The organism is Gordonia sp. VNK1 (genome assembly GCF_040049135.1).
Classification (GTDB): domain Bacteria; phylum Actinomycetota; class Actinomycetes; order Mycobacteriales; family Mycobacteriaceae; genus Gordonia; species Gordonia oleivorans.
In genome coordinates this window covers 1-44023 of record NZ_JBDZDJ010000030.1, presented here as the reverse complement: position 1 = coordinate 44023, position 44023 = coordinate 1, and the positions used below count along the sequence as shown (strand labels likewise).

Genomic DNA, 44023 nt, shown 5'->3' with positions numbered 1-44023 from the left:
GGCACCTGCCGGTACCCGCATTGCGGCCGCCCGGCCAGTGAATGCCAGATCGATCACCTGGTGAAATTCGTGCACCAGGATCCGATCACCGGTGGCTGGACCGTGGAATTCAACCTGATGCCGCTGTGTACCCCGGACCATCAGAGAAAACACATGGGATTGTTGATCCCCACCATGCTGTCGGATCGGGCTGTCATCTGGCGCGACCCGGTCACCGGGGAGACCATCACCACCTATCCGCGGTAGGTCACTGCCGTCGGGTGATGTTGCGCTGCAATCGGTTTCCAGCTCCATGTTGCGTGGTCTCGACACGCCACGGGCTCGCAAGCTCGCACGAGGCGGCTCGACCGGCGGGATGGGCCGCTCGACCGGCGGGAGTAAGGTTGCGCTGCAGTCGGTTTCCAGCTTCGGGTTGCGTGGTCTCCTTGCGTTGAGCTCCGTCGAAACGACCTCGACAAGCTCGGCCCGGCGGACACGCCACGGGCTCGCAAGCTCGCACGAGGCGGCTCGACCGGCGGGCGGGTGGCGGCTCGACCGGCGGGATGGGCCGCTCGACCGGCGAGCGGGTGGCGGCTCGACCGGCGAGCGGGTGGCGGCTCGACCGGCCCGACGGCACGTCGGCGGGACTCGGCCTACGGCCCCGTCAGGTGCTGGTACAGGTATCGTCCGGTCACCGAATCCGGGTTCTGTGCAACCTGTTCCGGTGATCCCACCGCGACGATGCGTCCGCCGTCGGTGCCACCACCCGGGCCCATGTCGATGATGTGATCGGCGTTGGCGATCATGTCGAGATCATGCTCGATGACGATGACGGTGGCACCCCGGTCGGTCAGTCGGGTCAGCACCGCCAGCAGGGTGCGGACGTCGAGCGGATGCAGCCCGACGCTCGGTTCGTCGAGGACGAACACGGCATCGTTCTGATTGCGGTGCAACTGATTCACCAGCTTCAGGCGTTGCGCCTCCCCACCGGAGAGCGCCGGGGTCGCCTCGTTGAGCGTGAGATACCCCAGGCCGAGTTCGTCGAAGGCGCGCAGCCTCCTGGTGACCCGCGGCAGTCCCGTCACCACTCCCACGGCGTCCCGGATGGTATGGCCGAGCAGATCCGGTAGCGCGAGGCCGTCACGACGAAAGTCCTTGGCCCGTGGCCCGTAACGGCTTCCGTCGCAGTCCGGGCAGACGATGTCGACATCCGGCAGGAACTGCACGTCGAGCGATACCTGACCGGTACCGTCGCACCGCGGGCACGCCAATGATCCGGTGTTGTGGGAGAAGTCGGACGCGGTCAGCCCCGCAGCACGGGCCTCATCGGTGGCCGCATACGCATCACGCAGATCGTCCATCACCTTCGAGTAGGTCGCGACTGTCGAGCGGACGTTGATGCCGATCGGCGTGGCGTCCACGACATGCACCCGGATCTTCTTGCCGGATACGGGTTCCGGGACATCGAGGCGACGCACGTGGCCCGGCATCCGAGCGGCCTGGCCGGCGGCGTGTGCGGTGAGCGCCGGCACCAGCGAATCCAGGACCAGCGTCGTCTTGCCGGAACCGGACACCCCGGTCACCGCAACCAACCGTCCCACCGGGATGTCGACGGCGAGGTCGTGCACGGTGTGGATGGCCGTCGTCTCCAGATGAAGCGTACCGAGGTCGAAAACCGTATCCGGAGAGCACTTCTCCCGGATCACGACGGGTTCATCCCCGGTCAGGAACCCGGCGAGCCGCGATGCCGGTTCGGCGGCGAGTTCACGCACGCCGCCCTGTGCGATGACCCGTCCACCCTCGGTACCCGATCCCGGGCCGATCTCGATCAGCCAGTCGGCACGACGGAGGATCTGCACGTCGTGGTCGACGAAGACCACCGAATTGCCGTCGACGAGAAGATCATCCATCACACCGAGGAGGCCGTCGATGTTGGCCGGATGCAATCCGATCGACGGTTCGTCGAGGACGTAGAGCACCCCGGTGGTGCGGTTGCGCACGGCGCGGGCCAGCTGGACGCGTTGCCGTTCACCGGTTGACAGCGTGGCCCCGGCACGATCCAGGGTGAGGTAGCCGAGTCCGAGTTCGATGAGTCGTTGCGCCATGCCGAGCAACGTGTCCACCAATCCCTGTGCCATGGTGCGCATCTCGGCGGGCAGCGTCGGCGGGATCGTCGGCGCCCAGTCGAGCAGATCATCGAGGGACAGTGCGGTGACGTCGGCGAGGTTCTGCTCGCCGATCCGCGGGGCACGGGCCGCCTCACTCAGGCGGGTGCCATGACAGTCGGGGCACACCCCCTCGGTGAGGAAGCGGCTGACCCGCGCCAGTCGCTTCTCGGTGTCGGCACGTCTGAGTTCCTCGGTGACGGTCAGCCGTGCGTTGCGGAACGTGAAGTCCAGGTCGTGGATGCCCTTCCGGGAGGCGAAGGTGATGTGCTTCTTCTCCTCGGGGCCGTCGAGCACGATCTCGCGTTCGGCGTCGGTGAGATCGCGCCACGGGACGTCGGTGCGCACCCCGAACTCCCGGGCGATGGTCGGCTGGACGTTGAAGCCGAACATGTTCCACGGGACCACCGCGCCCTCGTCGAGGGTCTTGCCCGGGTCCGGGACGAGGGCGGCGTCGTCGACGGCGCGGACCACGCCGGTGCCCGAACACGTCGGGCAGGCCCCGCCCGAGTTGAACGCCAGTGCTTCGGCGCCGGGCGCGTCGACCTGCGCACCGCACTCCGGACAGAAGAACGGGACCTCCGCGGCGACGTCGATGGTGGGCGGCACGTAGTGCCCGTTGGGACACCGGTGCGAGGCCAGTCGCGAGAGCATCAGTCGCACCACGTTGAGCAGCTCGCTGGAGGTCCCGAACGTCGAGCGCACGCCCGGCACGCCGGGTCGCTGCCGCAACGCGAGGGCGGCCGGCACGTGTTCGACGGAATCCACCGCGGCCCGCGGCGCGTGCGCCATCCGCCTGCGGGTATAGGTCGAGAGCGCCTCGATGTATCGCCGCGCGCCCTCGGAGTAGAGCACGCCCAGCGCCAGGGAGGATTTCCCCGACCCGGACACCCCGGCGATCCCGACCATCGTCCGCAGCGGGATGTCGACGTCCACGTCACGCAGGTTGTTGACGCGCGCACCGCGTACGGCGATCTCCTCGGGTGCGGCGTGCTCGGCGCGTCGGGTCACCGTGCCCAGAGTAGGTTGGGCGGTCATGAGCAGCAATGAGTTCGATTCCGACCCCTACCTGTGGCTGGAGGACGTCACCGGCGACGACGCCCTGGAGTGGGTGCGGGCGCACAACGAACCGACGCTGGCCGATCTGACCGACTCCGACCGGTTCCGCGAACTCGAGTCTCAGGCACTGGAGGTGCTCGACACCGATGACCGCATCCCGTATGTGCGGCGGCGAGGTGAGTTCCTCTACAACTTCTGGCGCGATGCCACGCACCCGCGGGGACTGTGGCGACGCACCACCCTGGAGTCCTACCTGACCGACTCCCCGGACTGGGACGTGCTCATCGACGTCGACGCCCTCGCCGCCACCGACGACGAGAACTGGGTGTGGAAGTCCGCGACGATGAACTGGCCGGACTACGACCGCGCCCTCATCTCGATGTCGCGGGGCGGTGCCGACGCCGCGGTGATCCGCGAATTCGACGTCGCCTCCCGCAGTTGGGTCGACGACGGTTTCGCGCTACCCGAGAACAAGTCGTCGATCTCCTGGATCGACCGCGACACCGTCTACGTCGGAACCGATTTCGGCCCGCAACCCGACGGCGCGGGATCGCTGACGACGTCCGGGTATCCGCGGATCATCAAACGCTGGACCCGCGGCACCGCCCTCGACGACGCACCGACGGTGTTCGCCGGGGAGGTCACCGACGTCGCGGTCAGCGCCGTCTACGATCACACGCCCGGTCACGAACGTCACTTCGTGGGTCGCGCCACCGACTTCTTCAACGAACTCGCCTACGAGTTGCGCAACCCCGAAACCCACGGCACCGAAACAATTCTCATCGACATCCCCACCGACGCCCACTTCGTCGTGCACCACGACGCGATGTTCGTGCGACCCCGCACCGACTGGGAGGTCGACGGCGTGGTACGCGCCGCGGGCACCCTTCTGGTGTTCGACTACCCGGCCTTCCTCACCGGAAACCGCACGCACACAGTGCTGTTCACCCCGGACGCGCACACCAGCCTGCAGTCGTTCACCTTCACCCGCTCGCACCTGATCATGCTCACCCTGCATGACGTGCACACCGAGGTCACCGTCCTCACCCTGGGTGACTGGACGCCCGTCGAGCAGCCCGGCCTGCCGGATCTGGCCACCGTGTCGGTCCTCGACACCGACCCCGACCACACCGACGAGGTGTTCTGGTCGGCGACGTCGTTCACCGAACCACCGAGCCTGCTGCACGGCGAGTCCGGCGGCGAGACCACCGTCATCAAGCACACTCCGGCCTTCTTCGACGCGGATGTGGTTGTCGCCGAACAGTTCTTCGCCCCCTCCGACGACGGCACCGCCATCCCCTACTTCGTCATCCGCCGCACCGACGTCAGCGCCGGACCGACCCTGCTCTACGGCTACGGGGGCTTCGAGAACTCACTGACCCCCGGCTACCTCGCGCTGGCCGGACGCAGCTGGATCGCCCGCGGCGGCATCTACGTCATCGCCAACATCCGGGGCGGCGGCGAGTACGGGCCGTCGTGGCACACCCAGGCACTCAAGGCCGGACGCCACCTGGTCTACGAGGACTTCGCCGGCGTCGCCAAAGATCTGGTGTCCCGCGGCCTGACGACGCACGAGCAGTTGGCCGCGCAGGGCGGCTCCAACGGCGGCCTGCTGATGGGCGTGATGCTCACCCGCTACCCGGAGTTGTTCGGCGCGTTGGTGTGTCAGGTCCCGCTGGTCGACATGCGCCGCTATCACCTGCTACTCGCGGGGGCCTCGTGGATGGCCGAGTACGGCGACCCCGACAACCCGGACGAGTGGGCCTACATCAGCGAGTACTCGCCGTATCAGAACCTCGCGAAGGACCGCACCTATCCACCGATCCTGGTGACCACGTCGACCCGCGACGATCGGGTACACCCCGGACACGCCCGCAAACTCGTTGCGCGACTGGAGGAGTACGGCCACACCGTGTCGTACTACGAGAACATCGAGGGCGGCCACGGCGGTGCCGCCGACAACAAGCAGTCCGCCTTCAAGACCGCCCTGGCCTACGAATTCCTGTGGCGCACCATCGGAACCGCCGAGTAGGCACCGAAACTCAGCAGTAGCCCGACTCAGCGGTACACGACGACCGCCGCCGGCCGCACCGACCGCTCCCCGACACGCAGTCCCGGACGCAGCAGTTGCGCGACGGTCCGCGACTGCGCGTCGCCCTCGGTCGGGACGGTGTCGACGGCGTCCATGGTGGCGACGTCGAACGCATCCCCGACGCGCGGCACCACGACGAGGCCGCCGCGTCCCGCGATCAGCCGATCGAGCCCGTCACGCAACGCCACAAAGCCCGCCCGATCGGTCTCGCCGTCGGCACCCTCGGCGCACGCCGCGGCATCGGAGTACAACGCCAGCAACTCGACGAGCAGCGGCAGGTCCGCGGTGGCGGCGGCCGCCCGCTTCGCGTCGGCGTCGACGAGCCGCTCGATCGTCTGCGCCTGACGCGCGATCACCCGTGCCAGATCGGACACCTGCTCATCGAGACTGCGGAGCTGCTCGGCGAGCCCGCCGCCTTCTGCACCTGTGGTCATCCGCGTAGCGTAATCACACCGCCCGCCCTCGCTCGACCACCCTCGGGGCGTCTCGGTCGCTGTTACGATCGCCGACCGTGGGCGTATACGGGATCGACCTGGGGACGACGAACTCTGCCATCGCGGCGATGGATTCCGACGGCAGGCCGTCGGTCATCGCCGATTGGAACGGTTCGCCGACCACGCCGTCGGTGGTCCTGCTGCCCTCGGCGCACGACCACATCGTCGGCGAGGCGGCCCGCCGGCAGGCGCGACTCGACCCGGACAACGTGTGCACGCTGGTCAAACGGCGGATGGGCGACGCCGACTGGCGGTTCGTCGCGCATGGTCAGAGCTGGTCGGCGCCCGCCATCTCGGCGTTGATCCTCAAATCGCTGGCCAGTAGCGCCGAGTTCGCCGGCCAGAAGGTGGAACGGGCCGTCATCACCGTGCCCGCCTACTTCGGCGACGAGGAGCGCCGCGCCACCATCCAGGCCGGTGCCTATGCCGACATCGAGGTGGCCGGCGTGTTGTCGGAGCCGATCGCCGCGGCCCTGTCGTACGGATTCAGTCGTTTGACCGACGCCCTGGCCAAGGGCACACCGGATGAGACCGTCCTCGTCTACGACCTCGGCGGCGGCACCTTCGACGCCACCGTCATCGAACTGGCCGACCGCCGGATCTCGGTGCTCGCCGTCGACGGTGATCACCAACTCGGCGGCGCCGACTGGGATGAGCGTCTCGCCCTGCACCTGTCCCGGGCCTTCTGCGCCGAACACCCCGATGCCGAGGATCCCCTGGACGACTCGGCCGGTTCGCAGTCGCTGATCCTGGCCGCCGAACGCGCGAAACACGAACTGACCGAGGCGGAGTCGACGTCGGTGATCGTCTCGCACGACGGCCAGCGGTCGGTCATCACCGTCACCCGCGCCGAACTCGAGGATCTCAACGCAGGGCTGCTGGCCCGCACCATCGACCTCACCAAGGCGTGTCTGGCCGCGGCCCGCGACCGCGGTGTCACCCGCGTCGACCGCATCCTGCTGGTCGGCGGTTCGTCCCGGATGCCCGCGGTGGCACGCGAACTCACCACCGCGCTGGGCATCGTCCCGGAACTGTCCGATCCGGATCTCGCGGTGGCCAAGGGCGCCGCCATCTACGGCGAGAAACTCGAGATCGAACGTCTCGTCGCCGCCGACCTGCAGACCCGCGGGCGGCTGCCCGCGCACGGCGGCATCTTCGACGCCGACCCCGCCGACATCGAGGCGGCCGCATCACGGGTGGCGCAGGCCTTCGCGATGCCGGTGGCCGGCGTCCGGCGGATGCTGGAGATCTCCGTCGACACCGTCGTGTCCCGGGGTTTCGGCATCCTCGCCGTCAGCGGCCGCAGCGGCGACCTCGAGGTGACGTGGCTGGTACACCGCAATCAGCCGCTGCCCATCCGGGTGCGCCGCTCCTTCGGCACCGTCCGTGCTGATCAGCGACGCATCGAACTGACCGTGATGGAGCAACTCGGGCAGCAGGCCTCCCCGCTCCCGCAGGACGCGAAGGTGCTCATCGAGGGCGCCATCGACGACATCCCCTCGGGCTACGACGAGAACAGTGAGGTACGGGTGACCTTCGAGATGGGATTCGACGGTGTCCTGATCGTCACCGCCCACCACGTCGACGCCGACCTCCCGCTGCGCCTGACCGCGAAAACCGGTGCGACGCTGTCACAGTCGGAGGTGGCCCGCGAGCTCGACCAGGTACACCGCAGCCGGCGCCGGGACGGTTGAGCGGGATGCAGCCGTTCGTCGGGAACGACTACCGCAAACGCGTACTGGCCGCGGTCGAACGCCGCGGCGGGGTGGACGCGTCGGATTCCTTTGAGCTGTACGACCTTCCGCTCGAGCAGGCCGCCGATCTCACCGACGACGCGGTCCGGACACGACTCGACGAGGTGTGGGCGTTCTGGCAGAAGCATCGCGATCACCCCAAATACCGGGTCCTCGTCGAGCAACTCGTCGCCGAACATCCGCAACGCAGCGCACCGCTGCGGGAATCCGCGTCCCGGATCGCCGAGGCCCGGATGATCACCGACCGTCGTCGGCGCCGCGACGAGGATCGATATGCGTTGCTCGACAACGCGATCGAGCGCCTGATCGGCCGCTACGGCGGCATCCCGACCAGCAAACGCGGCGGCCTCGACGAGATCGGCGCGATGGGCGGACTCAGTGCCGACGAGGTCGCCACCCGCGTCCGTCGGCACCGGGTCATCGACGATTCCCCGGCAGCACCGCCGGAGACCACCGCCCCCGCCGCCCCGGCACTGTCGGCGCACCGGCTGGCCCAGATCACCGAACTGCTCGCCGAGTTCAGCCGCCGCGGCAGCGGCCCCGCCTCACACACTCTGCTCGCCGTGCTCGGCCTCGACACCGACGACGCCGCCAACCTCACCGAGATCACCCTGCGCGCCGAGGCATTGCAAAGCCGCGCACGGGAACTCCCGGCCGGGCGGATGCGGGCGCTGATCGACGAGCTGCTGATCACCATCAACGAGGTGTTGCTCGGCGGCCCCGCGCTCGCCGACGCCTACCTGGCCTCGGTGCGGGAATCGGTGGGCGCACACCTGCGGCCCCGTATTCGCGCCGCCATCCTCGTCGAGGATCGTCTGCACCCCGACGACCGGCAGTACATGCTCGAAGAGGCCCGCGACCTCGGCCTCGGCACCCGGGATGCGCGGCGCCTCATCGACGAGATCACCCGGGAGTTCGGCGGCGAGGTGGACACCGAAGCGCCGCCACCACCCCCGACACCGACACGACCGGCACCGGCACCGGCACCAACACCCACACCCACACCCACACCCACACCGACACCGCCCCAAGGTGATTGGCAACGGTCCCTCCGATCCGCGCGTCAGGCACTGCGCAAGGGCAACCTCGACGATGCCCGCACACGATGCGATCAGGCCCGCTCCTTCGCCGGCGACGACGACGCCGCGCGACGCCAGATCGACGCCGTGGCCGACGAGATCGCCCGCGCGTCACGTACGCCCGCAGCACCAGCTCCCGCGACTCCCCCTGCCCCGAATCCCCCTGCCCCGACTCCCCCTGCCCCACAACCTAATCCCGCCCACACGTCCGCCACACCACCGACGGCCGCGCCCGACACCACCCCCGCACCACCGTCGAATGTGCACGCGGCCTTCGCCAACGGGGCGGTCGTCGTCGCGTGGGAACCGTCGCCGACGCCCGGTGCGACCTACCGCGTCACCCGTGTCGATCGCACCGGCCGCCGACAGGTGGTGGGCCGCACCGCGACCACCGAACTCGAGGACGGCGGCACCCGCCCGTCGGAGGGGCTGCCGAGCTACGAGGTCACCGCCTCCGTCGACGGGATGCACTCGGCACCGGCGGTGTCGTCGGCCGCGGCGAACCCGCCCGCCCCCACCCACACCACACCGACCACCCGCACACCCCCGTCCCGCATCCCACCACCACCCGCACCACCGTCGCCGGCCCCACCGCCGACCCTGTCGCCGGCCGCCACCGCCGCCGATCTCCCCGACATCACCGACGTGGTGGTGACCGGTGACCTGCTGACGTTCACGTGGCCGCCGGGTGTCACCGAGGTGATGGTCGTCATTCGGTCGGATGCACCTCCGGAGAATCCGCAGGACCCGGCCGCGGTGAGCAAGAAGGTCACCAACACGCGATACGAGATCGACGGCGGCTACCGGATTCCGGGCTCCGCCGCACGTCCCGCGCATATCGCCGTCGCGGCCTGCCAGCGTGTCTCGCCGGACACGCTGGCCGTGGCCGCGCACTTCGGCCCGGCGGCACGCGCACGGCTCTGAGTTGACCGCCGCCCCGCGTTCACCGCGTTTCGCTAGGCTGGGCCACACTCAAATCGGACATCAGTGATCATCGAGGATTCGACGAAGATAGGGGTCGAGGGACTTCCATGGGTATCGACTACACCAAGCGACCGAAGGCGCAGCCTGCGCCGCAACCTGCCGCACAACCGTATCCGGCACAACCTGCCGCACAGCCGTATCCGGCACAGCCGGGCCAGCAGCCGTATCAGCAACCGCCGCAGGCACAGCCGTATCAGCAGCAGCCACCGGCCGCACCGCCGGTCTCCCTGTCCAAGGTGACGCTGACCAAGTCGGCGCCCAGCGTCTCGCTGACCAAGCAGGGATCGGCGACCGGGCAGGTGCGGATCAACCTCAACTGGACCTCCAGCAAGGGCGGACTCTTCCGTCGCGCGGCCGGCGTCGACCTCGACCTGGCCTGCATGTGGGAGTTCACCGACGGCAGCAAGGGCATCGTGCAGGCGCTCGGCAACGCCTTCCAGGCGCCGTACGAGGGCCGCCCGATCATCTGGCTCGACGGCGACGACCGCTCCGGGGCGAACACCGGCGGCGAGAACATGTACATCGACCTGTCGGCGTCGAATCAGATCCGCCGCATCCTGATCTTCGCCTACATCTACGAGGGCGCACCCAACTGGGCCGCCGCCAACGGCGTGGTCACCCTGTTCCCGGCCAACGGCCCGCAGATCGAGGTGCATCTCGACGAGGCCGATCAGAGCGCGATCTCGTGCGCCATCGCGATGCTGGAGAACCGCGGCGGCGAGCTCGTCATCAACCGTGAGGTCCGCTACATCCGCGGGTCGCAGTCCAAGGTCGATCAGGCCTACGGATGGGGCCTGAACTGGAAGGCCGGCCGCAAGTAGCCCTCCCCCGACGCACCCCGGCAGTTGTGCCACCGCTCACACCGGGGTGCGTCGATGACCACCGATCACGTAGCGTGAGCGGTTGTCATCGCACTCAATCGGGGGATTGTGCACTGTGTCTGCTGTTGGTTCGTCTGTTCGTTTCTCTGTTCGTCGTTGTCTCGCTTGCGCTTTCGCGCTCATCACGGTGGCCGTCGGGGCAGCGCTGATCCCGGGTCCGGCGCATGCGGCGCCCGATCCGTTCTACGCCACGTCGCCACCGGCACCCGACGCCCGCCTCGGCTCGATCGTGCGGATCGAACCGACGTCCGGGGCCGGCATCGCCGAGAAGGTTCCGGGTACCCGCAGTTATCGGCTGCTGTATGTCACCACCGGCCCGCGCGGGGGCCGCACCACCGCGAGTGGCTCGTTCTTCATCCCGCCGGACACCATGACCGCGAGCACACCCGACGGGCACCGCTCCCTGATCGGCATCGGGATCTCCGACGAGAGCATGGGCGCCTACTGCCGGCCGACCACCACACTCACCCGTGATTCCGTCCTCGACCGTGCCGTCGGCATCGCACCGGTCAACTCGACGGTCGCCTCGCTGCGCGCCGGGCACGCGGTGTTCGTCGCCGACCTCGCCAGCGACGGCGTCGCACCGGCCCCGACGTTGCTGCCCCGGTTCGACGGGCACTCGATGCTCGACGGCCTGCGGGCCGCCCTGCAGATCCCCGGGTCGGGACTGACCGCGTCGAGCACCATCGGCATCTTCGGGCCGTCGGGCGGTGGCAGCCAGGCCGCCGCGGTGTCCGCCGAACAGGCCGCGACCTACGCGCCGGAACTGCACATCCCGGCGATCGTCATCGGGCAGATGGTGCCCGATCATCGAAACTTCATCCGCGCCAACGACGGTGGGGTCGGATCCGGTTTCGCCCTCGCCGACCTGCTGGGCCTCGAGGTCGGGCATCCCGAGATGCGCATCGACGAGAAGCTCACCCCGGTGGGTCGCGGCATCGCCGAGGTCTTCCGCTCCGGGTGTGCGACACCGACCTACATGACCCTCGGCGGGGTGCCGCTGAGTGCGCTGTTCCTGCCGGGCCATTCACCGTACGACGACCCGGACTTCCAGCCCGCCTTCGCCGCCGCGGCGCTGGCGACGCCGACCTCACCGACACCGACGGCGGCACTGCGGATGACGCGCTGCGACTCCAACGTGTCACCGATCGCGGTCACCCCGGTGGACGATCTGCGGCGTGCCGTGGACACCTATCGGGCCGCGGGCGTCGAGGTCAGTGATCGAGTCGCCGCGTGCCTGGGCGGTCCGCGCGATATCTACGCAGCGGACCTGCCGTGGCTGTTGGCCCGCGTCTGAGCCGCCGCAGGCTCGCCACCGGATCCCATTGCGCGCCAGGGCGTCCCCGGGTGATCGGGTACCAGGCGAGACCGATGAGGACCGACGAGGCGTGCCCGATCCCGGTGAAGGTGATCTGCTCGGCCAGCGGCAGCCCGTAGACGAGCGCGACGCCGGCGAGGTACACCCACCGCCAGGGCCGCACGATCCGGTAGGCCAGCACACCCACGATCGCGGCCAGGAAGTAGCTGACCCCGACGTCGAGCACATTGACCATCGACGGGCTACGCAGTCCGTCGTCGATCGCCCGGTCCAGTGCGCCTTCGCTGAGGAAGGTCGCGATGACGTGGGCGCTGAAACCGACGACGAACCACCGCACCGACCCCAGCCATTGCTCGGCGGGCCGGTGAAACACGAGGAACAGGATCAGGTACGGGAACCACCACTGTCCATCGATCCAGAACAGGCTCGCGACGAGGACGTGGAAGGCCTCCAGCGGATCGCTCGTGAGGTTCGCGATGTTGGTCGAACGGTCACCGAGGACGTCGTCGAGTTCTCTGGGGGTCAGCGAATGCTGGATGGACGTGGTGACGAACAGGATGATCAGCCAGCCGAACGTCAGCGGGGCGCCGCGGACCTGCCGCCACGCCGCGCCCGCGACTCGCCTCGGCCATGCGCTCACGTCTCACCCCGCAGATCACATGCGGGCAGGTCCCCGGAACGCGACACGGGCGATGAGACCGACGACCATCACCACCGCCCCGGCGATCGCCGCGATCACCGACCACTGGGTGAGGTCGTCGGCGAGGGCGTCGGTGGTCAGGCGTACGACGGTGTTGTCCGACCCGGACGAGGAGACCTGCCGGTCGACGATGGTGGTGGCGTTGAGCGCCACCAGCCAACACGCCAGCGCGGCCGGCAACGCACCGATGCCCAGCCAGATCAGCACGGTACCCCGACGTCGCGCGATGATCAGCGCGAGCAGTCCGGCGACCACCGCGACCGCCACGGAGACGTATCCGATGGTGGTGATCTGGGTGCCGATGAGGTGATAACGCCCGGCCTCGAGGCCGCGCTCGGTCATCTCCACCTGGATCGGACCGTCGACACTCACCGTGAACGGCAGGTTGGCGCCCTCGAGTGCCCGGTTGACCATCGCGGTGATGTCCAGTTGCATCGTCTGGTCGGCCGAGCCGCTCGGCGCCGGGTCGAAGAGCCAGGCATGTTCCTGGCGGACCAGGTCGGTGAAGTCCGCCGGGAACTGCGGGCTCTTGGTGTAGTTCTCCGCGACCGGCGCGATCACCGCCGACGCCCCGGGGAAGCTCACCCGCGAGGACACCTGCGCGGTGATCTCGTCGGCGATGTAGTCCTGGACCTCGGCGTCGTGGGCCAGCGGCGCCACGACGGAGACGAAGCCGTCGTCATCGACGATCCGCTGCGACACCCACATCGAGGGCAACGCGACGACGATCGCGGCCATCGCGATCAACGTCAGCAGGGCACTGAGAAACGTTCGCACCGGGACGAGGCTACCGGTCGGCGCGGACCGTCACCGACGGGCGCACGCCGCGTCACTCATCGACGAGGTCACGTGCCCGCCCGACGATCCGCGGGTCCGGGGTGCCGACGAGTTCGTGGTTCTTGCCCTTGTACTCGAACAGGCTCAGGACGTGGCGCATCGCGTTGATGCGGGCACGCTTCTTGTCGTTGCTCTTGACCACGGTCCACGGGGCGATGTCGGTGCTCGTCTTCTCGAACATCGCCTCCTTGGCCGCGCCGTAGGAGTCCCACTTGTCCAGCGACGCGAGATCCATCGGCGACAGTTTCCACTGCCGGACCGGGTCGATCTGGCGGATGGCGAACCGGGTGCGCTGCTCGAGCGGGCTGACCGAGAACCAGAACTTCACCAGGTTGATGCCGTCGTCGACGAGCATCTTCTCGAAGGCCGGGACCTGATCCATGAACTGGTCGTACTGCTCGGGTGTGCAGAAACCCATGACGCGTTCGACGCCGGCGCGGTTGTACCAGGACCGGTCGAAGAACACCATCTCGCCGGCGGCCGGCAGATGCTGCACGTACCGCTGGAAGTACCACTCGGTGGACTCCCGCTCCGACGGCTTCTCCAGCGCGACGACGCGGGCGCCACGCGGATTGAGGTGTTCGTTGAACCGCTTGATGGTGCCGCCCTTGCCGGCCGCGTCGCGTCCCTCGAACACCAGCAGGTGGCGCTGCCCGGTCTGCTTGGACCACTTCTGCAGCTTCAGCAGTTCGATCTGCAGACGCCGCTTGGTCACCTCGTACTCGCGGCGGCTCATCCGCTCCTCGTACGGGTAGTCCTCACGCCAGGTGTCGACGACGTTGCGTTCGGGCAGCGTCAGGAGCACCGGGTCGTCGTCATCGTCGTCGTTGACCTCGAAGTTGGTCGTGTCATGCAGATCGACGAGCTGTTGAAGGGCCTCGCGTCCGTTCAGCTTGCTGAAGTCGGGTCCCAGGGTTTCGAGATCGGTTAACTCGGTCACCACTCAACGATATGCCGCACGCACGAACGCCGTGTATCGAAGGGGTGAACTGCAGTTCTTCGGCGTCAGTTGGGCAGGTTTCCGCCGTGTCGATTGGGCAGGTTTCCGCCGTGCAATCGAGCAGGTTTCTGCCGCGTCAATTGCGCAGGTTGATCGACCCGTATTTGAGGCACACCCGGCCGGTGGTGGAGTCGGCCGCCGCGGCGAATCCCCCGCTGCACTGCACGCCCGGGGCACCGGCGTAGGCCTGCCCGCCGACACCGCCGACGGCCACCGAGTACCCACCCGCACGTGCCTGCGCGACCGACAGCGCCTTGGGGCCGGTGGTGATGGAGTACGACGTCCCGCCGGTGGTGGCGCCGGCCAGCGCCGACGATCCGGGCTGCTGGTTGATCGCGGTGGCGCGTCCGCCGCGGTCGGCGACCGCCACCGCGGTGCCCCCGCCGGTCTCCTGTGCGCTCGCGGTGCTGCCCGCAGCGGCCCGCGCGCCACATCCGCTGGTTCCCTGAATGCGTTGCACCTCATGGCCATTCGAGGCCTGGCAGGTCACTGCGGAGGCGTCACCGCCACCGAGATGCATTCCCCAGATCACGCCTGCACTCCCCGCAGCCACCACCAGTGCACGCGCTGTCAATCCGTGGAATCGCACAGTGAATCGGCCTCCTCGCCGTATCGGATGTGTTGGACCAGATGGCCAGACTTCGCTCAGCCTACTCCCGCTGTACCGCCCGCCGATCGGTGCCGTGGTCACGGAACGACAACGTTTGGCCACATCCGGGCACGCGCGTCCCGGCCGATACGCCAACGGGGCCAGTCGATACGAAATCGACTGGCCCCGTTGGCAAATGGAGGAAACTCAGGCCTTCGCGCGGCGCTCCGACTCGGCGGTCAGACCCTTCTTCGCCGTCTCGACCGCGGTCTTCTGCCCGCGCTTGACGATCAGCCCGGGAAGTTTGACCTTGAGGTCGATCTCCAACTCGAACTCGACGTGGGCACCGTCGCCCTTGGCCGTCACGGTGTAGATGCCCTGCTGCTCGGCGAGCATCTTCGATTCGACCAGAGTCCACGCGCAGGTGTTGTCGGTCCAGGTGTAGGTGACGGTCTGATCGTCGTTGATGCCCGCCGCCGACACCGTCATCGTGACCTGCTCGGGTGCGCCGTCGTCGTGGGAGGTGACGATCGAGGCCGCCTTGTGCGGTGCGGACCAGTCGGGCAGGGATTCCACGTCCAGCAGCACCTCCATCACGACCGACGGGGGCGCAGCAACATCGAACTCGGTTTTCGCAGTGACAGCCATGTGACAGAACCTACCCTTCAGGCCTCGCGATCGACGAGTTTCAGCGGCCACGCCTCGTCGGGGATGTCGCGCAATCCGCAGGCGACGTCGGTGACGGTGAACCACCCACGGAAATGCAGGATCTCGCCGATGACCGGGTTGCGGACGGTCGCGTCGCACCGGAACCGTTGGTGTTGCTCGTCCCACCCCTCGATGTACTTCATCTGGGAACGGAACAGACCCCGCATGCCGACCTTGGGCCCGCGACCCAGCCACCGCAGGGGGCCGCTCTCCAGCAGCAGTTCACCCGCGGCGGTCACCGACGGTTCGATCGGATAGAGCAGTTCGGGACCGTCGCCGAAGTAGTCGACGAGGCCCGATGCCCCCGACACGAGCAGGGAGTTGAGTTTGCGTGATCCCGACGTGTAGTCGAAGGAGCGCAGGACCGCCAGACATTCGCGGCCGAGTTCGTCGCGGTAGCAGTAGTGGCCCTGGGTGAAGGGGACCATCCGGCTCGACTTGGACGGCAGTGCGTTGCGTTTGCCGTAGTACCAGAAGAACGGCGGCGGCAGCGCGGAGGTGATGTACACCGACTCGAGGATGCCGGTGCCCATCTGGGCGACATTCGAGGTCGAGTCGATGCTGTAGCGCCACGCCACGTTGGGGTGCAGTCGGTCGAAGTCGGAACCGAGGGCGTCCTGATAGACGGGCGTCACGAGGACACCACCTCCTCCGATGTGATCGGCGCGACAGTCGTTGGCGAAGAACCTACTACGCCGCATCCGAACACCGGAGTTCGAGGGGTTTGTCCGGGTGTATCCGGGGGCGGGCCCGCTACGGCCGGGCGGCTCCGTCACACAGTCGGGCCAGCTCCCCGATCACCCGGTCGAGCGGTTCGACGCTGCGCTGGGTCTGACACAGTCCGACGGCCCCTTCGATCGCGGAGACGACGAGAATCGCCAGCGAGTCGGCGCGGTCGGGATCGACGCCCTCGGCGACCAGCCGGGTGGCGATGAGCCGGATCCAGTTGCCGAAGATCTCCTCGGCCTCGTCGGCGACGGCCGGCTCGGAGCGGCGGGCGAGGCCGCCGGCGAGCACCGGACATCCGAATTGGTAGTCGGTGTTGACCAGCATCCGACGCCACACGTCGCCGACCCCGATGACGGCCTCGGCCGGGGAACCCGGATGCTGCGATCCGATGCGGGTGGCCACGAACTCGCCCGCGTAGCGGACGGCCTCGGTCATCAGCTGCGTCTTTCCGCCGGGAAAGTGGTGATAGATGGAACCACGCGGAGCCGAACTCGCCGTGATGACGTCGCCGATCGAGGTGGCCGCCACACCGTCGCGACCGATCAGGTCGGCGGCGTGCACCACCATCCGCTCCCGCGGTCCACGCTCCCGGGTCGCGGTCGTGAGGATTTCGGTGGACTGGTCGTCCATCGAGCATCAGCTCCTATGCACACCTTCATAATCACGCTGCTTTATGCAACCATACATAATCATGACGACGACGAACACTCCCGACAGCGATCCCGCGCAACTGTCCGGACTGGAGTTGCTGCGCGCCTGGCAGTTCGGCTCCGACGAACGACCGAGCATCGGCCGGCTGCTCGGCATGCGACCGGTCCGCATCGACGAAGGCGACGTCGAGTTCGTGGTGACCCCCAAGCCCGACTTCTCCAATCCGCTCGGCACCGTCCACGGCGGCATCTGCGCCACCCTCCTCGACTCCGTCATGGGCTGCGCCATCCACACCACCCTGCCCGCCGGCGTCGGCTACACCACCCTCGAACTGAAGGTGAACTACATCCGATCGGTCCCCCTCGACGCCGACGACCTCACCGGAATCGGCACCGTCATCCACGTCGGCGGGCGGACCGCCACCGCCGAGGGCAAGGTGTTCACCGCCGACGGCAAGCTCGTCGCACACGGTTCGACGACGTGCATGGTGTTCCGCTGATCCGGTGTTCCGCTGATCCGGGCTGCTGTCGCGGTATCAGCCGCGCAGCGGGGTCCGCAGCCACGGACTCCCCGGATCGGTGAGCAACCGACCGAGCACCGGGCGGGTGCGAGCGCACGATTCGTCGGCGAGTTCGATTGGGCGGGTTCCACTCTCGGCGGACGCCAGCGCCCGACCCCACTCGAAGGCGACCGCGAAGTCGTTCCAGTCCGGGTAGGCCGCGGCGGCGCGCTCCCCCAGCGACAGGACCAACTGGTGAACCCAGTCCTCGTCGCCGAAGCCGACGTGCAGACACATGCGCGCGAGTTCGACGCACTGACCGATCTCCCATGCTGCCGTGGTGATCGGCACGGCGAGCGGTAGCGCACGGGAACCGGTGGCCACCTGCACACAGGTGGTGATGCGGTGGGCCGGGATGTGGGGGTGATGGGCGGCGAACGCCGACAGCTGCGCCGGATCGACGCGAATATGGTTGCGTGGCAGTCCGTTCGGCGCGATGAAACCGAGGACGGAATCGTAGTCGGGAGTGATGAGGCCCTCGGCGATCGACTCGACCATGTCGAAGGCGGTCTGCGAATCGGTGACCGCCCAGGACTTTCGCAGCGCGCGGCGGATCGCGCGCGGCGTCTCGTGGATCTCCAGGGCGTCGACGGCGTCGGCGCCCGAGGTCAGTGCGAAGTAGGCACCGCAGGCCAGGCCACGGCGTTGCTCGGGGGTCAGTGGTCGGCCCGCCCAGCGGATCGGCGACCCGGGCTCACCCGGGGTGGCGTGCTGCTGGAAGAGGTTGTGCGGGAGGGCGTTCTGTGGGGTGGGGTTGTGCGGGGTGGGTGCGGTCGAGATCGGGAGCGGGAGTGGTGTCGCCACCTGAGTCGGAGCATTGTATGAATTCTTCAGGGGCACAAAGGCATCGGCATCACTCAATGCGGCGGTGAGCGCGTCGGCGAAATCGGCACAGCAGGCGAACCGTTGTTCCGGCCGCTTGGCCATGGGCCGCGCGAAGGTGCCGTCCACCGCTCGCGGGACCTCCGGGCACCGCTGCGACGCGAGCGGCTGTGGCGTGCTCACGTGGTGATGGACCGCGGATGCGAGATTCGAAGCGGGAAAAGGTGTTGTGCCGGTGAGCATTTCGAATGCTGCACAGGCCAGCTGGTACTGATCGGCGGCCGCGGTGATCTCCTCGGTGGCCAGCACCTGTTCCGGCGCACAGTACGCCAGACTGCCGACCAGCAGACCCGTTGCGGTGAGCGACATCTGCGAGTCCTGTGGCTTGGCGATCCCGAAGTCCGCCAGATAGATTCGTCGTCGGCGGTCACGCGTCACCAGGATGTTGGCCGGTTTCACGTCGCGGTGGAGCAAACCCGTTTCGTGCGCGTGATCGAGTGCATCGGCGATCGCGGTCACGATCTCACCGACCAGGGTCGGCGGCAGCCGGTGCGCCGGGTTCTCGCGGAGCATCGATGCGACGTCGGAGCCGTCGATGTAGGCCATCGAGATCCAGAGCCGCCCCTCGGATTCGCCTCGGTCATACAAGGGAACGATGCTCGGGTGCAACAGGCCGGCGGCGATGTCGGCCTCGCGGTTGAACCGTTCGCGGAAGGTGACGTCGTGCTGCAGCGCCTGCGCGAGGACTTTCACCGCATCCTGCCGCGGCAGACGGGGATGCTGGGCGAGGTAGACCTCCCCCATACCGCCGACGCCGATCTGGCGGAGGATGCGATAGCCCGCGCATTCGTCACCCACCGCCAACGTCGCCATGACGGTAGAGAGTACCCACTCGCGTCCACTCAGAAGGGTGGTGGTGCGCCGTCATCGGGAACGACGGGGTATCGCTTCTTGCGTCGTCGTGGGCGTGGCGGGTTCAGCGGGTCCACGCCGTCGGTGATGCGGGCGCGGTTGCGTTCGCGTTCGCGGCGACGCCGTTCGTACTTGGCGGCGAGCCGATCCCGGGTACTGGTGGGAATCACTCCCGGTTCCCGTGATGTCGGTGGTGCGGCCGGTGGGTCGGCGAACCGGTAACGACGTAACCCGCCGAAGAAGTCTTCGAGGGTTTCCGCCGGCCCCGGAATGTTCAAGCCTTCCGGGGTGGTGAAAATCGTGACCAGCCGACCGTTCTCATCCCGGTACTGGTCATCGAGCCAGCGGGAGTGCGTCTTCTGCAGGTGATGTCCCCGGCACTTCGCGTTGAGTCCGTCGGGGGTGGTCAGCCCACCGAGTTCGGGATGCTCGTGGTCGTATTCGTGCACGTGATCACAATCCCCGTCGAACGCGTTTCCCCGGCAGGCGGGGATCACGCACTCGCCGTGGCGAATCCGGATGAATGTGTCCAATGCCGTTGACAGCCGGTACGGATCCGACGGCAACGCCGACGGGAGTTCGACGTCCTCGGGATTGACGCCCTTGGGCACCAGCCGTCGGATCGTGGTCGGGAAACGGCTGATCAGATCGAGGACCTGCTCGGGGATGACCGCACCCTGCCCGACGAGGTAGCCGAGGTTGCCGTCGATCGGCGTCTCGGCGGCCGATTCGGTGTCGGCAGAGGATGATTCGCTGCCGGTTGACGCGGTGTCGGATTGGTCGGTGTCGGTCGCCGCATCAGGACGCGGGTCATCGGCAGCAGCGCTCTCCTTGGGCATCGACATCCGCGCCATACCCGCGCGGGTATCCGCGGTCGGCTCCCGCTCAGTGTCGGGTCCGCGTGCGGGTTCCGCGGCGAGTTCCGTTTCGGCAGTTCCACTCTCCTCGTCAGAGCTGCCCTCCTCGAGCAAGGACATCTGCGCCACACCCGCATCGGTGTCGGCATCCGCATCGGTGTCGGCATCCGCAGTCGACTTGGGCTCGAGAGCCGGTTCGGCCTTCGGTTCCGAACGCCGGGACTGCACCACCGATTCGGTTGCACCACCCCCGGATTCGCGGTCGGCGGCAGAACTCCGCTGTTCCTGCTGATCTTGTTCCTGCTGTTCTTGTTGTCGTTGGCGTTCCTCGATTGCCGCGGCGGTGGTCTCATCGGCGATGACGTGCAACACGATCTGCACATCCGGAATACAGCCGGGTTCCGGAATGTCGGCCGGGCAGTCCTCGTTGCCGCAGTCACAGGTGAACTGCGTCCCCGACAACAACGAGTACATGGCATCGGCCTGACGTTGCCGCCGCGTCCGCGGATCCTTCCGGCAGGCGCAGTCGGCCAGGGCCGCGATCGTCTTCTCCGCGATCGTGATGTGTTCGGCGGACATGGTGCCGGTGATCTCCCCGGTCCCATCGCCCTCAAAGTGGACGAACACAGCCCGCTTGTCCAGGTTCCGCTTCCGCGGTTCCCGCACCGCATCCGGAGCATGCTGGAAGACAATCTTGTCGACCATGTCCCGCAAACTCGTCGCCGGCCACTGCCCAGTCCGCTCGAACAACCGCTCCGCGATCGCCGCATCCACCAGCGCGGTGTTCGGATGCATCTCCGGTCCCGGATCGAGCAGGTTGGTGCGATCGATCAGCGTCCGGAACTGACTGTGACTGATCCGCCCCTCCCGCAATGCCCGCCCGGTCTTCGGCAGCCGGGTGGCCATCACGATCGCCTCATCCAGCATCCGCCGTGTCGTCACCATCGCCAGATTCCGGGTCCGGGAGATGTGTTCGGCCGCGATCTGCGCGTACTCCGCCGACTCATCCAACGGGCGATCGGTCAGACACCTCACCACATACGCGGTGAAATACGAATCCAGCCACGCCATATACGAACGACACCGATCCAACTCGGTCATCGCCACCAGTACTTCGTTGATCGAATGCTGATCCAACCGATCCGGATCCACCCCGAACAGAAACTCCAGCGGCAACCCCGGCCACGGCGACGGCCCCTGCTTCAGCAACGCATCGCGCACATCCCCACGAATCCGCGCGCTCCATGGAATGGTGCTCACCCTCGCCCCCTCGAACAAGATGACCGTCGAAGCTCTCTTCGATCTGACCATCATTGTAGAGACGGGCACCGACAAAACCGTTCACGCCGGGAACCGGCCCCGGAATCTGCGGATCGACAAACCTGTGGGGATGGAGGCTGACCACCACATGCCCGGGGCGGTGTCAGACCGAGTAGCGCTCCCGTAGTGAATTCTGCTGCGACTCGTCGATACCCAGACCCTGCGCGAAGTAGCCTTCGATGTCGCCGTACTCCTTCGTCACGGTCGCGAAGGCAGTGTCGAGATAGACGGCGTCGACGCCCAGGATCGGCAGGAGGATGTCGGGATCGCCGCCCTCGGCCGCGAATTGGTCGAACAACGGCTTGAGGGCGGGAACAAGGCGGTCGTTGGTCAGCAGGTAGTCGTGGTAGACATCCCCTTTGGACACACCCATCAGGGTCAGAAACGACGCCGCAGCCCAGCCGGTGCGATCCTTGCCGGTGGTGCAGTGGAACAGTGACGGCTCGGGATGCTCACCGAGCAGCCCGCGATAGAACGTCCGGTAGCCGGTCAGTGCGCTCGGAAGATTCACCAGTTCGGAGTAGGTTCCGGAGATGAGTTCCTGGGCCTTGCCGCCCTTGAGTTCCGCGGTTGCCATCGCCACGGTCTTGGGGTCGGAGAGGAACTTTCCGATGTTGGCCGGGATGGCCATGCCGGCGTCGGCAAGCACGTCGAGGTGGACGTCGGTGACGTCGGGGAGATCCGGGTCCGGCAACGCCGTCCGCTCCACGCTCGACCGCAGATCGTAGATGGTGCGCACGCCGAGCTTCTCGAACTCGGCGAGGTCGGCCGACGCCATCGAGGAGAAATCGGTCGACCGGTACAGCATTCCGGTCCGGACGCTGCCGGCGCCGGCGGGATAGCCGCCGAGGTCACGGAGGTTGGGCAGGGTCGAAATCGGACTGGGGGCACCGGGTGTTGTCGTCACGATCCAATCATCGCAGCGCGGTGTTCGGGTCAGTGGGTTGGAGTGGGATCCGCTCGCGCGATGTCACAGATCCGCTCCGGCTGTTGACACGGAGTTGTCGCCGCCCGGCACCCATCCGCGCCGACCCGCCGGACTCGGTCGGCCCGACAGCCGCATAGTGTTCGGATATCCTGAACACCATGCCCGGGTCCGACGAGTCCACCTCCGCCCAGATCGGCTGCCGCATCCGTGCGGCACGAGTCGCCCGCGGAGTGTCGCTACGCGAGTTCGCCCGCCGGCTCGGCGTCAGTGCGGCGACCCTCAGCGCCACCGAGACCGGTGGCACCGGCATCAGCGTCGACCGTCTCGCAGCCATCGCCGACGCACTCGGCGTGGCACCCGGCGAACTTCTCGGCATGCAGTCGCACACCGTCGAAAGTGAAATGACCACAACCACTCTCGATCGTTCCGGTCCACTGCCCCGCTGGCGCTTCTACGAAGGGCCCGACGTCACGGACCCGGTTCTCGCCGCGGCGTTGCGGTGCATCGTCGAGCGCGGCTATCACGGATGCTCCATCCGTGACATCGCCGAGAGCGCCGGGTTGTCGATCGCGTCGCTCTACCATCACCACGCGAGCAAACAAGCCATGCTCGTGGCCCTGTTCGACCTGGCGATGACCGACCTTCTCGATCGCGTCGGCGGCGCTCGCGACGAGGCGGGAGACGATCCGGTCCGAGCCCTGCGCCTGATGACCGAGAGCCTGGTGCTCTATCACAGCCACCGGCGCCGACTGTCCTTCCTCGCGTCCACCGAGATGCGCAGTCTCGTCGAACCCGACCGCCGGCGCATCGCCGATCGGCGCACCTCGCTGCAGCGAATGTTCGACGTGGAGGTGGAAAACGGTGCCGCACAGGGACTATTCCTGGTCGCTCGCCCGCGTGAGGCCGCACGCGCGGTGGTGGGATTGTGCATCGCGGTGGCCGACTGGTTCGACCCGGAGGGCTTATCGACTCCCGAGGAGTTGGCAACCACCTACGCGGGCTACGCCCTCAACCTGATGGACGTGCGTCGTCCGTAGGACGAAGTGTTCGGATATTCCGAACGCTCTGCCACGTCTTTCCGGGCAGTCCGGACCCACTGTCGCCGTATGCACCGGCTATTGACAACGACTGCCTGGTTGGCCACCCTGAGGTGACCGATCGATCGTTCGCTTTCGCGGCGATCGGCCTCGACCGACGAGAGGACCTCATAGTGAGCACACCGTCCACCCTGCACGGCCGCACCGCGATCATCTCCGGCGGAAGCCGTGGCATCGGCGAGGCGATCGCCGTGCGATTGGCGCGGGCGGGGGCCAACGTCACGTTGCTCGCCAAGACCGCGGAGCCCCATCCAAAGCTGCCCGGGACCATCTACACCGCCGCGCAGGCGATCGAGGAGGCCGGCGGAGCGGCGCTGCCCATCGTCGGCGACGTTCGGGACGATCAGCAGGTGGCCGATGCCGTGGCGCAGACCGTTGACCGTTTCGGCGGCGTCGACATCGTCGTCAACAATGCGAGCGCGCTCGATCTGACCGCCACCGAGCAGATCGACATGAAACGCTACGACCTGATGCAGGACATCAATGCGCGCGGATCATTCGTGTTGGCCAAGAACGCGATTCCGTATCTGCGCAAGTCCGATCACGCACATGTGCTGACGCTGTCGCCACCGATCACGCTCGACCCGCAGTGGTTCGACTCGATCGGGACGGCCTACACGGTGTCCAAGTTCTCGATGACCCTTGTCGCGCTCGGTCTGGCCCGCGAGTTGGCCGCCGACGGTGTCGCGTCGAACACCCTGTGGCCGCGGACCACGATCAGTACCGCCGCGGTGCGAAACATCCTCAGCGAGAAGCTGATCGAGCGCAGCCGGAGCACCGAGATCATGTCCGACGCCGCGTACGCGATCCTGTCGAAGTCGCCGGACACGGCGACCGGCCAGTGCTACATCGACGACGATGTCCTTGCCGCCGAAGGCGTCACCGACTTCTCCCGCTATCGCACGGTCGACAGCGATGACGACCTCGAGTTGGACTTCTGGATGACGCGGCGCTGACCATCGTCTCGCAGATTCCGGGGCCGGCGTGGGTACCGGCTCCGTCACGAGTCGGCGTCATCAACGCCGGGGATCGCACACACCCCGTCGACGCACACGGCCCCCGACTGGCCCAGCATCTCGAATGCCGGTGTCGGCGGCAGTGTTTCGTCGTTGGTCGTCTCGGTCCGGTCCGGTGTCTCGTCAGGCATCGACGTTCTCCTGAGCCGCCTTGCGGAGCACGTCGGCGAAGGTCTCCGGTGACTGGGCACCGGAGACGCCGTATCGCCCGTTGATGACGAAGAACGGGACGCCGCTGATGCCGTAGGCGCGGGCCTGGGCGATGTCGGCGCTCACCGCGTCGGCGTATTCACCGGATTCAAGCGAGGCCGTGACCTGCTCCCGGTCGAGGCCGATGTCGGCGGCGAGGTCCGCGAGGTCGCCGATGCGTCCGATGTGGCGTCCCTCGGTGAAGTAGGCGCGGAACAGGCGCTCGACCATGTCGAGTTGTCGGCCCTGCGCCTTCGCGTGATGCAGCAGTTCGTGCGCCTTGAGCGTCTTGGTGTGCTGGAGGGCGTCGAAGTCGTAGTCGAGTCCCGACTCGGCGGCGATCGCGGTGACCTGGGCGAGCATCTGCTCGACCTGTGCGCGGGGCATTCCCTTGTACTCGGCCAGGAACTCGATCTCGGTGCCGTCGAAGTCGACGGGCGTGTCCGGGGCCAGCTCAAAGCTGTGGTAGGTCACCACGACTCGATCAGAGAGGCCGGAATCGGCCAGTCCCGCTTCGAATTTGCGCTTCCCGATGTAGCACCACGGGCAGGCGATGTCGGACCAGATGTCGACGGAGATGGGGTCACTCACGATGCTTGTCAACGCGGAGTCCTGGTCAGCAATTCCTCGGCTCATCCGACCAGGAATACGTCGCGGAGTCGGTCCTGTGTGTCGGCGTCTATGCCGAGTGCTTCGGTGAAGTAGTCGTCGATGCCGCCGTACTGGATGGCCACCTCGTCAAAGGCGACGCCGAGGTATGTCGGTGACACCCCAAGCAGCGGGCGGAGCAGGTCGGCGTCGCCGCCGGCGGATTCGAATCTCTCGAAGATGCCTGCCATCGTCGGCAGGAACAGGTCATTGGTCGCGAGGTAGTCCCGGTAGACCTCGTCACGATCGACACCCATCAGGCTGAGGAAAGCCGCTGCGGCCCAGCCGGTGCGGTCCTTGCCGTGGGCGCAGTGGAACAGCGTGGTCGGCCCGGCCAGGAGACCGGTGAAGAAGGTGCGGTACGCGCGCTTCGCACTGGGCAGATTCACCAGCTGCCGGTACGCCCCGATCATGCGCTCGACGCCACTCCCCTCGGCCAATCGCGCATTGGCCGTCGCCACCGCCTCCGGATCATCGACCAGGGCGTCAAGATCGGCGGGAGCGCCGTCGTGCGCAGCGTCGGCGAGCACGTCGAGCAGCACCCCGGCCGCGTCACCGATGACCGGGTCCGGCGCGGCGTCGGCCTCGACGGGCGACCGCAGGTCGACGATGCTCTGCAATCCCAGATCCACCAGCACCGCCCGGTCGGCCTCGGATGCCTTGTCCAACGCTGCGGATCGGAACAGTCGGCCGGTGGCGACCTTGCGTCCGTCGCTGGTCGTCGGGCCGCCGATGTCGCGGAAGTTGGGGACTGTGGGCAGCTGCAGCGGTTCACTCACACGTTGATTGTGCGGGGTGAGTGGGGATGCGGTGAATTGGGCTGGTGATGGGGCTCGTCACAGCCCGGTAGCCGTACAGTGGCGGACATGTCCGACCTCGCGTTTTATCGCATCGCGTCCGCTGTCGCCGTCGACGACGACATCTTGCCCGAGTCGATCGCCCGGGCCGGTGACATCGAAGAGGCGATCTTCTGGCTTCTCGCTCAAGCGCGCAAGGAGGGTAGGCGGCTGCCGGATGAGCAGGCGCAGCGGATCGTCGCAATGTTTCCGCGACTGACAGATGCCGTTGCGGACGTGCGGATCCAAACACGTGCTGTCTGAGTTCGTTCTCGTCGTTTGATCCTCTCGGCACTGATTCGACGAAGGCCCACATGCTCGGGTGGCGAGACTTCGGTCGAGTATCTTTGCGAGCGTTCCGATTTCGACAATCAATCCGGTCTGCGACTACGGCCTCTCCAGACTCAGCGTTCCGCGTGCGTCCATCTCGTCGCGACGATGACACGTTTGCGCCCGCCGACTACCCGGCGTGTAGGTCGCCAACGAGGGCACGCTGGATTCGTGGCCTGCGGCTCATCCCGCAGCTTGCGCAGGCCGGCTGCGTCGAGCCCGCCGGACTCATCCCCGCGTCCGCGGGGAGCACGTGCCGTTAGTTAGACAGCACGATGCGTGGGGTGTCGGGCTCATCCCCGCGTCCGCGGGGAGCACAGGAGGCCGCGCATGTTGGCTTTGTCGTCGGTGGGCTCATCCCCGCGTCCGCGGGGAGCACTGACCGCGACCAACCAGGGGGCCTGCGCCACCAGGCTCATCCCCGCGTCCGCGGGGAGCACCTCGCGCTGCAGAATCTGAACGGCACGAAGGTGACCTCATCCCCGCGTCCGCGGGGAGTACCTACCGACTCATCTAGGCCGCGTTTCCCGCCCGGGCTCATCCCCGCGTCCGCGGGGAGCACAAGCGCAGCGGGGCGCGTAACGGTAAGGGGCAGGGCTCATCCCCGCGTCCGCGGGGAGCACTCATCGGATACTTCGGCGCGATGCAAGCCGCCGGGCTCATCCCCGCGTCCGCGGGGAGCACGTGGGTGTGGGTGCTCCGACGTCCCGGATGCGGGGCTCATCCCCGCGTCCGCGGGGAGCACATGTCGTTGTGCTGCAGCGTGTGTGGTCGGGAGGGCTCATCCCCGCGTCCGCGGGGAGCACCTCACTCGGTGGCTGGTGGCGACGGGGACTCGGGGCTCATCCCCGCGTCCGCGGGGAGCACGAGCGCGGGCCTCGTCTTCGAGCTGTCGCGGTTGGCTCATCCCCGCGTCCGCGGGGAGCACGCGTGCAGAGGCCCCTTCTGCGTCGACATCGAGGGCTCATCCCCGCGTCCGCGGGGAGCACACACCTGCGGCGTGGTCCATCGACGACCACCGGGGCTCATCCCCGCGTCCGCGGGGAGCACATCTGGGCACTCTCCACCCTCTGCGCACTCGGAGGCTCATCCCCGCGTCCGCGGGGAGCACTGGCAGAACATCCGGGCCTCGATTGACGCGGGGGGCTCATCCCCGCGTCCGCGGGGAGCACTACGCCGTAGGACGAAGCAGTCAGCGGCCGCCGGGCTCATCCCCGCGTCCGCGGGGAGCACGACAGGGGGCTCAGATCCTCACCGGCCTCGGCGGGCTCATCCCCGCGTCCGCGGGGAGCACTTTGGATGGGGCGCCGCGGTTGCAGGAGACGTGGGCTCATCCCCGCGTCCGCGGGGAGCACGGCGCTGCTACCGCTACGGGCAGGCGAGAGTTGGGCTCATCCCCGCGTCCGCGGGGAGCACTTCTCGACCTGTGGACCTGTGACCACCTGCCGGGGCTCATCCCCGCGTCCGCGGGGAGCACTGACGATTCTCTCGGTCATGCTGCTCCGACTCGGGCTCATCCCCGCGTCCGCGGGGAGCACGACCACGTCGTCGACTCGATCATCGGCCCCGAGGGCTCATCCCCGCGTCCGCGGGGAGCACTCCGCCCCGGTATGGTCGACCACTTGATACCAGGGCTCATCCCCGCGTCCGCGGGGAGCACTTCGTCCAAACTGGGGATGCTGATGTGCCGGTGGGCTCATCCCCGCGTCCGCGGGGAGCACGCCGCATCCTCCGGGCTGATCACGATCTTGCCGGGCTCATCCCCGCGTCCGCGGGGAGCACTCGACACCAAGACCCAGATCGAAGTCGCCCAAGGGCTCATCCCCGCGTCCGCGGGGAGCACGCAGCAATCAACCCCCGTGCCACCGAACACCAGGGCTCATCCCCGCGTCCGCGGGGAGCACGCATTCCTCATCCACACCGAGGAGCATTCGGCGGGCTCATCCCCGCGTCCGCGGGGAGCACCTCGCCTTGTGCGATGCCACGACTGTAGGCGCGGGCTCATCCCCGCGTCCGCGGGGAGCACGTGAAGTAGTACACCGCCCTGATCGACGGCGAGGGCTCATCCCCGCGTCCGCGGGGAGCACGGATTGCCGTATGTCGAGAACACCGCGCCAGGCGGCTCATCCCCGCGTCCGCGGGGAGCACGGGCCAGGGTGGCCGTAAGGGTTAGCACCACCGGGCTCATCCCCGCGTCCGCGGGGAGCACAGCAGATGCGCAAACGGCGGAATCACCGTCGCGGGCTCATCCCCGCGTCCGCGGGGAGCACGTCGACTCGGCGTTCGACTACTTCGACATCGGGGGCTCATCCCCGCGTCCGCGGGGAGCACTTCTGGCCCGACCCGTTGCCGTTGAGGATCTGGGGCTCATCCCCGCGTCCGCGGGGAGCACGCGGGGCGGTGGTCGCACTCACCCCGATCACAGGGCTCATCCCCGCGTCCGCGGGGAGCACGCACTGCGGGTGCGCTGGGTGGCGTTTGCCGAGGGCTCATCCCCGCGTCCGCGGGGAGCACTCGATCTCGGCGAGGCGTTTCGCCGCGGCCGAGGGCTCATCCCCGCGTCCGCGGGGAGCACGCTGTCGGCGCCGACGACGCCCTTCCGGAGCAGGGCTCATCCCCGCGTCCGCGGGGAGCACCGGGTGGTGCCGGAGTCGCAGTTGGCGCGCGAGCGGCTCATCCCCGCGTCCGCGGGGAGCACATCGGCGGGATGGAGATGTACGACCACAATCCGTGGCTCATCCCCGCGTCCGCGGGGAGCACAGGAGCCCGCGGCGGTTGGCTTTGTCGTCAGTGGGCTCATCCCCGCGTCCGCGGGGAGCACGATGGAGCTGGCCCCGTCGTAGTCGAGGGCGCGGGCTCATCCCCGCGTCCGCGGGGAGCACGGACAGCGGATCGGCGACAAGCCACTCAAGGAGGGCTCATCCCCGCGTCCGCGGGGAGCACCACCCCCTCGAGTGCCGTCCCGAGCTTCGTGAGGGCTCATCCCCGCGTCCGCGGGGAGCACGTAAGGCACCTGATATGGTCCGCGTCGACAAGGGGCTCATCCCCGCGTCCGCGGGGAGCACTGCGGACTCCAATAGCAGGTCTCGATATGCTCGGGCTCATCCCCGCGTCCGCGGGGAGCACGTGGTGGTGGCTACTCGGTAGGGGCTCATCTCGGGCTCATCCCCGCGTCCGCGGGGAGCACGCACACGCCACCGGGGGTCGTCGTAGGTAGTCGGGCTCATCCCCGCGTCCGCGGGGAGCACTGGAATTATCTGGCTTACGAACCATTGAACGAGGGCTCATCCCCGCGTCCGCGGGGAGCACTCGTCCACCCAGGCATCACCATCCTGAGACAAGGGCTCATCCCCGCGTCCGCGGGGAGCACCACGTGCGATATCGTTCACGATATTTTCCTTTGGGCTCATCCCCGCGTCCGCGGGGAGCACAAAGTCCGCCATTAGGTCACGATTGAGTAACGGGGCTCATCCCCCCGTCCGCGGGGAGCACTCGCCGCCCGCCCCGCACCCCCAGGTGTAGACGGGCTCATCCCCGCGTCCGCGGGGAGCACGAGGCCGCCGCAGCCGAACTCTCCCGCGGCCTGGGCTCATCCCCGCGTCCGCGGGGAGCACATCACCGGGAGATCGGCCAACGGTCCGAGGTCGGGCTCATCCCCGCGTCCGCGGGGAGCACGACACTCACGTGCAGCGCGCGATGAAGGCGACGGGCTCATCCCCGCGTCCGCGGGGAGCACGCAGGTGAGCAGCAGTAGCCGGGACGCGGGGACGGCTCATCCCCGCGTCCGCGGGGAGCACCACTTCACCAACGGCCAAGGCTACGTCGACACGGGCTCATCCCCGCGTCCGCGGGGAGCACGTGCTCCCGTATCGCCCGAATCTGGACCGCCCGGGCTCATCCCCGCGTCCGCGGGGAGCACTCGTTCACACCGGGCGCCGACTGGCCTCCGCAGGGCTCATCCCCGCGTCCGCGGGGAGCACCCGGCGGTCGTGGTTGCGGCCGTGGTGGTCACGGGCTCATCCCCGCGTCCGCGGGGAGCACCCCACGTCGACATGTCCAGTCCGTCAAGCCAAGGGCTCATCCCCGCGTCCGCGGGGAGCACCGCTGGACTTTCCATCGGTCATCCATGGACTCGGGCTCATCCCCGCGTCCGCGGGGAGCACCGCACTGGCCGTCGCGATGAGGTTCACGGCCGGGGCTCATCCCCGCGTCCGCGGGGAGCACATGGCAGTCAGTGCCTAATGTCGACTCTAGACGGGCTCATCCCCGCGTCCGCGGGGAGCACCAGCGTCCCTGGTCGTCGCACCCCGTGCCGGAGGGCTCATCCCCGCGTCCGCGGGGAGCACTTATCTCGACTCTGATCACAATGTCATGTTTCGGGCTCATCCCCGCGTCCGCGGGGAGCACTGGCCGGCCATCGGTCTCTGGGGTTCGATCGAGGGCTCATCCCCGCGTCCGCGGGGAGCACTGCCAGCCGCGCGCCTGCGGATCGCGAAATGCGGGCTCATCCCCGCGTCCGCGGGGAGCACTCGGGGATTCTGCGGGAGCGTACCTGGTCGTGGGGCTCATCCCCGCGTCCGCGGGGAGCACTTCGCGATCGTCTTCCCCGCATTCGTCACCACCGGCTCATCCCCGCGTCCGCGGGGAGCACGAAACGCTGCTACCTGCGTCAACCCCCTGAGGCGGGCTCATCCCCGCGTCCGCGGGGAGCACCAGAGCCTGCGAGCGGGGAAACCATCGGACACGGGCTCATCCCCGCGTCCGCGGGGAGCACCGGGCGAGGGCCGCCGACAGCAGGCCGTGCTTGGGCTCATCCCCGCGTCCGCGGGGAGCACTCTCCGATGTGAGTTCGTATTTGGTCATGGCTGGGCTCATCCCCGCGTCCGCGGGGAGCACGCCCTCGACACCCGGTTCGTGAAGGCCTCCGGGGGCTCATCCCCGCGTCCGCGGGGAGCACGCCGGGGTATCATCGCTGATCCACGGGATCTCGGGCTCATCCCCGCGTCCGCGGGGAGCACTCGATCAACTCCAGGCGGGTGATGTCTGCCCCGGGCTCATCCCCGCGTCCGCGGGGAGCACTGGTGGCGGACACAGCAAAGTGGGCGAATATGGGGCTCATCCCCGCGTCCGCGGGGAGCACCACCGACGCCGACCACCCGACTCCACGATCGTGGGCTCATCCCCGCGTCCGCGGGGAGCACCCCGCGGGGAGGACCCAGCGGGGGGTGAGGCCGGGCTCATCCCCGCGTCCGCGGGGAGCACACATTGACCACTGCGACCGGGCGTGCCATCGCGGGCTCATCCCCGCGTCCGCGGGGAGCACTTGATCCCGTTGAACGCGGGCAGGATTGCGTTGGGCTCATCCCCGCGTCCGCGGGGAGCACCGTTGGCAATCGCGCTCAGGATGGTGCCCAGCGGGCTCATCCCCGCGTCCGCGGGGAGCACGCCCTGATCGAACACACCGGCCTTGTCGACGAGGGCTCATCCCCGCGTCCGCGGGGAGCACGCGCAGTTCGCACCCCGCCAGCCACTCGCCGAGGGCTCATCCCCGCGTCCGCGGGGAGCACTTCACCGCCGACACGAACACCGTGACCGGGGTGGGCTCATCCCCGCGTCCGCGGGGAGCACCCGAGTGACGGCCTTGATCTACTGACCGCATCGGGCTCATCCCCGCGTCCGCGGGGAGCACTCCCACATGCCGTCGCCGTGCAGGGTGTGGGTGGGCTCATCCCCGCGTCCGCGGGGAGCACCAGCAGCGCGACATCTGGATGGGGTTCGCGCAGGGCTCATCCCCGCGTCCGCGGGGAGCACCCGAGCGATCGGCTCCCGATGACGCAGCCGGGGGGCTCATCCCCGCGTCCGCGGGGAGCACCCGAGCGATCGGCTCCCGATGACGCAGCCGGGGGGCTCATCCCCGCGTCCGCGGGGAGCACGCCATCCACCCCCGGACTTGTTGCCGAATTTTGGGCTCATCCCCGCGTCCGCGGGGAGCACATCGCGACCTGGGTGGTGACCGACGCCATGTAGGGCTCATCCCCGCGTCCGCGGGGAGCACTGCGACGTCGCGCCGGCCACCGCCTGCATCGAGGGCTCATCCCCGCGTCCGCGGGGAGCACGGCATCCTGCCTTAGCTGCTTTGTGATTCTCGCGGCTCATCCCCGCGTCCGCGGGGAGCACGCGCGCACGACCGGCTCGGGAGCGCGGAAGGTGGGCTCATCCCCGCGTCCGCGGGGAGCACCTCGCCAACACACACTCCGGTGCCTGGTTCGCGGGCTCATCCCCGCGTCCGCGGGGAGCACTACCTCGCGGAATCGGAGATCACCGACGAGGAGGGCTCATCCCCGCGTCCGCGGGGAGCACTCGGCGGACTACCTGCGCAATCTGCTGCCGGAGGGCTCATCCCCGCGTCCGCGGGGAGCACGAAGACTCCTAGTTCCTTGGTCGCATCCTTGAGGGCTCATCCCCGCGTCCGCGGGGAGCACGCGAGGTACTCGTCCCACGCCTTCTGCTTCTCGGGCTCATCCCCGCGTCCGCGGGGAGCACGCCCGACACGTTGCCGATGACAGGAACGAGCTGGGCTCATCCCCGCGTCCGCGGGGAGCACACCCTCGAAAAGCGCGTAGACCGGACTGTGGAGGGCTCATCCCCGCGTCCGCGGGGAGCACGCCCTGCAGCCACCACCACCGCCGGACCCGCAGGCTCATCCCCGCGTCCGCGGGGAGCACCCGACCATGCAGTGCCGGCAATAACCGCGCCCGGGCTCATCCCCGCGTCCGCGGGGAGCACCACCGTCAGATCCACCGCCGTGCCACCGAGACTGGGCTCATCCCCGCGTCCGCGGGGAGCACTGAACCTCAATCTGCTTATTCGTGGGCACCGAGGGCTCATCCCCGCGTCCGCGGGGAGCACCGCAGCGTCGCTGCACCCTCACTCACGAGCTCGGGCTCATCCCCGCGTCCGCGGGGAGCACAGCAACTCGCGCAACGCCTTCTCGGTGATGTTGGGCTCATCCCCGCGTCCGCGGGGAGCACGCGCTCGCCGCCACGTCGATGGTGCCGCAGCACGGCTCATCCCCGCGTCCGCGGGGAGCACGGTGTCGTAGCGGGCGATCGACTGCGGGCGGAGGGCTCATCCCCGCGTCCGCGGGGAGCACGGGTCGGTGCTGTCGGCATGAAGGAGCCCTCGGGGCTCATCCCCGCGTCCGCGGGGAGCACCCTCGGCAAACAGCAGCTCGCCGAGCGGGTGGGGGCTCATCCCCGCGTCCGCGGGGAGCACCCGGTGGAGGCGCCGTTGACTCCGCAGGCGGCGGGCTCATCCCCGCGTCCGCGGGGAGCACGACCTGAAATGGGTCCAGTGCTGGTCGAATCCGGGCTCATCCCCGCGTCCGCGGGGAGCACGTCGGCACGGACTGTCTCCCATCCGTCGCCTAGGGCTCATCCCCGCGTCCGCGGGGAGCACGCATCAGGTGATCGGCGCACGGGTCGACCGGGGGGCTCATCCCCGCGTCCGCGGGGAGCACAACGACACCGGCCAGATCATGGTGCGGATCCCGGGCTCATCCCCGCGTCCGCGGGGAGCACAACCCGTCATCGACAGCGTTCGGCGTTGGCCAGGGCTCATCCCCGCGTCCGCGGGGAGCACGATGGATGAGCTGCCGTCGTAGTCGAGTGCGCGGGCTCATCCCCGCGTCCGCGGGGAGCACAGCTGCGTGCACTGCTGGAGGTGGAGTCGTGAGGGCTCATCCCCGCGTCCGCGGGGAGCACGTGTGATGCCCGAGAATACCCAGGCTGTCCGAGGGCTCATCCCCGCGTCCGCGGGGAGCACTGGGGTAGTCCGACCGGACGAATCGAACCCATGGGCTCATCCCCGCGTCCGCGGGGAGCACTCCACAACAGTCCTGTACGACCGACACCGACAGGGCTCATCCCCGCGTCCGCGGGGAGCACACACGTTCGTGGTCGCGGCGATTGACGCGGGTGGGCTCATCCCCGCGTCCGCGGGGAGCACTTGTCCGTGAACTTGACGAAGCTGTCAACGTCGGGCTCATCCCCGCGTCCGCGGGGAGCACTGCGGCTGCGTCACCCCGAGCAGGGGACGGTGGGGCTCATCCCCGCGTCCGCGGGGAGCACGTTCGGCGTCCTCGTCGCTGATCCCATGCTTCGGGCTCATCCCCGCGTCCGCGGGGAGCACAGTTGTCTGGATCGACTCATGACCTAGGTGCCGGGCTCATCCCCGCGTCCGCGGGGAGCACGAGACCTCAAGAACACGATCAAAGACAGCTCCGGGCTCATCCCCGCGTCCGCGGGGAGCACATGATCGCGTTGTACGCGGCCGAGTAGAAGTAGGGCTCATCCCCGCGTCCGCGGGGAGCACTTGCGGCGGAACACTTCGGCGCTGGACAGGTCGGGCTCATCCCCGCGTCCGCGGGGAGCACGCGGTCGGCCACCTCACTGGCCGACAGGTACCGGGCTCATCCCCGCGTCCGCGGGGAGCACTCAACTCGCCGACATGTTCCACACCCCGAAAGGGGCTCATCCCCGCGTCCGCGGGGAGCACCAGATCCTATCTGCGCAGATTGGGCCGATACCGGGCTCATCCCCGCGTCCGCGGGGAGCACGTCGCAGGCGTCGGCGGCGATCGGAGTTTCGGGGGCTCATCCCCGCGTCCGCGGGGAGCACCTGTCGGGACTGCGGTGGCTGTCTGACACGGTGGGCTCATCCCCGCGTCCGCGGGGAGCACGCGTAATCCCAGGGAGGTGCCATCTTGGTCGAGGGCTCATCCCCGCGTCCGCGGGGAGCACAATCTCGGCGGGTGTCCAGTTGTCCCAGGCGAGGGCTCATCCCCGCGTCCGCGGGGAGCACAATCTCGGCGGGTGTCCAGTTGTCCCAGGCGAGGGCTCATCCCCGCGTCCGCGGGGAGCACGGGCAGGTGCAGCGCGATGTTGCCGTCAGGGCGGGCTCATCCCCGCGTCCGCGGGGAGCACGCTAGCGGATTATCGCCTTTGGCTTTCTGGCGGGGCTCATCCCCGCGTCCGCGGGGAGCACACTTGCTGAGCAGTAAGAATAGCCCCGATCAGGCTCTCGTTCGTTCAGACTCTCAAGCCGACGATCCGTCGTTTCGTCGCTGCATCTTTCGCGCCTTACGATATCGACTCGCCTTGCTCCAGCCGGCCCGCGGCCGGGCTGCGCCTTCCAAAGACTCACCGGTGTGGGGCCGCCGAACCAACCGCACACCATCGATGTCCACTGGCTGCCAGTCGTATCGGTGTACGAGAAACTCAAGTCGCTGCTCGTTCTGAGCGGGAAAGACCATCACTGCGCGCCCGTCCTTCACAAGTTCCTGCACGCGCGCCCACACCAATTCACGAACTCGTCGATTGAGTACTCCCACGAACACTCCTGGGCTGATCTCCAACAACCAGCGCGTCAGGTGTCCTCTCAACCCGGCGGGACAGGCCGTCACGATGAGAACTACCACGGCACCTCATACTCGTCGTCACCATGACTCTGCCCGGCCGCAATGGCTTCGCCCCGGTCATCCCAAAGGTAGACCACGTCTGCGTCGTAATCAGAGACCTCGGCGTCGTCACCGACCAACAGCTGCTTCACATCAGCAGCACAGCGCGGCAACAGCTTTGCTGCGAAAACGGCGTCGCGGACTTTCCTCCGCGTCACCGCGGGAACGTCATCCAGCTCTTCGGCGGCAGCCACGTCGAATGCGACCGGAATGGCAATCTCGGCCTTGTACAGATCAGCAATGTCATACACAAAAGACCGGTCGTGTCCGGTGTGCACGAAACCCAGCCCAGGCGAACACCCAAGCGCCACGATCACGGCGTGCGCCACACCGTACAGGCAGGTGGTGGCAGCCGAAAGTGCTTGGTTAACAACATCCGACGCTGCAAAGTCGTTGGGATCGTAGTCACGGCGCTTCCACTCGACCCCCGTTCTTTCTGCGTGCTCTCGATAACTTCGCCGGACTCTCGCACCCTCTTTCCCACGCAACTGTTGCATGGTGAGCGACGAGGTGTCCTCTTCAGGGAACCTCATTGCGTACATCTTGCGTGCAACGCTCAGCCGCGCGTCTCGATTGCTCACCGCTCGCGCTTGGGCATCCAGTAGCCGACTCGAACGCCCGAGCGGCCTCCCATGTGCGTAGTAGCGGACGCCGTGCTCTCCTACCCAGACCGTCGTCGAACCGGACTCCGCCAGCAACACCATTGCCTGATGTGTGACGCGAGTCCCCGGCCCCAGTAGCAGCGCCCCGATCGTCGCCGCCGGAATGTGAATCACTCCGCGGTCGTCTGTGGCTGTGATCGCATTGTCGGCGCGATGCACCGTACATCGTTCAAGGTAAATGAACGAGAGACGATCCGCCACCCGCACGAGTTCAGTGGGCCGCACCGGCGGCGGCCCAGGTACTGAGCCCACTAGACGCGGGAGCCGTTATGCGCCAATGTCATCAGGCCGCAACCGTACGCCTTCGCACGTCCGATCCCGTTGACCAATGACTGGCGCAGCAAGTCAGAATCTGACACAACGAGCACTCCTTCGTAGGTCGCGAAACCGATTGTCACAGAACCCGTGTCACGCTGCGTACCTCGCGACCTGCCGAACCGCATCGTGCCGCGCTCCACAATTCTCAGCGCCCGATCACCCGAACCGTCGTCGGGGATATCAAACCCGCGCGATTCGGCACGTTCGATCAGCCACGCCAACTGGTGCTTTTCGGACACGTGGGCGACTGGTTTGGTATCGCTGTCCGCCTTCTTCCTGATGCTGTGAACGGGGTTCGCGCGCAGGCGAAAAGAGTACCGGTCACCTTCACGCAGGTTCTGCAGAACAGGAAGGTAGCTCCGCGTTTGCCACATGTTCCCCGTCTGCCATCCGGCCTGCTCCACCACATGACTCAGATCGGGTTCGGTAGCGCTGACGATGTACAGATACGTTTCATCTCTGGTCGGAGAGTCCACTCGCCATAACGCGCGCGATTGCTCGGACGCTTCTTCCTTTGGCGGAAAAGCTGATTCGACAGCAGCATGCATCGCTTGCGGGTAGGAGAGCAACTTGCCGGCACCGCGCCGTCGGCGGTTGATGGGCATCTTTGTCAGATACATCAGGCACCACCGAGGATTGCCATCGGATCGTGGAGGTCTCTGCCGTCCGCGTTCTCCACGGCTACCCAGCGCTCTTCCACATGCCGCCACGCGTACTCGCGCCGCCTCGGATCGAAACTGACAGGGACGTCGCGTACGGTATCGCCACTGCCTGGACGTCCGTCCACTACAATCCGTAGGCCTACCGTCTTCCCTTGCTTGCCCCGGTAGTCAGCGGACGCCTGCCAGGGCGTACTTTCAAGAACCCTTGCCATCGGGGCATCACTCACTTCCAAGAACAGCGGCCGGCTCGGGGGGCATGACCGCCTGCCGAGGTACAGCGGATACGCGGGTCTCTTGATCGCGTCGGACAGCGATTGCACCAGTTCCTTTTCGCCCTCGACCGCCGAGACGAAGATTGCGTCGGCAAGGTAGTAGCGATTCGACAACGGCATCGTGCGCTTCCCGTCAAGACTCCTCGCCACCTGAAAGTCCCGCATCAGTGTCCCAGGCTGATCAATCCGAACGCCGAAAGACAAGCCGAGGAGGTGCTCAATGCTCTCCGTACGCCGAATCCCTTGCGCCGCAGCCAGTAGGCCAAGGACACCGCTCTTCGTAGGTTCAGGCCTCGTCTCACGGTTCGTGAAGCGGCTCGCTGCTCCCCAGGCCTGCATCGGGCCCGCAAGGCAGATGGACAGCGTGGTCATGCCGATGCGCTCAGCTCTGCGAGCACGGAGTCTTCCACGCGAGCAACCAGCTCGCTCAACGCCAAGGATTCACCGAGAGCTGCAACTTCAAGCGCTGCGTCTCCGACGCCGGAGTGAAAGGTCGCTCGCGCGGGACCGTAGACGCCCGAGATCTCGGCCTCTCGCTGGACCAGCTTCTCAGAAGCGAGCGACACTGCTCCCCGATCGAGTGTCGGTACCACAGCCTGCTCGAACGCCCCGACAAGGTTCACGGGCTGATCATCGCGGATGGCGACCACGACAACCTCCGGTAACGTCCGGTTGGCGAACGTGTTCTGTTTGCCGGTGGGCATCGAGCGCACAAAGGACTCCAGAAATGTTGCGGCAGCTCGTGCAGCAACAGCGGCGTCACCCAGATTGGCCTCTAAGCCTTTCACATTGACGGTCGCGTAGCGGTACAACGTGGAGGAGTTGAACTCGATGGTGCCGATCATCCCTGCGCCGGTCTCGTGCTCGGACTGGACGAAATCGTCCACGGCGGTGAAGTAGTCAAACTCTTGCTCGACCGCCTGCACACTGATGGCATGCGCGACCTGCACCGACGCGTCCACGTTCAGCTCAGCGTCGTCGGCAATCATCCGACCGAAGAGCGCAACATCGATACTGTTGTCGGAATTGACGATCGCCTTAACGTTCTTCTTATCGAGATCACTCTCACCGTCGACTGAGGCCAGCGCCAGTTCGGCGAGTGAATCCAGTTGCGTAGCACTCAGAAACAGTAGGTATGTGGACTCGTCGGCCTTCTTCGGCTCATTCTTCGCCACCTTCGGAGAAGTCATCTTGATGCCCGCAGCAGTAAAAACCTTGGAGGCCAGAGCATTTGCTTCCGCTGCATCGAACCCCTCCCGCCGAGCCGCGATCCGACGACCGAGTAACTCGGCGACCCTTCTGGTGCGATAGCCGATGTTGCTGTCGTCGAAGCCGTCATTGAAGTGCTTCCGCGTGGCTCGCTTCCACGCCTGGCTGGATACTCGGGCCCGACGCGTTCCGCCAAAGATGGCAGTTTTCGGACTGCCGGTGTCGTCACGGTTGATGTTGCTCGGTGGAACCGATTGGAGGACATGGATATCGATGAACATGGGTGTGTCAGCCTTCCGTGGTGTGAGTTGAGTGTGATGAATCCTCCGAAGCGCGCTGCTCGCGCTTCGGTTGCCGGACGAAGTCGCGTCCCCACTGCAGGCGAACCGATTCTGCCCACCGCCCACCGCGATAAAGAGCGGCAAGATCATCTGTGAGACGACCGTAGTCCAGGGCTACTGGAGGATCCGCAGACTTCAGCAACGAGATCATCGACCGCGCATGACGTTCGACACCCGCTTCGGTATCGGCGAGCGCGATCGCCTGCAATCTCTTTCGGATCGCAGGCTCGTCGTCCGGCACTCCAATCAGCCGTCGCGCAGCATGTCCCATCGAAACGTCTGCCACGTGCACCGGTACACGTCGTCCTTGTTGGTGGAACGCGTAGAGACCGACAGCAATACACACGGCACGTTCGCGCGGAGTTGCCTGTTGATCCGATGGCGTCTCCGGGACGAGTGCAAGGGTGTCGTCCCACACCTCCGGTGTGGTACCCGGCTCCCTGTTCAATGACTGTCTCAAGCGCGCCAATCGGCCGAGTATGTCAGTGTCTCGCGCGTCGCTCAGGTACCTGCGTTGCAGCGACGACACCGACCCATTGACGGCTCTACCCAGATCAGAGAGCCGCTGGAACTGCCTCTCACCCACCGGCTGTGTCATTGTTGTCCCTTCCTATATTGGCGAATGCCTCTGGCAGTTCACGATTCAGTGACGCCCGAAAGCTTGACTCCGCCTTTGGCGCATCGATCCACCTCGGATTGCCTTTGTTGTCCTTCACCGATCGCCCGATGAACGCCGGCCGTCCCGCGTCGCGGACCAAGTGGTCGGCGAGATCTCTGGCGATCCGATACAACTGGCGATGCCAACCGCCAACCAGTTGATCCAGGTCGGCATCATCGCCAAGTGCGACCACCCATCGGCGAAACGGTTGGTCGGCGGCAGCCATGAACTGCATCATGGCTCGCTGCCGATCTCCATCGCCCTCGCCACCCGCTGCAATGGCCAGATCACGAGCAAGGGAACCGAGCACGCGGGACACCCGTTCGGCTGTGTCGGCTGCGTCGCAGGCCCGCCGCCGAAGCTCGTAGGAGGAGAGGCCGGCGACTCGCATACTCAGGGCGTCGTCGATACTCGCTCCGATCACGCTGGCCTGGCTGTCGTAACGCAATCCGTATACGTGCGCGACGATCAAGTCATCGGGATCGATGAGTTCTTGCTGCGCAAGGTAATCAATCCATTTAACGACCCCCGGAGCGTAACCCGCCCCACTACCCCGCGAATAGTCGTCGACATCCATGAGCAGGCCCTCGATACCTCGCCACACGGCTCGGTCCGGATCGAAAGCGCGCGGGTAGAAGCGAGGATCTCCTGACTTCTTGGACTGGATCTCGCTGTACCGCCACGGCGACCACAGCTCTGTGGCGAAGCGATTGAACGGCTCGATGCGATCGCCATTGCCGATGACCACACCAACTGCTCGGTCGGCTTCATAGCGAACGTGGATGCGGCGACTCTGCCAGGTGAGCAGGTCAAGCGGCCCTCGCGGTTCGTTGTCCGATCGAGGAAGAACATCAAGTTGTTCGCGCTCCCACACTGGCACGTCACCATCGGTGATTGTTGACTCGCCGCCGACCACGAGCGCGAGGCTCAAGAGAAGTGTTTGTGCGACCGTGCGCCCCTCGATGAGCACGCCCCCCAGTTGGCCAACCCATGCAATCCCGATGGGATACCCTCTGCCACCCGTGGTTCTGGGATCACGTTTGTCTCCGGTCTTGATTCCGGATGGGTCGTATGCCTGTGCATGCACGATCCACCGCGCGGCCTCGGCGAGCGACATATCGGCAGCGCCGCTTCCAGCCCTCGTCGTGAAGTACTGGAACTTCGCTGGCACATCGCTGACGAGAAGGCCGATGGATTTCATTGCATTGCCCGATGATTGGAAGTCAGACACCTGGTAGAAGGGTTGCTTAGAATCCAGGAGGTCGAAGCGCGAGTGCACTTCCGCCAGGTAGGCCGAGAGTTCTTCGGTTGGGAGCTCCCCGACTTGCCACAGTTCCTGCCACCGATCAGGTGGCCACTCTCCCCAGTTGACAGCGCGCCGGACCACTGCCAGCAGCAGCCGGGCGATGGCGAATTGTTGAGTAGGCAGATCACCGCCGATTCTCGAAAGCCGGTGTGCCGACGCCAACAACTCAGATATGGAGTACTCCCTGGTGTCGCCGCCAAGGTCGGTAGCGATGATCCACGGTTCATCGATTAAGTTGAACGACTCGATCACGTCAGTGTTCGACCTTTTCATGTACGAGCCCTTCGATGTCGTCGTAGCGCAGAAGGTAATCCTGCAACTCAGTCATGTTCTCCGCGTTGAGTTCTAAGACCAGTTCGCCTGCGAGCCAGCGAGATTCCTGCCACCCCGGGTACATCCTCTTCTCCAGCTCTTCGATCGTCTTTTCTGTCACGTTGCCGTTGATGCACAATGCACGTGGAAGGCGAACCGCTGAGCCGAGGACCTTGCGCGCCACCCTCGTATCTGGTTCGTACTCGATCTCCACTGGATCGCCCCCGCACTGCGGCAGTAGGAACACCGCGTTTCCGACACGGCGAGTGACCAAGACTTCGATGCTTTCTTCGGTGTCACGCACTTTCGCGAATCCTGCGGGGTCGTCGACATCTCCGACGTTCACATCCAGCCAGTCGAGCAGGCTCTGCTTCTTCGCCGGACCGCTGATCCGCCACTGCTCGGCACGGTGTTGTTGCGCGCCCACGACGCGACGTCGTTCGTCATCGGCCGCTGTCAGCGCGGCCCGCCAGTCGTCGGCTACCTCGATCTGCTCCGCATAAGCACGTTCGACGAGGACTGGAATATCTCGCGGGACCGCAATGACCGATCGATCGCGAAGAACGGCCGCGGACCTCAACAGCCTTGCCTCCCCGTATACGCTTCGCGACCCTCTCTCGAACTCAGGTGGACCGCCCGACCATTCACTGACCGCAGTGACCACCAGTCGCGGGTGCCCGTGGGAACCACGATTGGCACGAGCGTGCCGATGCAGCCTACCCAGACGTTGCAGGATCAGGTCGACAGGCGCGAGATCACTGATCATCAGGTCGAAGTCCAGATCGAGAGATTGCTCGATCACTTGCGTTGCGACCACGATAATGCGCTGGGGCCGTGAGCCGTCGCGACCCAACTGAGCCACCAGTTGCTTCTCGAGCGCCGCTCGGTGGTGCTGGACAAATCGTGAATGCACCAGGACCACATCGTCGCCAAACTCTTGTCTCAGTAGCCGAGCTGTGGCCTGGGCCCGGCCGACCGTATTCCGAATGATCGCGAGACATCCTCCGTCGTCGACGTTTTCGTGCACAAAGCGGACCAAGACGTCATCCTCGTCGTCGAGTCGCTCCAGCGACACCTCGACCGATGGGCCGGCATCCACACGGTAGCTTTGGCGACTGGCGCCGATCGCGCTGACCACCGGGTAGTCGGTGGTGTCTGCGAACTCACCCAACCCGTCCCACCCCCTTCCCCGTTCGTATGCCTGGGCAAGCGCGAGTCGCTGTGCAGGTGGCAAAGTGGCCGATAGCAAGATGACTGGCACGCGATACGCCGCGAGCCATTCGAGTACTCGGACCAAGTACACCCGCATGTAGTCATCAGCGGCATGGACCTCGTCGAGTATCACCACCTTGTTCGCCAGGGCGAGATGCCGCAGCACCACATGCTTGGCCTTCAAACCGGCGAACAGCACCTGGTCGATGGTGCCGACGACGAAGTTGGCGAGCATCGATCTCTTCCGTCCGAAGAACCACTGGTGCGCAACGACTTCGACACCACACTGGCCAGACTGCGAATGCGCTCCCGAGTCGACGTCTGTCAGTCGCGGACGAAGCCTCGTGAAATCTTCATTCAGATATGCCTTTCCATGCGCCAGAGAGATACTCGTGACCAGATCAGGACCTTGATGGCGTAGCCACTGGTGTACGCGATCGAACATCGCATTCGAGGTGGCCATCGTCGGCAGTGCCACAAATACTCCCGAGCATCCGAACCGAGCACCGAAATGTTCTGCCGCCGCGAGTGCCGCTTCGGTCTTGCCAGAGCCCATCGTCGCCTCGACGATCAGCATCCCCGGCTCGGACATGGCCCTTGCCGCGTCAACGACCGCTTGTTGCATTGGGTTGGACGACGCCCCGGCAGGCAGATCAAATCGTTGAGTGAGCAACTGGTCCAGGTTGTCGATTGGACGGGCGCACCATGGCTCGGGTAGCGCCAGCAGATCCCACGCAATGGCGGCAGCGTGCTCGGACTCCGACCGATCCGACAGCGGGAACAGGTCGCTACTCGCGATCCAATCGCACATGATGACGAAACCTGTCCACAGGACTTGTGCCCGAGCCGACAGTGATCGATCACGGAGTTTTTCGAGTACTGGGCCGGCATCAAGTTCTGGATCTCCTGACGTTCTTGTGGGTGGGTTACGGCCAGGGCAGTTCGGGGCAGGCGCCGCCGCGGGTGAGTTCGGCCATCGCTATCAGCGCTTCTGGCGTGTGGAATCCGTAGGCCCGCTTGGT

At 67.0% G+C, this 44023-nt stretch carries 33 protein-coding genes, 1 pseudogene and 1 CRISPR repeat array; of the genes and pseudogenes, 10 read left to right on the top strand and 24 right to left on the bottom strand.

All coding sequences use genetic code 11. The features are described from left to right. The coding region (locus tag ABLE94_RS24305; protein ID WP_348810131.1) for an HNH endonuclease signature motif containing protein at positions 1–246 on the top strand (246 nt) is incomplete at its 5' end. Positions 247–632: 386 nt separating this feature from the next. Here ABLE94_RS24305 and ABLE94_RS24300 read toward each other — a convergent pair. Beyond that, positions 633–3155, bottom strand: coding sequence for an excinuclease ABC subunit UvrA (locus ABLE94_RS24300; protein ID WP_348810130.1), 2523 nt, complete (start codon positions 3153–3155; stop codon positions 633–635). Between the two features lie 25 nt (positions 3156–3180). Between ABLE94_RS24300 and ABLE94_RS24295 the strand changes: the two genes are divergently transcribed. Then, a complete protein-coding gene (locus ABLE94_RS24295) occupies positions 3181–5235 on the top strand; it encodes a prolyl oligopeptidase family serine peptidase (protein WP_348810129.1) in 2055 nt (684 codons plus the stop codon). A 26-nt stretch (positions 5236–5261) separates the two neighbouring features. Here the strand turns inward: ABLE94_RS24295 and ABLE94_RS24290 are convergent, their stop codons facing one another. Next, a complete protein-coding gene (locus ABLE94_RS24290; protein ID WP_348805158.1) occupies positions 5262–5729 on the bottom strand; it encodes a nucleotide exchange factor GrpE in 468 nt (155 codons plus the stop codon). Between the two features lie 77 nt (positions 5730–5806). On the opposite strand from ABLE94_RS24290, the gene ABLE94_RS24285 reads away from it, so the two are divergent. The 4 genes from ABLE94_RS24285 to ABLE94_RS24270 all read left to right on the top strand — a co-directional run bounded on the left by ABLE94_RS24285 (position 5807) and on the right by ABLE94_RS24270 (position 11784). Next, entirely contained in the window at positions 5807–7483 is a 1677-nt protein-coding gene (locus ABLE94_RS24285; protein ID WP_348805159.1) for an Hsp70 family protein, read from the top strand. A gap of 5 nt (positions 7484–7488) precedes the next feature. Continuing rightward, complete coding sequence (locus tag ABLE94_RS24280; protein ID WP_348810128.1) at positions 7489–9546, top strand: SaeA-related protein; 2058 nt, start codon at positions 7489–7491, stop codon at positions 9544–9546. Between the two features lie 107 nt (positions 9547–9653). Next, positions 9654–10427, top strand: coding sequence for a TerD family protein (locus ABLE94_RS24275; protein WP_348805161.1), 774 nt, complete (start codon positions 9654–9656; stop codon positions 10425–10427). Between the two features lie 187 nt (positions 10428–10614). Beyond that, a complete protein-coding gene (locus ABLE94_RS24270; RefSeq protein ID WP_348810127.1) occupies positions 10615–11784 on the top strand; it encodes a lipase family protein in 1170 nt (389 codons plus the stop codon). Here the strand turns inward: ABLE94_RS24270 and ABLE94_RS24265 are convergent. From ABLE94_RS24265 to ABLE94_RS24235, 7 genes are all read right to left on the bottom strand, one after another. Then, complete coding sequence (locus ABLE94_RS24265; RefSeq protein WP_348810126.1) at positions 11702–12445, bottom strand: rhomboid-like protein; 744 nt, start codon at positions 12443–12445, stop codon at positions 11702–11704. The two genes, ABLE94_RS24270 and ABLE94_RS24265, sit on opposite strands and share 83 nt — an antisense overlap. A 15-nt stretch (positions 12446–12460) precedes the next feature. Next, on the bottom strand, positions 12461–13282 hold the full coding sequence (locus ABLE94_RS24260; RefSeq protein ID WP_348810125.1) for a hypothetical protein: 822 nt from the start codon (positions 13280–13282) through the stop codon (positions 12461–12463). 52 nt (positions 13283–13334) lie between these two features. After that, positions 13335–14282 carry a polyphosphate kinase 2 gene (gene ppk2 / locus ABLE94_RS24255; protein ID WP_348805165.1) on the bottom strand — a complete coding sequence of 316 codons (948 nt, stop codon included), beginning with the start codon at positions 14280–14282 and terminating at the stop codon, positions 13335–13337. A 136-nt stretch (positions 14283–14418) separates the two neighbouring features. After that, complete coding sequence (locus tag ABLE94_RS24250) at positions 14419–14931, bottom strand: DUF6764 family protein (protein ID WP_425476270.1); 513 nt, start codon at positions 14929–14931, stop codon at positions 14419–14421. Between the two features lie 207 nt (positions 14932–15138). Beyond that, positions 15139–15579 (bottom strand): SRPBCC family protein, encoded by a 441-nt coding sequence (locus ABLE94_RS24245; RefSeq protein WP_348805167.1) that lies wholly within the window; start codon positions 15577–15579, stop codon positions 15139–15141. 17 nt (positions 15580–15596) lie between these two features. Then, complete coding sequence (locus tag ABLE94_RS24240) at positions 15597–16274, bottom strand: DUF4166 domain-containing protein (protein ID WP_348805168.1); 678 nt, start codon at positions 16272–16274, stop codon at positions 15597–15599. Between the two features lie 118 nt (positions 16275–16392). Further along, positions 16393–16998, bottom strand: coding sequence for a TetR/AcrR family transcriptional regulator (locus ABLE94_RS24235; RefSeq protein WP_348805169.1), 606 nt, complete (start codon positions 16996–16998; stop codon positions 16393–16395). A 43-nt stretch (positions 16999–17041) separates the two neighbouring features. On the opposite strand from ABLE94_RS24235, the gene ABLE94_RS24230 reads away from it, so the two are divergent. Next, the gene (locus tag ABLE94_RS24230; protein ID WP_348805170.1) at positions 17042–17518 is read left to right on the top strand and encodes a PaaI family thioesterase; all 477 of its coding nucleotides are present in this window, start codon (positions 17042–17044) and stop codon (positions 17516–17518) included. A gap of 36 nt (positions 17519–17554) precedes the next feature. Here the strand turns inward: ABLE94_RS24230 and ABLE94_RS24225 are convergent, their stop codons facing one another. From ABLE94_RS24225 to ABLE94_RS24215, 3 genes are all read right to left on the bottom strand, one after another. Then, a complete protein-coding gene (locus ABLE94_RS24225) occupies positions 17555–19273 on the bottom strand; it encodes a protein kinase domain-containing protein (RefSeq protein WP_348810123.1) in 1719 nt (572 codons plus the stop codon). Between the two features lie 29 nt (positions 19274–19302). Further along, positions 19303–21429, bottom strand: coding sequence for a DUF222 domain-containing protein (locus ABLE94_RS24220; protein ID WP_348805172.1), 2127 nt, complete (start codon positions 21427–21429; stop codon positions 19303–19305). A gap of 163 nt (positions 21430–21592) precedes the next feature. Next, positions 21593–22396, bottom strand: a complete 804-nt coding sequence (locus tag ABLE94_RS24215) for a tyrosine-protein phosphatase (RefSeq protein WP_348810122.1) — start codon at positions 22394–22396, stop codon at positions 21593–21595. 179 nt (positions 22397–22575) lie between these two features. Here ABLE94_RS24215 and ABLE94_RS24210 point away from each other — a divergent pair, with 179 nt between their 5' ends. Both ABLE94_RS24210 and ABLE94_RS24205 read left to right on the top strand, forming a co-directional pair. Further along, positions 22576–23454 carry a TetR-type transcription factor C-terminal domain-containing protein gene (locus ABLE94_RS24210; protein WP_348805173.1) on the top strand — a complete coding sequence of 293 codons (879 nt, stop codon included), beginning with the start codon at positions 22576–22578 and terminating at the stop codon, positions 23452–23454. Between the two features lie 173 nt (positions 23455–23627). Continuing rightward, the gene (locus ABLE94_RS24205; RefSeq protein WP_425476269.1) at positions 23628–24470 is read left to right on the top strand and encodes an SDR family oxidoreductase; all 843 of its coding nucleotides are present in this window, start codon (positions 23628–23630) and stop codon (positions 24468–24470) included. Between the two features lie 44 nt (positions 24471–24514). Here the strand turns inward: ABLE94_RS24205 and ABLE94_RS24200 are convergent, their stop codons facing one another. The 3 genes from ABLE94_RS24200 to ABLE94_RS24190 are packed head-to-tail and all read right to left on the bottom strand — an operon-like array spanning position 24515 to position 26146. Beyond that, complete coding sequence (locus ABLE94_RS24200; protein WP_348805174.1) at positions 24515–24661, bottom strand: hypothetical protein; 147 nt, start codon at positions 24659–24661, stop codon at positions 24515–24517. Then, entirely contained in the window at positions 24654–25310 is a 657-nt protein-coding gene (locus ABLE94_RS24195; RefSeq protein WP_348805175.1) for a DsbA family oxidoreductase, read from the bottom strand. Before ABLE94_RS24195 ends, ABLE94_RS24200 begins: the two co-directional genes overlap by 8 nt. Before the next feature lie 41 nt (positions 25311–25351). After that, a complete protein-coding gene (locus ABLE94_RS24190; protein ID WP_348805176.1) occupies positions 25352–26146 on the bottom strand; it encodes a tyrosine-protein phosphatase in 795 nt (264 codons plus the stop codon). Between the two features lie 87 nt (positions 26147–26233). Between ABLE94_RS24190 and ABLE94_RS24185 the strand changes: the two genes are divergently transcribed. Further along, on the top strand, positions 26234–26467 hold the full coding sequence (locus tag ABLE94_RS24185) for a hypothetical protein (protein WP_348805177.1): 234 nt from the start codon (positions 26234–26236) through the stop codon (positions 26465–26467). A gap of 290 nt (positions 26468–26757) precedes the next feature. After that, positions 26758–35577: a CRISPR direct-repeat array (repeat unit 29 nt; unit sequence GGGCTCATCCCCGCGTCCGCGGGGAGCAC). A 52-nt stretch (positions 35578–35629) separates the two neighbouring features. On the opposite strand, the gene cas2e is transcribed toward ABLE94_RS24185, so the two are convergent. From cas2e to ABLE94_RS26505, 9 genes and pseudogenes are all read right to left on the bottom strand, one after another. Beyond that, complete coding sequence (gene cas2e / locus ABLE94_RS24180) at positions 35630–35995, bottom strand: type I-E CRISPR-associated endoribonuclease Cas2e (RefSeq protein WP_348810133.1); 366 nt, start codon at positions 35993–35995, stop codon at positions 35630–35632. 8 nt (positions 35996–36003) lie between these two features. Then, positions 36004–36963, bottom strand: coding sequence for a type I-E CRISPR-associated endonuclease Cas1e (cas1e, locus tag ABLE94_RS24175; RefSeq protein WP_348805180.1), 960 nt, complete (start codon positions 36961–36963; stop codon positions 36004–36006). Further along, on the bottom strand, positions 36963–37649 hold the full coding sequence (cas6e, locus tag ABLE94_RS24170; protein WP_348805181.1) for a type I-E CRISPR-associated protein Cas6/Cse3/CasE: 687 nt from the start codon (positions 37647–37649) through the stop codon (positions 36963–36965). The genes cas1e and cas6e overlap by 1 nt, the downstream gene beginning before the upstream one ends. After that, positions 37649–38335 carry a type I-E CRISPR-associated protein Cas5/CasD gene (gene cas5e / locus ABLE94_RS24165; RefSeq protein ID WP_348805182.1) on the bottom strand — a complete coding sequence of 229 codons (687 nt, stop codon included), beginning with the start codon at positions 38333–38335 and terminating at the stop codon, positions 37649–37651. Before cas5e ends, cas6e begins: the two co-directional genes overlap by 1 nt. Next, positions 38332–39453, bottom strand: a complete 1122-nt coding sequence (gene cas7e, locus ABLE94_RS24160) for a type I-E CRISPR-associated protein Cas7/Cse4/CasC (RefSeq protein ID WP_348805183.1) — start codon at positions 39451–39453, stop codon at positions 38332–38334. The genes cas5e and cas7e overlap by 4 nt, the downstream gene beginning before the upstream one ends. Before the next feature lie 7 nt (positions 39454–39460). Next, on the bottom strand, positions 39461–40111 hold the full coding sequence (gene casB, locus ABLE94_RS24155; RefSeq protein ID WP_348805184.1) for a type I-E CRISPR-associated protein Cse2/CasB: 651 nt from the start codon (positions 40109–40111) through the stop codon (positions 39461–39463). Beyond that, the gene (gene casA, locus ABLE94_RS24150; RefSeq protein ID WP_348805185.1) at positions 40092–41729 is read right to left on the bottom strand and encodes a type I-E CRISPR-associated protein Cse1/CasA; all 1638 of its coding nucleotides are present in this window, start codon (positions 41727–41729) and stop codon (positions 40092–40094) included. Before casA ends, casB begins: the two co-directional genes overlap by 20 nt. 1 nt (position 41730) lies before the next feature. After that, the gene (gene cas3 / locus ABLE94_RS24145; RefSeq protein ID WP_425476271.1) at positions 41731–43626 is read right to left on the bottom strand and encodes a CRISPR-associated helicase Cas3'; all 1896 of its coding nucleotides are present in this window, start codon (positions 43624–43626) and stop codon (positions 41731–41733) included. 171 nt (positions 43627–43797) lie between these two features. Then, positions 43798–43857: pseudogene (locus ABLE94_RS26505) on the bottom strand (hypothetical protein); the annotation flags it as partial. Positions 43858–44023: the final 166 nt, after the last annotated feature.

What these genes read in the sequence shown, in the direction of transcription:
- ABLE94_RS24295 (WP_348810129.1), top strand. Translation starts at nt 3,181, where the DNA reads ATGAGCAGCAATGAGTTCGATTCCGACCCCTACCTGTGGCTGGAGGAC.
- ABLE94_RS24290 (WP_348805158.1), bottom strand. Translation starts at nt 5,729, where the DNA reads ATGACCACAGGTGCAGAAGGCGGCGGGCTCGCCGAGCAGCTCCGCAGT.
- ABLE94_RS24280 (WP_348810128.1), top strand. Translation starts at nt 7,489, where the DNA reads ATGCAGCCGTTCGTCGGGAACGACTACCGCAAACGCGTACTGGCCGCG.
- ABLE94_RS24275 (WP_348805161.1), top strand. Translation starts at nt 9,654, where the DNA reads ATGGGTATCGACTACACCAAGCGACCGAAGGCGCAGCCTGCGCCGCAA.
- ABLE94_RS24245 (WP_348805167.1), bottom strand. Translation starts at nt 15,579, where the DNA reads ATGGCTGTCACTGCGAAAACCGAGTTCGATGTTGCTGCGCCCCCGTCG.
- ABLE94_RS24235 (WP_348805169.1), bottom strand. Translation starts at nt 16,998, where the DNA reads ATGGACGACCAGTCCACCGAAATCCTCACGACCGCGACCCGGGAGCGT.
- ABLE94_RS24230 (WP_348805170.1), top strand. Translation starts at nt 17,042, where the DNA reads ATGCAACCATACATAATCATGACGACGACGAACACTCCCGACAGCGAT.
- ABLE94_RS24225 (WP_348810123.1), bottom strand. Translation starts at nt 19,273, where the DNA reads ATGGCGACGTTGGCGGTGGGTGACGAATGCGCGGGCTATCGCATCCTC.
- ABLE94_RS24210 (WP_348805173.1), top strand. Translation starts at nt 22,576, where the DNA reads ATGCCCGGGTCCGACGAGTCCACCTCCGCCCAGATCGGCTGCCGCATC.
- ABLE94_RS24200 (WP_348805174.1), bottom strand. Translation starts at nt 24,661, where the DNA reads ATGCCTGACGAGACACCGGACCGGACCGAGACGACCAACGACGAAACA.
- ABLE94_RS24185 (WP_348805177.1), top strand. Translation starts at nt 26,234, where the DNA reads ATGTCCGACCTCGCGTTTTATCGCATCGCGTCCGCTGTCGCCGTCGAC.
- cas6e (WP_348805181.1), bottom strand. Translation starts at nt 37,649, where the DNA reads ATGTATCTGACAAAGATGCCCATCAACCGCCGACGGCGCGGTGCCGGC.
- cas5e (WP_348805182.1), bottom strand. Translation starts at nt 38,335, where the DNA reads ATGACCACGCTGTCCATCTGCCTTGCGGGCCCGATGCAGGCCTGGGGA.
- cas7e (WP_348805183.1), bottom strand. Translation starts at nt 39,453, where the DNA reads ATGTTCATCGATATCCATGTCCTCCAATCGGTTCCACCGAGCAACATC.
- casB (WP_348805184.1), bottom strand. Translation starts at nt 40,111, where the DNA reads ATGACACAGCCGGTGGGTGAGAGGCAGTTCCAGCGGCTCTCTGATCTG.
- cas3 (WP_425476271.1), bottom strand. Translation starts at nt 43,626, where the DNA reads ATGCAACAAGCGGTCGTTGACGCGGCAAGGGCCATGTCCGAGCCGGGG.